Source organism: Nostoc sp. (genome assembly GCF_036917135.1).
Taxonomy (GTDB): domain Bacteria; phylum Cyanobacteriota; class Cyanobacteriia; order Cyanobacteriales; family Nostocaceae; genus Nostoc.
In genome coordinates this window covers 1-49,868 of the sequence record NZ_JBALEA010000013.1, presented here as the reverse complement: position 1 = coordinate 49,868, position 49,868 = coordinate 1, and the positions used below count along the sequence as shown (strand labels likewise).

40 protein-coding genes and 1 pseudogene are annotated in these 49,868 nt (G+C 42.3%); 19 read left to right on the top strand and 22 right to left on the bottom strand.

Annotated elements, in window-relative coordinates; translation table 11 throughout:
* Positions 1 to 369 precede the first annotated feature (369 nt).
* A complete protein-coding gene (locus V7K50_RS03865; protein ID WP_334957442.1) occupies positions 370 to 624 on the top strand; it encodes an antitoxin family protein in 255 nt (84 codons plus the stop codon).
* Here V7K50_RS03865 and rppA read toward each other — a convergent pair.
* Positions 616 to 1,314, bottom strand: coding sequence for a two-component system response regulator RppA (gene rppA / locus V7K50_RS03860; protein WP_334957440.1), 699 nt, complete (start codon positions 1,312 to 1,314; stop codon positions 616 to 618). The two genes, V7K50_RS03865 and rppA, sit on opposite strands and share 9 nt — an antisense overlap.
* A 231-nt stretch (positions 1,315 to 1,545) precedes the next feature.
* Between rppA and V7K50_RS03855 the strand changes: the two genes are divergently transcribed.
* The 3 genes from V7K50_RS03855 to V7K50_RS03845 all read left to right on the top strand — a co-directional run bounded on the left by V7K50_RS03855 (position 1,546) and on the right by V7K50_RS03845 (position 4,494).
* Positions 1,546 to 2,724, top strand: coding sequence for an RNA-guided endonuclease InsQ/TnpB family protein (locus V7K50_RS03855; protein WP_334957438.1), 1,179 nt, complete (start codon positions 1,546 to 1,548; stop codon positions 2,722 to 2,724).
* Between the two features lie 158 nt (positions 2,725 to 2,882).
* Positions 2,883 to 3,527 (top strand): ATP phosphoribosyltransferase, encoded by a 645-nt coding sequence (gene hisG, locus V7K50_RS03850; protein ID WP_334957436.1) that lies wholly within the window; start codon positions 2,883 to 2,885, stop codon positions 3,525 to 3,527.
* A 547-nt stretch (positions 3,528 to 4,074) separates the two neighbouring features.
* Positions 4,075 to 4,494 (top strand): hypothetical protein, encoded by a 420-nt coding sequence (locus V7K50_RS03845; protein WP_334957434.1) that lies wholly within the window; start codon positions 4,075 to 4,077, stop codon positions 4,492 to 4,494.
* Positions 4,495 to 4,888: 394 nt separating this feature from the next.
* Here the strand turns inward: V7K50_RS03845 and V7K50_RS03840 are convergent, their stop codons facing one another.
* The 5 genes from V7K50_RS03840 to prfC all read right to left on the bottom strand — a co-directional run bounded on the left by V7K50_RS03840 (position 4,889) and on the right by prfC (position 12,131).
* The gene (locus tag V7K50_RS03840; protein ID WP_334957432.1) at positions 4,889 to 5,803 is read right to left on the bottom strand and encodes an alpha/beta fold hydrolase; all 915 of its coding nucleotides are present in this window, start codon (positions 5,801 to 5,803) and stop codon (positions 4,889 to 4,891) included.
* Positions 5,804 to 6,066: 263 nt separating this feature from the next.
* Positions 6,067 to 6,507 (bottom strand): SufE family protein, encoded by a 441-nt coding sequence (locus V7K50_RS03835; protein WP_334957430.1) that lies wholly within the window; start codon positions 6,505 to 6,507, stop codon positions 6,067 to 6,069.
* 435 nt (positions 6,508 to 6,942) lie between these two features.
* Entirely contained in the window at positions 6,943 to 7,455 is a 513-nt protein-coding gene (locus tag V7K50_RS03830; protein ID WP_334957428.1) for an RNA recognition motif domain-containing protein, read from the bottom strand.
* 656 nt (positions 7,456 to 8,111) lie between these two features.
* Positions 8,112 to 10,394 carry a M48 family metalloprotease gene (locus V7K50_RS03825; protein ID WP_334957426.1) on the bottom strand — a complete coding sequence of 761 codons (2,283 nt, stop codon included), beginning with the start codon at positions 10,392 to 10,394 and terminating at the stop codon, positions 8,112 to 8,114.
* 108 nt (positions 10,395 to 10,502) lie between these two features.
* Positions 10,503 to 12,131, bottom strand: coding sequence for a peptide chain release factor 3 (gene prfC, locus V7K50_RS03820; RefSeq protein WP_334957424.1), 1,629 nt, complete (start codon positions 12,129 to 12,131; stop codon positions 10,503 to 10,505).
* 124 nt (positions 12,132 to 12,255) lie between these two features.
* Between prfC and V7K50_RS03815 the strand changes: the two genes are divergently transcribed.
* From V7K50_RS03815 to V7K50_RS03805, 3 genes are all read left to right on the top strand, one after another.
* Entirely contained in the window at positions 12,256 to 12,615 is a 360-nt protein-coding gene (locus V7K50_RS03815) for a DUF4870 domain-containing protein (RefSeq protein WP_334957422.1), read from the top strand.
* A gap of 431 nt (positions 12,616 to 13,046) precedes the next feature.
* On the top strand, positions 13,047 to 14,027 hold the full coding sequence (hemB, locus tag V7K50_RS03810; RefSeq protein WP_334957420.1) for a porphobilinogen synthase: 981 nt from the start codon (positions 13,047 to 13,049) through the stop codon (positions 14,025 to 14,027).
* Between the two features lie 672 nt (positions 14,028 to 14,699).
* Positions 14,700 to 15,359, top strand: coding sequence for a Nif11-like leader peptide family natural product precursor (locus tag V7K50_RS03805; RefSeq protein WP_334957419.1), 660 nt, complete (start codon positions 14,700 to 14,702; stop codon positions 15,357 to 15,359).
* 306 nt (positions 15,360 to 15,665) lie between these two features.
* Here V7K50_RS03805 and V7K50_RS03800 read toward each other — a convergent pair.
* From V7K50_RS03800 to V7K50_RS03785, 4 genes and pseudogenes are all read right to left on the bottom strand, one after another.
* Positions 15,666 to 16,363: pseudogene (locus V7K50_RS03800) on the bottom strand (hypothetical protein).
* 209 nt (positions 16,364 to 16,572) lie between these two features.
* Positions 16,573 to 18,159, bottom strand: a complete 1,587-nt coding sequence (locus tag V7K50_RS03795) for a glucose-6-phosphate isomerase (protein WP_334957415.1) — start codon at positions 18,157 to 18,159, stop codon at positions 16,573 to 16,575.
* A 110-nt stretch (positions 18,160 to 18,269) separates the two neighbouring features.
* Positions 18,270 to 18,527, bottom strand: a complete 258-nt coding sequence (locus V7K50_RS03790) for a cytotoxic translational repressor of toxin-antitoxin stability system (RefSeq protein WP_229465202.1) — start codon at positions 18,525 to 18,527, stop codon at positions 18,270 to 18,272.
* 62 nt (positions 18,528 to 18,589) lie between these two features.
* Positions 18,590 to 18,787, bottom strand: a complete 198-nt coding sequence (locus V7K50_RS03785; RefSeq protein WP_179067621.1) for a hypothetical protein — start codon at positions 18,785 to 18,787, stop codon at positions 18,590 to 18,592.
* Positions 18,788 to 18,959: 172 nt separating this feature from the next.
* On the opposite strand from V7K50_RS03785, the gene V7K50_RS03780 reads away from it, so the two are divergent.
* The 3 genes from V7K50_RS03780 (at position 18,960) to V7K50_RS03770 (ending at position 21,558) form a co-directional block, all read left to right on the top strand.
* Complete coding sequence (locus V7K50_RS03780) at positions 18,960 to 20,093, top strand: branched-chain amino acid ABC transporter permease (RefSeq protein WP_334957413.1); 1,134 nt, start codon at positions 18,960 to 18,962, stop codon at positions 20,091 to 20,093.
* Positions 20,083 to 20,865 carry an ABC transporter ATP-binding protein gene (locus V7K50_RS03775; RefSeq protein WP_334957411.1) on the top strand — a complete coding sequence of 261 codons (783 nt, stop codon included), beginning with the start codon at positions 20,083 to 20,085 and terminating at the stop codon, positions 20,863 to 20,865. The genes V7K50_RS03780 and V7K50_RS03775 overlap by 11 nt, the downstream gene beginning before the upstream one ends.
* Positions 20,866 to 20,982: 117 nt before the next feature.
* Positions 20,983 to 21,558 (top strand): YfbM family protein, encoded by a 576-nt coding sequence (locus V7K50_RS03770; protein WP_334957409.1) that lies wholly within the window; start codon positions 20,983 to 20,985, stop codon positions 21,556 to 21,558.
* 152 nt (positions 21,559 to 21,710) lie between these two features.
* Here V7K50_RS03770 and V7K50_RS03765 read toward each other — a convergent pair whose 3' ends face one another.
* The 4 genes from V7K50_RS03765 to glpX all read right to left on the bottom strand — a co-directional run bounded on the left by V7K50_RS03765 (position 21,711) and on the right by glpX (position 25,685).
* Entirely contained in the window at positions 21,711 to 22,301 is a 591-nt protein-coding gene (locus V7K50_RS03765) for a Uma2 family endonuclease (protein WP_334957407.1), read from the bottom strand.
* 129 nt (positions 22,302 to 22,430) lie between these two features.
* Entirely contained in the window at positions 22,431 to 23,015 is a 585-nt protein-coding gene (locus tag V7K50_RS03760; protein ID WP_334957405.1) for a DUF2087 domain-containing protein, read from the bottom strand.
* 105 nt (positions 23,016 to 23,120) lie between these two features.
* Positions 23,121 to 24,407: a glutamyl-tRNA reductase gene (locus tag V7K50_RS03755; protein ID WP_334957403.1), complete on the bottom strand. Its 1,287-nt coding sequence runs from the start codon at positions 24,405 to 24,407 to the stop codon at positions 23,121 to 23,123.
* Between the two features lie 240 nt (positions 24,408 to 24,647).
* Positions 24,648 to 25,685 (bottom strand): class II fructose-bisphosphatase, encoded by a 1,038-nt coding sequence (gene glpX / locus V7K50_RS03750; protein ID WP_334957401.1) that lies wholly within the window; start codon positions 25,683 to 25,685, stop codon positions 24,648 to 24,650.
* A gap of 231 nt (positions 25,686 to 25,916) precedes the next feature.
* Between glpX and grxC the strand changes: the two genes are divergently transcribed.
* The 4 genes from grxC to V7K50_RS03730 all read left to right on the top strand — a co-directional run bounded on the left by grxC (position 25,917) and on the right by V7K50_RS03730 (position 28,733).
* Positions 25,917 to 26,231, top strand: a complete 315-nt coding sequence (gene grxC, locus V7K50_RS03745; protein WP_194042000.1) for a glutaredoxin 3 — start codon at positions 25,917 to 25,919, stop codon at positions 26,229 to 26,231.
* Between the two features lie 130 nt (positions 26,232 to 26,361).
* The gene (gene tadA, locus V7K50_RS03740; protein ID WP_334957398.1) at positions 26,362 to 26,847 is read left to right on the top strand and encodes a tRNA adenosine(34) deaminase TadA; all 486 of its coding nucleotides are present in this window, start codon (positions 26,362 to 26,364) and stop codon (positions 26,845 to 26,847) included.
* Positions 26,848 to 26,962: 115 nt separating this feature from the next.
* On the top strand, positions 26,963 to 27,718 hold the full coding sequence (locus V7K50_RS03735) for a lysophospholipid acyltransferase family protein (protein ID WP_334957396.1): 756 nt from the start codon (positions 26,963 to 26,965) through the stop codon (positions 27,716 to 27,718).
* A 406-nt stretch (positions 27,719 to 28,124) separates the two neighbouring features.
* Positions 28,125 to 28,733: a hypothetical protein gene (locus V7K50_RS03730; protein ID WP_334957395.1), complete on the top strand. Its 609-nt coding sequence runs from the start codon at positions 28,125 to 28,127 to the stop codon at positions 28,731 to 28,733.
* 37 nt (positions 28,734 to 28,770) lie between these two features.
* On the opposite strand, the gene V7K50_RS03725 is transcribed toward V7K50_RS03730, so the two are convergent.
* Entirely contained in the window at positions 28,771 to 28,905 is a 135-nt protein-coding gene (locus V7K50_RS03725; protein ID WP_334957393.1) for a hypothetical protein, read from the bottom strand.
* A gap of 50 nt (positions 28,906 to 28,955) precedes the next feature.
* Here V7K50_RS03725 and V7K50_RS03720 point away from each other — a divergent pair, with 50 nt between their 5' ends.
* Together V7K50_RS03720 and grxD are read left to right on the top strand one after the other, a co-directional pair.
* On the top strand, positions 28,956 to 29,213 hold the full coding sequence (locus V7K50_RS03720) for a BolA family protein (protein WP_334957391.1): 258 nt from the start codon (positions 28,956 to 28,958) through the stop codon (positions 29,211 to 29,213).
* Between the two features lie 77 nt (positions 29,214 to 29,290).
* Positions 29,291 to 29,614, top strand: a complete 324-nt coding sequence (gene grxD / locus V7K50_RS03715; RefSeq protein ID WP_334957389.1) for a Grx4 family monothiol glutaredoxin — start codon at positions 29,291 to 29,293, stop codon at positions 29,612 to 29,614.
* Positions 29,615 to 29,966: 352 nt separating this feature from the next.
* On the opposite strand, the gene V7K50_RS03710 is transcribed toward grxD, so the two are convergent.
* Entirely contained in the window at positions 29,967 to 30,215 is a 249-nt protein-coding gene (locus tag V7K50_RS03710; protein ID WP_104907495.1) for a DUF6761 family protein, read from the bottom strand.
* A gap of 583 nt (positions 30,216 to 30,798) precedes the next feature.
* On the opposite strand from V7K50_RS03710, the gene V7K50_RS03705 reads away from it, so the two are divergent.
* Complete coding sequence (locus tag V7K50_RS03705) at positions 30,799 to 31,572, top strand: response regulator transcription factor (RefSeq protein WP_334802224.1); 774 nt, start codon at positions 30,799 to 30,801, stop codon at positions 31,570 to 31,572.
* Between the two features lie 142 nt (positions 31,573 to 31,714).
* Here V7K50_RS03705 and V7K50_RS03700 read toward each other — a convergent pair whose 3' ends face one another.
* From V7K50_RS03700 to V7K50_RS03690, 3 genes are all read right to left on the bottom strand, one after another.
* Entirely contained in the window at positions 31,715 to 32,545 is an 831-nt protein-coding gene (locus V7K50_RS03700) for an ABC transporter ATP-binding protein (protein ID WP_334957387.1), read from the bottom strand.
* 16 nt (positions 32,546 to 32,561) lie between these two features.
* On the bottom strand, positions 32,562 to 33,128 hold the full coding sequence (locus V7K50_RS03695) for a hypothetical protein (RefSeq protein WP_334957385.1): 567 nt from the start codon (positions 33,126 to 33,128) through the stop codon (positions 32,562 to 32,564).
* Positions 33,129 to 33,502: 374 nt separating this feature from the next.
* Positions 33,503 to 35,149, bottom strand: coding sequence for a ShlB/FhaC/HecB family hemolysin secretion/activation protein (locus V7K50_RS03690; RefSeq protein WP_334957383.1), 1,647 nt, complete (start codon positions 35,147 to 35,149; stop codon positions 33,503 to 33,505).
* An 834-nt stretch (positions 35,150 to 35,983) separates the two neighbouring features.
* On the opposite strand from V7K50_RS03690, the gene V7K50_RS03685 reads away from it, so the two are divergent.
* Both V7K50_RS03685 and V7K50_RS03680 read left to right on the top strand, forming a co-directional pair.
* Positions 35,984 to 36,841, top strand: coding sequence for a S1 family peptidase (locus V7K50_RS03685; protein ID WP_334957381.1), 858 nt, complete (start codon positions 35,984 to 35,986; stop codon positions 36,839 to 36,841).
* 286 nt (positions 36,842 to 37,127) lie between these two features.
* Positions 37,128 to 46,358, top strand: a complete 9,231-nt coding sequence (locus tag V7K50_RS03680; RefSeq protein WP_334957379.1) for a CHAT domain-containing protein — start codon at positions 37,128 to 37,130, stop codon at positions 46,356 to 46,358.
* Between the two features lie 233 nt (positions 46,359 to 46,591).
* Here the strand turns inward: V7K50_RS03680 and V7K50_RS03675 are convergent, their stop codons facing one another.
* The 3 genes from V7K50_RS03675 to V7K50_RS03665 all read right to left on the bottom strand — a co-directional run bounded on the left by V7K50_RS03675 (position 46,592) and on the right by V7K50_RS03665 (position 49,621).
* Positions 46,592 to 48,382: a serine/threonine-protein kinase gene (locus V7K50_RS03675; protein ID WP_334957377.1), complete on the bottom strand. Its 1,791-nt coding sequence runs from the start codon at positions 48,380 to 48,382 to the stop codon at positions 46,592 to 46,594.
* 260 nt (positions 48,383 to 48,642) lie between these two features.
* Positions 48,643 to 49,104: a DUF4079 domain-containing protein gene (locus V7K50_RS03670; RefSeq protein WP_334957375.1), complete on the bottom strand. Its 462-nt coding sequence runs from the start codon at positions 49,102 to 49,104 to the stop codon at positions 48,643 to 48,645.
* Between the two features lie 121 nt (positions 49,105 to 49,225).
* Complete coding sequence (locus V7K50_RS03665; RefSeq protein WP_334957373.1) at positions 49,226 to 49,621, bottom strand: DUF1830 domain-containing protein; 396 nt, start codon at positions 49,619 to 49,621, stop codon at positions 49,226 to 49,228.
* Between the last annotated feature and the right edge of the window lie 247 nt (positions 49,622 to 49,868).

The following is a 49,868-nucleotide window of genomic DNA, read 5'->3' as shown; positions in this document are numbered from 1 at the left end:
GTATCTCTAAGAACATCATTATTGATGTTCTTAGATTACATCTTTTGCTTACTTTTTGCTTAAGTTGACACCAATGAGCAATGCTGTGCCCCTACCGCGTGGTCTATTTACCTGAAAACAGCTGTAAGTTGTTTTGTTACCAGAGCTTATCTATTTGTGGCAAACGCTTATGCGATCGTTACCACAGCCTAAAAGCATCCTCTAAAACGATCGCAAATAGCGATTTCTACGATGGGCTACGCCTACGCGCAATTTTGCTTCTGCCAATTTTCGGCACTATATTATTATGATTGTGGAAGCGCGATCAGTTCAGCTTCTGGCACTTGAGATTAGCTCACACAACTGCTGCACAAGTTTCAGAGGTTTTTTATGAACAAGAGAGTAACAGTTGTATTTGACGGGGGTGTTTTGCGCCCAGATGTCCCTTTAGATTTAGCACCTAACACGCGTTATGTAATTACAATTCAAGAGTTGAAAGAAACATCATCATCTGGGGATGCTTGGGATGTACTGGAAGCGATCGCCGGAACTGTTGACGCACCAGAGGATTGGTCTAGCGAACACGATCATTATTTGTATGGTACACCGAAGAAGGCAACTCCAGATATTTCTTCCTTAAACTGACTCCACCGAAGAAGCACCAAAACGATAGCCTTTACCATAAACTGTGTGAATCAGCGTAGTTTCTTTACCTACCTCAATCTTACGCCGCAGCAAGCGAATTAACGCCGCTATCACATTGCTACTAGGTTGTTCTTCTTCTTGCCACAAATTTTGCATAATCTGGGCATGAGTTAGCAATTGTCCAGTGTGTTCCATAAAGTATTGCAACAACTGGCTTTCTTTTTGCGAAAGTTCAATTATCCTTCCTTGGCGATAGGCTACCTGATTGTCACAATCGAGTTCCAAATCAGCTACAGTCAGTTGTCCAGTGGTGCTTTCATAGGCTTGAGAACCCGAACGACGCAATAAAGCGCGGACTCTGGCTAGTAACTCCCGCAGTTCAAAAGGTTTAACCAAATAGTCATCTGCACCAGCATCTAAACCTTCTACGCGGTCATCAAGAGTATCTTTAGCTGTCAGAAACAGAACAGGAGTAGTTTTACTTTGGCGTCGCAATTCCTGACAAATCTCTAACCCCGTTTTTCCTGGTAGCATCCAATCTAAAATCAGTAGGTCATAACTGCCTGCTTGTGCAAGTGTGCTGCCAGATGTCCCATCATAAGCGGCATCTACAGTGTAACCCTCACGAGTTAACAAGCGACTCAAGGGTTGAGTTAGTTCAACTTCATCATCAACTAATAAAATTCTCATGCTGCTTGTGGTAAGCATATAGAGGTGGAACAGTTGTAGTGGCTAATAGTGAGGCAATGTCCCCCCACGAACAACTGGTTCAACATTTGTTGTCAATCGTACATTGCTTTTCTAGTGGTTTGTATGGATTACGTAAATACAAGGAAAAAGTCAAATTAATTGCTCAAGGTGTTAATCCTTGTCTAAAGTAGGGTATATTCACTTACATGAATAAGTTTACCCCGTTGAGCTATGTTTGCCATCAAGAGAGAATTAAAACTAAATAATGTTGAAACCTCTTTGATGCGCGGCAATGCTGGTTTTAAACGCTGGGTATATAATTTTGGGTTAGACCTACTTACAGCATCTTGGAGTTTTGAGGATGTATTGGCTTCTGACTCTAAGCGACTTAATGCCATTAAAAAAGTATTTACTCAAATTACAATGCAAAAGCCTGAACATGCCTGGATGAAATTATATCCATCCACAGTATATCAGTCAGCGTTCATTGACTTGAAGGATGCTTTTTCGAGATGGCGCAAAGGTGTATCAGAGTTTCCTAAGAAGAAATCAAAGAAAAAAGGTGATTCATTCACTATTTACAAAACTGCTGGCATTTATCCGGTAAAAGGAGAGCCAGCCACACCATTTACTAATCGAGTTGTAATCAATGAGGGTAAACAAATTAAATTGCCCGGGTTGAAAACATTCCGACTTAAGGAACGGATTAATTTTATATGTAGTTCTCAGACATTTACAGTTTCAAGAACTGCTGATAAATGGTTTGTTTCCTTTACACTAGATGCTGAAAAACTTCCGCCTATTATTCATCCGATTGAAAAAATCGGTGTTGACTTGGGTGTGAAAGTTCTAGGAACTTGTTCTGATGGCTCGAAGTACGATATGCCTGCTTCTACAACTCGTGCGAAAACCAAGCTCAGTAAGCTTCAATGGCGTAATCGTCAAAAGATTTTAGGCAATAAAAAGCTAAAAATCAGAGCTTCAAAAAATGCTTTGAAGTTTTATCGAAAAACTCAGAGACAAAACGCTCGGATTGCAAATATCCGCCAAGATACTACTCAGAAAATGACGACTGACTTAAGTCGTAAATCTTGTATTATTCGCATTGAAGACTTAAATATTTTGGGAATGATTGGCTTACACAAGTTGGCTAGGGCTGTCAGTAACAACTGCTTCTATGAAATTCGTCGTCAGTTAACTTATAAACAAGCCCACTACGGAACAACTGTTGAACTTGTAGACCGTTGGTATCCGAGTTCTAAGACTTGCTCTAAATGTAATCATATCCAAGATATGAAGTTATCAGACCGAATATTTAATTGCCAAAAATGCAAGCATATTCAAGACCGCGACGAGAACGCCGCAACTAACCTTGAAAATGCTCCCAATAGCAAAGTACGGTTGGCTTGACCGGAACTTAACGCCTGTGGACAAGCAGTAGCCGACTACCTTGGACGAAGCAGGAAAAGAACACTTTACTAGGTCTAACCAAGTTTAGGTAAGTTTTTTAGAGCAGATATTCTCAATATTATTCAACTGCCAGAACGCCAAGGATATTAAGAAAAAGAATGCTGACTGTTGCATTGCCAAAAGGGGAACTCCTTAAAAATAGCATCCGCCTGCTACAAGCTGTGGGATTAGATTTTAGTGCTTTTTTAGATTCAGGAAATCGCCAACTTCAAATTCCTGACATTAGCGGACAAGCAAAAGGGTTATTGGTACGGGCGCAGGATGTGCCCGTTTATGTAGAATATGGTCAGGCACATCTGGGTGTTGTCGGTTACGATGTGCTGCGGGAGAAACAGCCGCAAGTTGCCCACTTAGTCGATTTGCAGTTTGGCCATTGTCGGATGTCGGTGGCGGTAAAAGCATCCAGTTCTTATACATCGCCTTTAGATTTACCGGCACATGGTAGAGTTGCTTCAAAATATGTGAATTGCGCTCGTGAATATTTCCATAGTCTCGATTTACCTGTGGAAATAGTGCCGTTGTATGGTTCAGTGGAATTAGGCCCGATTACTGGAATGTCAGAAGCGATCGTCGATTTAGTTTCCACAGGGCGGACTTTGCGCGAAAATGGTTTGATTGAAATCGCTACTCTGTATGAAAGTACAGCACGCTTGATTGCCCATCCTCTGAGTTACCGCCTGAACACGGGTAATCTGAGTGATGTAATTGGCAAGCTGCGGGAGGCCGTTTTGGTAGGAGTTTAATAAGCTGTTCCACATTTAACTTGCATAATTAGGGCGGGCAAGATGCCCACCCCACAAGAGTTATATTAATTTTTAATATGCAAACTAGATATGGTTTAGCTTACCAATTTGTAATTCATAATGACCCTTCTACGAACACTGTGCTATCGCTACCGCTACGATAACAGTAATTCTTGACACTCCCCGCGCTAAGGCGACGGGGATTCTTTAATCTAAGACATAACTTGCTCAATCAACCCTCAGTAAATGGAATCAAAGCGTTGGTGAATGACGCGACTCCTCATGATTCTTTTACATAGCTTTGTGATATCAATATAAACCCTGAAATCCTCACCAAAGAATGGCTAGAGCAATTGCGTAAGAATACGTACCAGAAAAATGTTCATTCTTAACAAAATCCTCAAAGTAAGGGTTATATATTTTTATCTGCCCAAAGAAATTAAAAAATGATTACGCCTCCACTTTTGCTAGTTGAGGTTGAGTCTGCATTCCCAAGGAACATCTGGGAACGAGCCTAAGGCGAAAAGCATGAGGAGTTAATAAAATTATGAATAGTTTATCTATAATTCTTCGGGGAAGTATCTGCTTATTTGGGTTAGTGAGTGTGGGAAATTTTTTAGCCGCGCCAGTAAATGCACAACAAGCTACTGCTCGTGGTGCTGTTAGTATTATTAGACCTTCTGGTGCTTTTCTCGGTGTCAGTGGCGAGGTAATTTTACCTTCTGGCTCTTACTTTGACGGAGTTGTAAAAATTACCCCTACTTACGGAGGGACAATAGGCGGAAATGACGAAACTATAACTAGTCTTACTATAACTCCAGGAGTAGTAAAAACTACCACAGTCTCTAGCCCAAACTCATTTATTGATACAGCAGCTAATTTATTAAATAATGGCGCCTCGATTGAAGATATAACAGCTATAATTCGAGCCGGCGCTGGTAATAATGGTTTGGGTGCTTTAGATTAGACAGGACTTACAAGTTGAAAGGCTTAGAGGATATTTGAAAAGTCCTCTTATCGGTAGCAAAACGTTCTAGTTCGTCCTAAACCCATGCCACTTGCTTTTCCCTTGGCGCTAGCCTCTCCCTTTGGGAGACTACGGTGTACACACAAGTCCTAAAAGCCTAACTTGATAAGGCTTTACTCGTTCCTGGGCTGCCGCCTGGGAATGCATTCATTGAGTCTCTGGCTCAATGTCTTGACTAGAGGCTCCGCCTCCAATCAGCCATTCCCATGCAGAGCATGGGAACGAGAGAACGAAAGAACAATGGGAAATGAGCATTTTTCGACTTGTGTGTACACCGTAGGCAAGCGGGGAGGGGTTCTGGGGGTTTTAAATACTTTGATGGAAAAGTGAGGATTCAATTTTCTGAAGAGAACAAAAAATCTTGAATTGCTTCTAAAACAAGTGCTGGGTATTCTTCATGTAGTCCCAGTGAACCAGAAATTACAACGCTTCTCACTCCTGGTAAGGCTACCAAAGCGTTCATTTCTTCTCGTGATTTCGGGGGGCTAGATTCTCCAATTACTACCATGAGCGGTACGGTTAAAGACTGCACAAGTCCCAGAAAATCAGATTGTTTGTGTACAGCATCGAGATTACCAGTCACAAAAGCAGCAGATGCAAATCGCGCTCCTGGTTGTTGAGTCGTGTGCCACTTCTTTTCAATGAAACTGGGTGTAATTTTAGCGGCGTCAGTAAAGACATGACGGCGGTACATAAAACTTAATAAAGATTGACTAGTGTTGAGTTTGTAGAGAGCTTGACCAAGTATAGGCGATCGCACCAATTCTCTCACAATGCCAGCTATTTGCTGACTTGCGCCCATTGTCGGCAAAGGGCCACGCCAAGTAGGAGCTAACAACACAATCTGTGAAAAAGCAGCAGGTTGTTTCACAGCTAATTGTAAAATGTAACTAGCAGCATGACCAGCCGCGATCGCAGTAATGGGAGTATTAAAAATAGCTTTGACAAAATCTTCTAGAAATTGCTGATATATTTCTGGTCGATAATTCAAACTAGGGCGAGAAGATTCACCAAATCCAGGCCAATCTAAGGCTACAACTTGAAAATGGGGAGCTAGTAACTTGGCAAGTTCGCCTAGTTCCAAACGCGTCGAAACACTGCTGAAAGATGGTAGTAGCAATAGCGGTGAACCTTTACCTATGGTTTCATACACAACGCGCAATTGCTGATTTTCCCAATTCCAGAGATATTCTTGAACTACTCCACCAAAGCCAATGGCAGCAGAGGGAGATAATAAATTTGTTGACATGAGACTAAATTTATTATTGAGAGTTAGGAGTGATATCATGTCCGCTTGATTACTTATTAAACCCGAAGAACCCACCCCGCCAAAGCTACGCTTTGTCTCCCCTCCCTGCTTGCGGAGCGGGGTTGGGGTGCAATGACTGTGGGAATCATAACTATTTATACGGACATGATATGAGGAGTGAGGAGTTAGGAGTTAGGAATTGAAGAAATCATTACTCTTAAGTTATAACTCTTAACTTTTGATATTTATTTGTACTAATCTGTTTAGTTAGGTAGGTCTAACTTACATTCCAATGCTTTTTTTTGCATGGTTTTGAAAATGTTGTAAAATCCATTAGCACGGGAAGGTGTCAGGCTAACATTTAAACCTGTTTCTTGAATAAAATCTGGAGTAAGTTGGACTATCTCAGTTGGCGTTAGTCCATACAATCCTTCAACCAGAAGCCCTACTAATCCTTTGGTTAACTGAGAATCGGAATCGCCCTGAAACATAACCTTAGCGTCATCCAAGGCTGCGGTGATATAAACTTGAGACACGCAACCAGGAACTTTATTTTCAGGTAATTTATCAGCCTCTGGGAACTCATTAAGCTTCTGAGCATACCAGATTAGCTGTTCGTAGCGCCGCTTCGGTTCGGAAGCGCGTTGAAAGCGCTGGACAATTTTAGCGAGCGCAGGTGGCAAAGAATCTAGAGTTGAGGACATAACAGAAGCTGCAAATGATCGGTATCACTTTGAGTGTAGATTATCTTCAGAGCGATGCCTACGGCCGGCTGCGCCTACGCGCCTACCGTTCACTAACGCATATCAGCTAGCTATAACTTCTCAAATCTAGATAATTACTGCGATTGCATTTACATCCATCAGGTTTTTTGAGCCATCTAATCACAAAAACTTAATTTTATTTTAACTACAACATTTTCTGAAGTCCTAGGGAATTCTCTGCGCCACTCGCGTTAAGATTTAAATCCTGGATTCTCCATCATTTGGCGATGCAATAGCTAAGTTGGGCGTGTCTAAGCACTTACAAAATTAGCTACAAGTAGACATCAACTAAGCAGCTAGATCATAATCAACAATTAAAAATTAAAAATCAAAAAAAATTCTGATTTTTAATTTTTAATTTCTCTCCCTTAAGGATTAATTCGTAGTTTGTGCAGCTAGCATCTGCTTCAGCTTTTCTAATTCCGAAGCCCAACGAGGATCTGGACGAATAGCGTCTGAATCTGTGGTTGTGGTGCTGTTTTCACGAGAACCTCCGCCACCACTGCCGCCACGACGAGGCTGCTTCTTAGAGCTTTTCTCACGACGGCTGCCTTCTCTGTTAGGCATAGGAGTGGGGGTACTACTACTAGCAAGAGTAACTGGTTTAGGAGGTTGCTCCTCGCCCTCTTCACCCTTTGTCCGAGGTAATGCCTTCTCTAGCTTAATGGGAGTATCTTTGAACATCTGACCATTATATTTTTCAATGATTTCGTCAGCTTGTTCGTCGTTGTTGACTGTCAGAAAACCGAAACCACGGCATTTGCCAGTTTTGCGGTCTTTAATTAATTTAGTAGTTACAGCATCACCTTCTGCTGCAAAAACTGCTTGCAGATCTTGACGATCTATTTCATCTTTAGGCAAATTACCTATATATAGGCGAATGGACATGAACTATACCTCCAGAGTTGAATGAACATGGCAAGGCGAGAAAAGAATCATTTAGCTTTGGCTTTTAAATAGATGCTATTGACTAAGACTGCCATTAACCAATTTTTTTGCTCGAAACTGTCAACTTATACAACAATACAGTTTTTCGTCGGGATCAAGCTTGTTTAATCCAAAGGCTCACAATATGGTGAGCTAATAACACCTTAATTCTAAGAATTGTAAATTTAATAGCCTATTGCCTGCTAAAGTACACGCTTTCTTCTATGCCCTTTTTTGCAGAATCAAATACCATTCCTTACATTACCACGGTATTTTCTACGTAGCTAGTTTAGCGCATAATTTTCCGACGTTAGCATTATTTCATCGTAACATAAAACACCTTTTTTTCTGCAAGAGAGCATATTTGGAAACAAAAACCAGCCACTGGCTGGTTAATTTACTGCTGTGTTGGGAAGATAAAAGGTATGGAGCAGGGGAAAAAGCATCCAAATTTGCAACTAAGCTGTGGTGCTGAGTTACATCGGTTGCTCTGGTTTGTGTGAATAAATGTAACACTTGTTAATAAAACCTGCAACTTTTGTTTACATCCCAATTTATCCAATGCCCAATACTTCGGCTTCTCTACGAGACGCTACGCGAACGCTCAGTACAAGTGCCTAATGACCAATAACTAATGAACCAGTGAGAAAAACGTATGCGCCCCAAGTCAGTGCTGCAATTGCCAACACAAAAGACCAAATGGGATGAGGGCTATGAATGGTTTTACCACTTTGAGTTTCCAGGGTTTGGATATCGATCCAAGGTGTTGCTCCTCGCCGAAACCAACCTGTGACGATAATTTGCCGCCCGATTAGATCCTGGTGATTGCCTGACTGTCCTAACCAAGAAATGTGGTGTAATTTCACCAAGCCTGCGCTCGATTGGAAGATTAAATCTTGGGCTAGGGAGTTGCTGGTGCCTTGACGACCTAATAGTTTGCCCACAAGACGCACGCTGATGCTGTCAATTGGTAAAGCAGAAGGGTCTGATAACAGGTTGGGTAAGCTGTCGTCAGTTTGCACGGTGGCAGGTTTAATATCGGGGAAGAAAGAGTTAATTCGCATCACTGTACCGATGCTAAAGCCAATCAGAAGGCAGCCTGTAATGAAAGAGGAATCATCATATATCCACTTTAGATTTAAAAACTTGAGTGCGAATGCTAGTTGCCAGGTTAGCCAGACTAAAGCTGCAAGCAGAACTCCTAGAGGAATTCCCAACCAGGGAGCGATTTGCAATAAGAAAGACTGGCGCTTAACCTTTGATGGAACGCTAGCCAAATGTAGTTCGGTGTCTAGATGCCAGTGACGGGCTATTTGGCAAAGGCGTTCGATGCGATCGCCCATTAAAGGATGACTATTATTAATCGTAAACCATCGGCGATAGGGATTGGCAGTATCCCATTTCAAAAAGGATTCAAAAGATAGATTGCTGGCAATAGTGCCTAAAGATAAACTCTGTTGGTGGCTGACTGGTGTCAAGAGATTTAAGCTTTCTAATTGCCAATTGGTGTGTTCTTCTTTTTGGATATCAGCTGCAATGCCAATGGCGATTTTGAGTAAGGCACGAATTAGGGCATTGGGATTACCAGTAATTTCAGAGGCGACGCGATCGCTATAATAAAGCCGCAACTGCGACAACCACAATCCAGTTCCAGTCAGCAAACACCAAACTCCATAAATTAGACTAGCCAGAATTGTCACCGGCCAGCGCCAAATTTTCGTTGATATTTTGTCTCCCCAGTTCGACACTTGCTGATATAGTTGATGAGTTGGTAGTGTCACCAGCAGCAGCAAAGACATCACAGCAAAATCCCAGTGAGCAATATGCCCTAGCTGCGTGGCATAAATAGTGGCGATTTCATCATCTGCTAGTTGCTCTAATAGCCCTTGACTCACTACAATCCTGGCATTAGGTGGTAAACTACCATAAGTCAGGATAATTGGTGCAGCCATTGGTAAAATCCGCAGTTTGGGTAATGGCCAGTGCCGTTGTTGGCAACAACGTTGTAGCACCCGAACAGCTTCGCGGCTATGAGTATTCAATACATCTTTGGAAAATTCTCGCTGACCATACAAGTTTGCCAGTAGCAGATCCAGCAACCAAGGTGATACTCCGATCAAAATCACCAACACTATTAGCAAAAGTTTAGTAGGATCGTTGTATAAAACCTGCAACGGACCCACATAAGGTAGTTTAACTAAAGTCTGGTTGATCAATCCCATTGCTAACTTCAGGATTTCTCGCATCACCCAAAATAGGGCAATGAATGTTCCTGCTGAGAGTAGCCGCAAAGGTATTAATTTCGGTTTACGTAGTGGTTGCCATGCTCTGGCGCGTTGTGCTTGTCGCCAATAAATAACGCCGAATAATTTGGCTTGGGTGCGAGTAACAGAACCCATAAAGCCACTTAGAGGGGCAGGTGGTGGTAGTGGTGTCGCTACCGTAGCTTTGAGTCTAGTTAGTGGCACCATCGCTGGGGTGTCGTCGCTTTTGGTTTCTATTACTTGCTCATTTGGCTTTTCCTCTAATGTCGGAGTTACCGGGGGAGTGTCTGGGGTTGAATCTGGGGTTGAATTCTCAAAGGCAACAAATCCAGTTTCGACATTTTTTGATTCTTGATCGGGTTTTTTACGTTTTGTCAGGTGTTCGAGAGCGCGTGTTGCCCACTCTTGAACTTGGGGATTGTTGCTCTCAATGAGATTCTGGGAAATAGCGATCGCTTTGGGAACTTCGCCAGTGCGAGCATAAGCCATGACTAAGCCAACCTGGGCTTGTAAGCTAGCAGTACCACTGCTTTGGCTGCTAGCAATAGGTTCTAGTTGAGCGATCGCTGTTTGGTAATTTCCCTGCTTGAGGGCAACTAAACCAGCCTCCAAAGACGATTTGGCGTGTGAAGGCATACAAATTCTGGCACTCCAATCTCTTCTAAGTGATCCACGTTTGGGCAAAAGCGCGAACCTCGGATGCCGTGGAACTCAACCGTGCCCAAGTTTTGCTTGTCAAGTGAATTATTCTTCCACTGGTTGTTGACTAGAAAACACTGGAGCGATCGCGCTTAATTTTAACTCTGGATGGTCGCCCAATAATTGTTGACAATTCCATTCATTGCGGAATAGTAACACTGGGCGTGCCATACTGTCTTTAACTGTAGTGGTATTGAATATCCGTCCCACTTTTTCTAGTGCTTCCCAACCACCCTCAACCCAACGGGCGACACTGTAGGGCAATAACTCTAATATGGTTTCTACACCATACTCATTTTGTAACCGAAACTGTACCACCTCGAATTGCAATTGACCCACCGCCGCCAAAATTGGATCGCGCTTGGCTTCATCAGTTGAATACATAATTTGCACAGCCCCTTCTTCTCGCAATTCCGCAACGCCTTTTTGGAATTGTTTAGACTTCGAGGGGTTGGGATTCCTCAAAGATGCAAACAGTTCTGGCGAAAAATACGGAATCCCTTCATATTCGAGCTTTTGTCCCGTGTAAATTGTATCTCCGATCGCAAAAACACCGGGATTATTCAAACCGATCACATCGCCAGGATAAGCCACATCAATCGATTCTCGCTCTTGAGCAAAGAGTTTTTGCGGGCGAGACAGACGGATAAGTTTACCAATGCGGGCGTGATTCACCATCATATCTTTTTCAAACTTACCAGTGCAGACCCGGATAAATGCGACGCGATCGCGGTGTTTCGGGTCCATATTCGCTTGCAGTTTGAAGACAAACCCCGAAAATTCCGGGTATGTAGGGGCAACTTCGCCAACACTGCTGATATGAGAACCGGGTTTGAGGGCATAGTCGAGGAAGTATTTGAGGAATAACTCTACTCCAAAGTTAGTCATGGCGCTACCAAAGAACACAGGCGTCATTTTGCCTTCGTGTACCAACTGTAAATCTAGCTCTGGCCCAACTCCATCTAAAAGTTCTAAATCATTTTTCAGTTGATAGTACAAGCTTTGTTCTAGCTGATCTTCTATTCTCGGATCAGTTAATTCGACTACGGTATCACGGGCTTCTCGGCTACCGTGGGCGCTGCGTTCAAACAGGTGAATTTGTTGCTTGTGCCGGTCAAAAACACCTTTGAAGCGATCGCCCATACCAATTGGCCAGTTTACCGCATAGGTTTGCAATCCCAATTCTTGCTCAATTTCATCCAACAGTTCCAGAGGTTCCCTTCCTGGGCGATCGAGCTTGTTGATAAATGTAAAAATCGGGATACCCCGCAACTTACACACTTCAAACAATTTCCGGGTTTGAGGTTCCAAACCTTTTGCGGCATCAATCAGCATCACAGCATTATCGGCGGCGGCAAGGGTACGGTAAGTATCTTCACTGAAATCTTGGTGTCCAGGAGTGTCTAATAAATTTATTTGACAATTCCGGTATTCAAATTGCAACACCGTGGAAGTAATCGAAATACCCCGTTGTTGCTCCATTGCCATCCAGTCAGAGGTAGCCTTGCGCTGTGCCCGTCGCGCCTTAACCGCCCCAGCTTCGTGAATTGCACCTCCGTACAAGAGTAGTTTTTCTGTTAGTGTCGTTTTACCCGCATCGGGGTGAGATATAATCGCAAAGTTGCGGCGAAGTTCAACTGCTTGAATAAGTTCAGACTGAAGTTCAGTTGACATAAGTGTATTTGTTTGTGAGCTAACTTAATTTTTTTTGACTCTGGTAAGTCTTTTAATCTTAAGACAACGATGCTCGTGATAGGGTCGTAGTATAACCAACAATCTGACTAAATAGGAGAAAGCAATGTACGACACAGATAAGCGAAAGCTTCTATCCGCCTTGTCTCATGGAGCCATTTTTTTCAGTACAACGGTGATATCTGTAGGTATACCTATTACCATACTGCTCGTATCTGACGATCCTGTTGTTAAAGAAAACGCCAGAGAATCCATCAATTTCCACTTTAACGTCTGGCTTTATGGAGGGATTCTAGGAGCGTTGTTTTTTCTATTCGGTTGGTTAGTCTTACCTCTATTATTGCTGGGTCCACTAGCTGGTCTAGGATATCTATTGCACTGGGGATTAACTATTTGGGCGCTCATCGGAGTTTTCAGCAATCCTGATATACCCTTCCGTTATCCTTATATTTTCCGCGTTTTTTAACACAGATTATGGGTATGGGCATTGGTAATTCTCAGTTATTTGCTATCAAATACAAAATTTAATTAATTCTTAGCGAATTCTCTGCGTTTCCCTCTGCGCGACAGCAGTCGCTACAACGGGGGGAACCCCCGCAACGCGCTGCCTCCACTTTGCGTTTAAATTCCAACCCTCAATTCGCCAAGATTTTTGCCAACACACAGTCTTACCATTTTGAATTTTGAATTGCTTACTTACTATGTTGTTTTTTTTCCAGCCCGTCGGATAGGTGCAACCAAGCTGTAGAATACAAAATTGCCCCACAACTTGATTAAGAGTAGGGCAAAGGACAGTTAAGCACTGTTTGTAGTCTGTCTGATGGCAGGAAAATTTTAGCCTGCTTTTGTGACGCTTTGTTTTGTGTCTATCTGCGTTGTTTTTCTTCATAAAATTTTATGTTTCCTACACATCGCCCCCGTCGTCTGCGTACTCATCCCCAACTGCGCCGGATGGTTCGTGAAACTGTTTTAACAACAAGCGATTTAATTTACCCATTATTTGCCGTACCAGGTGAGGGAATCGCTAATGAGGTGAAATCCATGCCCGGAGTCTACCAACTTTCGGTAGATAAAATTGTTGAAGAAGCAAAAGAAGTTTATGACTTAGGAATTCCTGCGATTATTCTATTTGGGATTCCGGCTGATAAAGATGTGGATGCCACTGGCGCTTGGCATGATTGCGGTATCGTCCAAAAAGCAGCAACGGCGGTAAAAGCAGCAGTACCAGATTTGATTGTAATTGCTGATACTTGTTTGTGTGAATATACTAGCCACGGTCATTGTGGTTATCTGCAAGTTGGTGATTTAACTGGACGAGTTTTAAATGACCCAACTTTGGAATTGCTGAAGAAAACAGCAGTTTCTCAAGCGAAAGCTGGTGCGGATATCATCGCACCTTCAGGGATGATGGATGGGTTTGTCCAAGCAATTCGTGTCGGTTTGGATGAAGCCGGATTTCAAGATACGCCGATTTTGTCTTATGCTGCGAAGTATGCTTCGGGTTATTATGGCCCGTTTCGGGATGCAGCCGACTCGACACCGCAATTTGGGGATAGAAGAACTTACCAAATGGACCCAGGTAACGCCCGCGAAGCAATCAAAGAGGTTGAATTGGATATCGCTGAAGGTGCTGATATGCTCATGGTTAAGCCAGCCTTAGCATACATGGATATTATCTGGCGGGTGAAGGAAGCGAGTAATTTACCAGTTGCGGCTTACAATGTTTCTGGTGAGTATGCGATGGTAAAAGCTGCGGCTCTCAATGGTTGGATTGATGAAGAGCGGGTAGTTATGGAAACTTTAACTGGATTTAAACGCGCTGGTGCAGATTTGATTTTGACTTATCATGCCAAAGATGCGGCGCGATGGTTAAAGTAAGTTGGGCGATTGAAGGGTAAGAATTTAAGAAATCTCACGCAGAGGCACACAGACGCAGAGTTGTGTTTCGGTGTTTGGGTGTGAGATTATGTCTATTTTAGACATCTCCGAAAAAGAATTGTTTTGACGTAGCAGTGCTACGTCAAAACAAGGGTTATGGGTGACGCATATTTAATTTCTAGAGATGTCTTTTGGTTAATTCATGAATAATTACAGCAGATTACGCTCTAATTGAATACACGTAGAGACGTAGCACTGCTACGTCTCTACAAGGTTTTGGGTTTTATACATATACTTCATTTACCTGAAATCTGCTGTAATACTATCTATTGACTTACAGCAGTTTTCATGTATTTGAACCACATCTGTCGTAGGGGCACAGCATTGCTGTGCCCCTACCGCGTGGTCTATTTACCTGAAAATAGCTGTAATTTTATTTTATGAGAGGCAATAACGAGTGTAGGCGCAGGTATCGCAATCCCTCGTCTTTTCCCATTGGTGACTTTTATTTGTTGTGATAAACTTTACAGAAAAATCATACTTAGCCACTATGTAACTTCATTTACATGAGATAAGAGATTTAGTACTGTCGAAGAAACAGATTATACTTACTACACTGGTGTTGATTAATCAAAAACATCTACCAAGTTTAAAACTTCGGCTAAATGACCCATGTATTATCAAATTTGGAATTTCTTTCTTAAAGAAGATAAATACATTTATTGGAAAGAAAAAATAAAAGTTAACAAAAACTTTGACAAAGTTACATGGCAAAAGATTATTGATTTTTTGTCACTAGTAGAGCAAACTTTCCAGTTAAAAAGTCAACTAGCAGAAACTGATAACCTGGAGCCGTTTCTCAAGTTAGCAACACAAAATGGTTATAATTTGACCGCAGAAGAACTTGCCTGGTTTCTAGTTACGAGAAGACAGATTTGGGATCTTTTTGATTTTGCACAAAAAACGCCATCTCTCAAAGAGGAATTGCTCATAGCTAAAGATCCCCAGGAGTTCATCAACATCGCTGCCGAAAATGGCTATTACTTTTCTGTAGAAGAGTTAGCTTGGCTGTTAATTGAAATTAAATCATCTTCAGATTTAGTATCTATTAACAACAGTGTTGGAGAGATTCTCACGGTATCAAGCTATGGCAGAATTGAAACAGGATACTGGATTTGGCTAGCAGAACACTGGGGAATTGTGCCACCATTCTGTCATCGGGATAAGCCAGGTAGTTTATTATCTGAAAATAACAACAATCCTTTTTTACTTGATCGCTGTTTCTTACCCAAGAGTTACTTTAGTCAACGCCTCATGGCAATTAGTAATTAGTAATTCGTAATGACAGCAGAATCAGGAGTCAGGAGTAAAATTTGCTCCACATAGCACAATACGGTTCAGTTAGTGTCAAAAACCGTATTGTGCGTAGTTGGGTTTCGTTCCTTAACCCAACCTACGATTCTCTGCGTTTAAATTCCAGTTATAGCGGTTATCGAATGGGTGCAATACACTTTGACCTCTCTCCAAGCCTCTCTCCTAAAAGGAGAGAGGCTTGGAATCTTGCTCCCCAACGCTAGTAGGGAAGGGGCTGGGGGTTAGGTCTGTATTGCACTCAAGAGAGAAACGCTATATAACTTTTCAGCGTACACCACTAGCTAAGATTCCTAAAATTTTATTGACATCTTTAAGATAATATTCACTTAAGTCTATCTGGATAAATTGCCCTTCTAATTTTAAAAATTGCCAAATACTTCCAGTTGTAAGCTAAAACACATCTAATTTGCATATTAAAATTTTCTCAACATCTTCTGGGGTGGGCATCTTAGCCGCCTTGATTATGCAACTTAAATGCCGATTAGCTTAACAGTACCGTAAATTACCAAATTTTCATTACTTGCTCGTTCGTTAAATATTCTTGCTGCTAACATTTCGGCTACACATTGTCCTAAACCAGCAGGAATATTTTCTTTTTTAGCTTCCACAATAATAATAACTGGTGCAGTGATAATTAGTCTTTCTGGAGAACGGGTAATTAGAAAATCACAGATTCCATTTAAACCTTGTGTTGTATCAACATTGAATTCAACACCAGAGAACAAATTTATCTGGTCATTTAATTGTCGTCTCAATTCTAGTAAAATCGGAGAAATAATCATCTCAGAGCGAGCTTTTTCACTATTACTGGCAATAGCTATAGGTGAATTATATTGAAGAATTTCTTTTAATAATTCACTGCATTCTATATCAGGCATTTTAGCAAAAATATCAGTTTCCTCAATAGTATTTATTTGAAATTTTTGCTTGATTTTCTCTAAAGTAAAATCACTATATGCCATATTAAGTAATATCGATCCAGAATAACGTTAAATTATAGCGCTTCTCATTTGTATTGCATCCATTCGAGAAGCGCTATATAAATTGGAATTGCGAATTATATGGTGAAGCATCCTAGACGGAAGATATATCTTCTATCTAGGATGCTTCACAAAAAAATTGTTGCTGAGACAACAATTATGGACAAAATGTGATATTTAGACTAGAGCTATCAGCTAGCAGAAACCGTCAAACTACCGGGTTTCTGAAGATCACCTTGGAAAACCACACCTCGTTGATTGGCATGGATATGACGCAAAATTTTGTAAATTGCCTCAACTTGCTCTGATGCGCCTGCTTTTTCGGCAAGTTCTTCAAGAGAAAGGGGAGTTTTTTCTTTTTGTAGCACTGCTACCACTCGTGTTTGCAAATCGAGAATGGAGGCAGCAGCTTTTTTGCCAGCTTCTACGCCTGGTTGATGGTAGGCGTTGACGTTGACTAAACTAGCGTATAAACCAACAGCGCGTTCATACAAAGCAATTAATGCCCCTACAGTTCGGGGATTAACTTGGGGAATCGTGACTGTAATGGAATCGCGGTGATTTTCATAAAGCGCTTGTCGGGTTCCTTGGAGAAAACCGGAAAGATAATCGCCTGATGTAACTCCCGGATCTATTTCAGTAGATGGCCCCTGACGATCTTCCAAGACTTCGATGAAGGTAGCAAAGAAATTCGCTACACCCTCGCGCAACTGCTGGACGTAAGCGTGTTGATCTGTTGAGCCTTTGTTGCCATAAACGGCGATGCCTTGATGGACAACTTTACCGTCTAAGTCTTTTTCCTTGCCCAAGGATTCCATCACCAGCTGTTGCAAATAGCGACTGAATAAAAATAAGCTGTCCTTGTAAGGTAGGACAACCATATCTTTTTCGCCCTTGCCATTGCCAGTAAAGTACCAAGACAAGGCAAGTAAGGCTGCTGGGTTATTTTTCACATCTGGGACGCGGGTAGCGTCATCCATCTCTTTTGCGCCATCCAGGATAGCGCGAACATCAATGCCTTGCAATGCGGCGGGTACTAGCCCCACAGCAGACATTTCTGAGGTGCGTCCTCCTACCCAGTCATACATGGGAAATCTGGCTAGCCAACCTTCATCTTTGGCTAGCTTATCCAGGTTGCTATCAACGCTGGTAATAGCTACTGCATACTGAGCAAATTCCAAATTGTGGCCGGCGTAGGCTTTTTTAACTTCAATCATGCCATTTCGAGGTTCAGGCGTTCCCCCAGATTTGGAGATCACCAAAACTAAAGTGCTGGCGAGGCTATTTCGGAGATGATTGATCACGCGATCGATACCTGCGGGATCATTGTTATCGATAAAGTGAAGTTTCAGGGGCGGGAAATCAGGAGCGAGAGCTTCCGCGACAAATTGGGGGCCGAGGGCGGAACCACCAATGCCAATGGAGATAATATCCGTAAAGCGGCTGGCTCTGGGAGGATGAATTGCACCTGTTTGGACTTTTTCCGCAAAGGCTTCGATTTGTTCTAGGGTTTGGACAATTTCTTGTGTAAGTTCTGGAGCTGGCGCTAAATCAGGATTTCGCAGCCAGTAGTGTCCAACCATGCGGTTCTCATCGGGATTTGCGATCGCACCCTTCTCTAGTTGAGCCATATCCGCAAACGCCTTGTCAAACTTCGGCTGCAACGATTCCACAAAGGCATCATCGAACCGTATCCGACTCACGTCTAAGTACAGCCCCAATCCCTCGTGGAAATATAACCAGTTTTGGTATCGTTGCCAAAGTGCCCTAGCATCCATAGGGAAATCTCAAATAAAGTGTTTTTCAAAACCAGTTTAATGTAAGGTTATAGCGATCCCTGCCTAGCCTTATACAGTTTACAGTTTTCAGTGTTCCCTTAACTCTCTCCTTAAACATCTGGCATAGGGATGACACGCAGAAATTTCACAATTTCACCCCTAATTTCTATACCAATCAGATAATTATCGAGGGTAAAGCGGTGAAAAATGCCTTCACTATCAAGCTGTCGCAGTTCTTTTAAATCACTCAGTTGCCACTTTTGGGCTAGCTCAATAAAGACAAAATCATACACCCGCTCGTAGGCGGCAGGTTCTAAATTCTTCAGGTCTAGTAAAAAAGACCTGGCATAGCGCATTTCTAGACTCACTAGGCGTTACCTTAACCAAAACTTGAGGGGCCACTGGCACAAGAGAAGAAAGCGCTGCTGAATCAGAAAAACATCAACAGTCGTACCGCTTCTTCATGGGTTAAGATATCCCACGGTTGTTGCGATCGCTTAACCTGTTGTATCGCTTTGAGCATATAAAAGTCATAATATAAACCTTCCAGAACATTCCAAATGTCTTGCAAATCGTCATCGCCTAGCTGCTCGATTAAGTGATGCATCCTCAGTCGCAGCAAATTCATACGTCAATTATTCCTTACAAGCAAACACCAACAATAAATAGTATTCCCAAAAAATTAGCTACGCTAAACTTTATTACTTAGAGCATCGATTCAGGAATCAAAAACCTAACCTCCCAGCCCCCTTCCCTACGAGGGAAGGGGGAGCAAAACTCCCCACTCCCCATTCCCTAACATGGTTGACTATCTCATTTTCTTAGCAATTTCTACAGCGCTTTTCGCTCTATTCGCACTAGGACTCAATTTGCAGTGGGGCTTTACCGGACTAATTAACTTTGGTCATATTGCTTTCATGACCCTGGGAGCATACACAACGGTATTGTTAAGCTTAAAAGGGGTGCCTTTACTAATATCAGCAATAGCTGGGGCAATTGTCGCCGCCTTGTTAGGTTTGGTAATTGGTTTTGCAACTCTACGCTTGCGGGAAGATTATCTGTCAATTGTCACTATTGGTACAGGAGAATTAATTCGTTTGGTAGTAAATAACCAGGAATTACCTGTGGGTGACACCTGGGTTTCTGGAGCGTTTGGTGTGCAAAGTTATCCCATACCCCTATCCACAGAGCCGAATTTGTTTGTCAAATTTGGGATGATTGGGTTGTTAACGCTACTAGCTGCCGTAACTTTTTTTTCGTTATGGCGATGGATTCGCACCACCCAAATATCTCGGACTACTGATTTAGGTAAAAGGACAACTACCAAGCAAGAATTCGCCTCTCGTTTGGGTGTGGGAATTGTGTTAGGAGTTTTGGCAGTAGGGATTTATATTTCCGGGGTGATTGGACTGTATAATTACAACCCAAAAGCGGGTTTAATGCTAGTCTTGCTCCTGGTTTTAGCATTTGTATACTGGCGCTTAGAAATTTTGGTGCGATCGCCTTGGGGTAGAATTCTCAAAGCCATCCGCGAAGATGAAGAAATTCCCAAGGCGTTGGGGAAAAATGTGTTTTGGTATAAATTACAATCTCTCATGCTTGGGGGTGCGATCGCGGGTATTGCTGGTGCTTTCTTCGCTTGGCAACTCAGCGCCATTTACCCTGATAATTTCCAACCGCAGATCACCTTTGACACTTGGATTATGGTGATTTTAGGCGGTTCTGGGAATAATGTTGGCACAATCTTAGGTGCGGTAATTTTCTTTGCTTACGATGCCCTGACGCGGGAAATCTTACCCAGAATCGTTCCTCTTGATCAAGACCGTTTGGGTGCATTTCGGATCATGGTAATCGGATTAATTTTAATGGTACTGATGATTTGGCGACCTCAAGGTATCTTAGGGAAAAAGGAGGAACTCACCCTTGGTAAATAACCAGTCATCACCACTTCCCCTTTTAGTAGCCACTGGACTTTCTAAAAGCTTTGGTGGTGTCAAAGCAGTTAATGAGGCGAAAATCGAAGTTGCTAAAGGCAGCATTACGGGCTTGATTGGCCCTAATGGTGCTGGTAAAACTACTTTATTTAACTTACTCTCAAACTTCATTCGCCCCGATAAGGGACGAGTGATTTTTGACGGTGAACCGATTCACAACTTGCAACCATATCAAATTGCCCAGCAGGGTGTAATCCGCACTTTTCAGGTTGCACGCACCCTCTCGCGGTTGTCGGTGTTAGAAAATATGCTGCTGGCGGCGCAAAAACAAACGGGTGAAAATTTTTGGCAGGTGCAGTTGCAACCGCACGTTGTCGCTAAGGAAGAAAAGCAACTCGAAGAGCGAGCAATGTACTTATTACAATCAGTGGGTTTGGTAGAAAAAGCACACGATTACGCTGGTTGCTTGTCTGGTGGACAACGTAAGCTGTTAGAAATGGGACGGGCTTTAATGACTAATCCCAAGTTAATTTTGTTGGATGAACCGGCGGCGGGGGTGAATCCGAGACTGATTGATGATATTTGCGATCGCATTATCACTTGGAACCGTCAAGATGGCATGACCTTTTTGATTATCGAACACAACATGGATGTGATTATGTCATTGTGCGATCGCGTTTGGGTACTTGCCGAAGGACAGAATTTGGCTGACGGGACACCCGCAGAAATTCAAACTAATCCCAAAGTTCTAGAAGCTTATTTGGGAAAATAAAGTGTGATTGGCTTCCTGTTTATGCAATGTATTTAGCGATCAGACTTTGGATACGTAAAAGTACATAAATACTGCGACTTGTCCAAAGTCAAAGGGAACACTATTAATAGTGTTTAGATGAGAGTAAATATGGGTATTGCAGCTAGCTATAAACGCATTACGCCACAAAAGTTTTCAGAAATTCAGAATGATACTGAAGCAGCAGCATCTTTCTTTAAGCTTAATTTAGATGATTTAGTTTTTGATTTTAGTAATCCACAGGCAATGATTGCCCAACGACAAAAGCAACGAAGCGATGAACGTTACTTCAGTCTTGAAAAAGATTGGTACGCACTACATTTTCTTCTCACTGGAGAGTCAAATTTGGGCGATACCCAAGCATCACCGCCTCTTTGTAATGTAGTCATGGGAGGTACGCCGACACAGTTTGAAGCGGGTTACGGATTTGTACGCTATCTCACTCTTGAAGAGGTTCGAGATGTTGCCGATGCTTTAAGTCAAATTTCTGTTGAAGAATTGAAGAGTCGATTTAATTCTACTGTATTTAATGCGGCAGAAATTTACCCAAATCCTAGCCCTGGAGGATGGGACGAAGAGGAAATAGAGTCTTTGTTTGAACTATATCCGAAATTGGTAGAGTTTTTTCAGAATGCTGCTAAAGAAGGTGATATTGTTTTGCTGTCATCTGATTAATTTTTTTTGGAAATTTGGCTTTTGTTAAACTCCTATCTTTACCGAGGAAGAAACACAAATTTAGTGAAGGACTTTGGTAGCTATTCGCTAAACAATTCCAAGTTAATTTTGTTGGATGAACCAGCATCCGGGGTGAATCAGAGCTTTATTTTTTAATCCTCATTATTTTCTGTAAAATTTACTTGCTCATAAAGGTCGCGCAATTCAATTTGAAAATCAACTGTTTGCAGTGATAAAATTGCAGATTCATGTTCAAGTTCAGTGAATGACCATTGACTTTCCGCAGTTTTTACATACTGCATCACATGATACTGATATTGATCGATTAAAATATATTCCTTGAATTCGGGAATAGAGCGATAATAAAGAAACTTATCACCTTGGTCATAATTTTTAGTCGATTTAGATAAAACTTCAGCAATTAACATCGGATTCATAACCGTTGTTGTGCTGGTTCCTGTATAAATAGGTTGTCCCTCAATTACCATCACATCGGGATACGTATGCTGCCGATAACGGGGTATCCATAAACGCACATCACCAATATAAACATCATAATTCTTGCCTCTCAAACCAAACTTCAAATAAGCATAAAAGTTGCCTGCAATTTTATTATGATTTGTAGTGCCACCCGTCATCGGTACAATTTCTCCATCACGGTATTCGCTTTTGTATTTTGCCTTTTCTTCAATTTCTAAATACTCTTCAGGTGTGTAATATAATTTTTGTGTTTCTAACTGCATAAAAATACAACCTATGATTGTGCGGTTATTGTGCGGCTAAAGCTTATAGCGGTTCCTATTCAGATGCGGTACAACATTAGAGGTGTAGGGGCACGGCACTGCCGTGCCCCTACGGGTGTACTTTCATACCTATGTTGTACGCCAATAAACTCCATTCTCTCGCTGCATTAACTGGCAAGCAATCAACTCCCGTCGCAGGGTGGCGCAGTCAATATGGTAGCGTTTGAGAATGTCATTTACCAAGCGTTCAGGGTAGTTTACTCCTACATCAAACTGGTTTGCTAACCATTTAAGAATAACTAGACGCTTTTTCCGGCTAGCGGGAATTTCTTTGAGGCGTTGAACGGAGTCCTTGTCGGAGACATCGCCCTCGAAATAGTTTTTCAATACTTTGCTTTCCCAAGCCTCAATATCCACATCCTCAATCAAGGATGCTATTTTCTCCGGTGTAAAAATTTCCTTACTAATGCTTTGCAAAGCCTCGCTATCCAATTTATATAGACGGCTATTACCTTCAGGGCGCATTGTCACCAAATTTAGCTCTTTAAGTTTCGCTAAATGATGAGATACCGTCGGTTCCTTCAGTTGCAGTAACACCGCCAATTCTTCGACGCTGCACTCCTGATTCGCCAAAATACCTACAATCTTCAATCGGCTATCATCCGCTAATGCCTTGAAAAAGCGCAGTAAAATGTTAAATTGCTCTGGTTGCATAACTAAATTCTAATTAGATATCTATCTAATTAGAATTATATCTAATTTAAAAGCTCAAATCCCCGACAACTTTTAGGAAGTCGGGGATCTTACTTGTTGTTTAATTTAACTAAATTGTTCCTCTGCATCCAGGTTGAACAGCATTTGCAGAGTTTGCATACAGCGCCGTCTAGCTTCAACATCTTGCTGCGATCGCAATTGCACCATCGGATCATGTAAAATTTTATTGACAATTCCCCGTGTTAATGCTTCAATCACTTCTTGATGCTTTTCCGCGAATTCCGAACCCAATCTCGACAAAGCTTTTTCTAACTCTTGTTCCCGGATGGTTTCGACTTTATTTCTTAAACAGCTAATAGTGGTAACAGTTTCCAGACTGCGCCACCAAATATCAAAAGCTTCCACTTCTTCTTCTAAAAGTCGCTCCGCTTCCTGTGCAATCTTGCGACGGCTTTCGTAGTTTTGCGCTACTACAGCCTTCAAATCATCCACATTAAACGCCTGCACGTTTTCTAATTCATTGACATCCGCATGGACATTACGCGGCACAGAAATATCAAATAACATCAAAGAACGCTGAACTTCTAAAACTATCTCCAACTTGGCACGGTCAAGTATTGGCTCTGTTGCCGAAGTACTTGTAAACACCAAATCACTATCGGCAATCACTGCCATCATTTCCGATAGTGGATGAATTTGGATCGGTTGTTGAGGGAACTGCTTGGCTAATTCTTGGGCGCGATCGCGGGATCGATTTACAATACTAATTTGCACAGCACCTTTAGAAAGTAAATGTTGCACCAGCAGCCGCGACATTTTACCAGCACCCAAAATTACCACTCGGCAAGCAGCTAAATTTGCCACTTTTATCTGCGCTAACTCTACAGCTGCCGAACTAATCGAGACAGCGCCAGTACCAATACTAGTTTCAGTCCGAACCCGTTTACCAGCTGTCAGCGCTTGTTTAAATAATCGATTCAAAATGGTTTTTATACCACTATATTGCTGCCCCAGTTTGTGAGTAGTTTTCACCTGAGCCAGAATTTGACCTTCTCCGAGTACCAGACTATCTAAACCACCTGCTACCCGCATAACGTGCATCACGGCATCATCATGTAGCAACATAAATAAGTGTTGTCGCAGAGAAAGCACGGGTAATTTACTGTATTCCGCAAGAAACTGCGTTATTTCCCGGATACCTTGGTCTGCTTCACTGGTAACAATGTAAATTTCTAGGCGGTTACAAGTGCTAAGAATTGCAACTTCGTCAATATGGGGATAGCTGGCCAGTTGAGCGATCGCACTTTCAATTTGTGGTTCTGGAATGCTCAGTTTTTCCCGGACTTCTACAGGGGCTGTTTTATGGCTTAACCCCACCACTGCTATATTCATTTGCTAAATCGTAGTTACTAGTTGGTAGTTGAGAATAGGGCATTGAGTGAGAATAGGGAATGGGGAATTTTTGTTTATTGGTTGGTAGTTATCCCCAGCAATAAACAACTATTAATCACTAACTACTAACTACTAACTACATATAAGGGTAAAGCATTTTGGTGATTATTTCCCATTTTATAGAAAGATTTATTTCCAAATGCTTCGCCCCTACTTTTACCATCCCCCATTCCCTAAAAATTAGTTCAGTTGGAGAGTCTTGGGTTCACCAAACATGTGAATTGTATCAACAAATCGAGCCGTTTTCGACTGGTTAGAAATTACCAAACTTTGAGTTCTGGCTCCGCCGTGGAAGAAACGTACACCATTCATCAGATTACCACCTGTAATACCGCAAGCAGCGAACAGAACAGTTTTACCCGATGCCAGTTCATGAGCATCATAGACCTTATCGGGGTCATTGATATTCATAGACTTTAAGCGATCGATATTGGCTTCTCTGTTTTCTCCAATCAGACCTGTTTTTACGACTGCGGGATCGTAAATCAGTTGACCTTGGAAGTGTCCACCTAAAGCACGCATTGCAGCTGCCGAGATTACACCTTCAGGAGCCGCACCAATACCCATCAGAGCGTGGATATTAGTTCCAGCAAAACCGCAGCTGATAGCTGCACCCACATCACCGTCTGAAATTAGGGCGACTCTCGCTCCAGCCTCACGGATTTCTTTAATTAAATCGTTGTGGCGTTCACGCTTCATGACTACGATCACGAGTTCTTCAATAGAGCGCTCTAGACACTCAGCGAGAATCTTCAGGTTTTCTGTTGCTGACTTGTTGATGTCTACCTTGCCCTTAGCTGCGGGAGGTGCTGCTAACTTCTTCATGTAAAAGTCAGGAGCAGCAAACAATCCACCCTTTTCAGAAATTGCCAAGACAGCCATCGAACCAGGTTGTCCATAAGCTACCAAGTTCGTACCTTCACAGGGGTCAACGGCGATATCAATTTCAACTAGTTCATCAGGGTTACAGAGAGCTTCGGCATTTGGTTGAGTACAAATACCAACTTCTTCCCCGATGTATAACATAGGTGCGTTGTCGCGTTCGCCTTCCCCAATCACAATGCGACCGCGCATATAGATTTTATTCATCCGCTCCCGCATAGCTTCCACTGCTACTTGGTCAGCAATGTCTTTTTCGCCTTTCCCCATCCATTTCGAGGAAGCGATCGCGGCTTGCTCTACTACTTCAATAATCTCTAACCCAAGTGTATTTTCCACAGAGTCTGCCCTCTCAACTGCTTGAATTTCTGCCGCTTTATCTGGCTATTTCAGTCTTTAAGTCTACCAAAGGGCGGATACACGTGGAAGAAAGTTAAGTTTTACTGCTAACTGGTTAAAAAAGTGCCATTTGTGAGATTGTTTTTTGATTAGAGGGTTTTAAAAAATGGGTTCCAGCCCCAATACGGTAATCTAGGCTAAAGAAATAGTTAAAACCTTGCTTAAGAAAATATGCTGGACTTTCTTAATCCCCTTTTAAATCGCCATCCAGAGCGAGTTAAAGCCAACGTCGAACTTTATACATGGCAAACTTGTCCATACTGCATTCGTGCCAAAATGCTTCTGTGGTGGAAAGGTGTAAATTTTACCGAATATAAAATCGACGGCGACGAAGCAGCCAGAGCTAAAATGGCAGAACGCGCTAACGGACGCCGGACTGTACCGCAAATTTTTATTAATAACCAGCACATTGGCGGCTGCGATGACCTCTATCAATTAGACACACAAAGTCAACTCGATCCCCTTTTAGCCCAAGTCGCTATTTAGACACCATGAATCGCCGTCAAGACGAAAGATTATTGTAGAGACGGCTATTCATCGCGTCTCTTGCCTTAACAGAACAGTATTGGGGGTTTGGAGAGGTCAGAATATTAAGTTGCACATTATTGATCAGAATATGCTTAATAAATACACAGAATATCTTATACATCAACAATGGATGAGTTCTGCTCTAGAATTAGCACAAATAGCAGGTGATGCAGGTGAAGTCCCTGTAGGTGCTGTTATCATTGATTCAACAGGCAAATTGCTAGCAGAAGGAGAAAACAGAAAAGAGCGCGACAAAGACCCTACCGCTCATGCGGAAATTCTCGCTCTCAAGATGGCTGCAACAACTTTACAAAATTGGCATCTTAATGAATGCACCCTCTATGTAACTCTTGAACCTTGCCCGATGTGTGCAGGTGCGATCGTGCAAGCGCGTCTAGGACTACTTGTATATGGAGTAGACGATACCAAAACTGGCGCAATTCGTACAGTTATTAACATACCCGATAGCGCTGCTTCTAATCACCGCCTCCAAGTAATCGGAGGTATTCTAGAGTCGGCTTGTCGTCAACAATTACAGGCTTGGTTTGCTACTAGGCGACGTAGTGTAAACTAACGGACAGAGGTAAAACTGTCCATCTAGTACCAGACAAGTCACGCAAGAGAATCTACGGTGTAACTAATCAGGCTTTCGTTAAATTTTTACCCGTCAATCAGCTGCATCCGTCATCATGGAATTTTACTCTTCATCTGATACCTGCCAGCACCCAGCAGCAAATTCTCAGGTAGACCATACTACCTCAAGAGTCTCTCCTTGGTTAAGTCCTCTGGCATATTTATTAGGGCGTCACTGCCTATTACCATTATTCTTTGGGCAAATTAGAATAACCGGAAAAAAAAATATCCCCCCAACTGGGCCTGTGATTCTTGCGCCTACCCACCGGGCGCGTTGGGATGCCTTGCTTGTACCCTACGCTACCGCCGATTGTCTCAGAAAACAAGACCTGCGGTTTATGGTGACTAGTGATGAATGCCAAGGTTTGCAAGGCTGGTTTGTCCAACGTTTGGGGGGGTTTCCTGTAAATTCTAAGCATCCGTCAATCCGCACACTGCGTCATGGAGTTGAGCTACTTCAGCAGCAAAAAACCCTGGTGATCTTTCCAGAAGGGAACATTTTTCGTGATGGCCAAGTTCACCCATTGAAGCCGGGAATTGCTCGTCTGGCTTTGAGTGCTGAATCTAGTCATTCCGGGCTGGGAGTGAAAATTATACCCATAGGTATTAATTACAGCCAACCTGATCCCAATTGGGGTACAGATGTGAGTATTAACATTGGTTCCCCAATTAGAGTAGCGGATTACATGAGTGGCTGTCTCAAACAAAATGCCAAAAATATCACAGCTGATTTAGCAAAGGCACTGCATCAATTAAGCCATCAAGAAACAAAAGTTACTAATCGTGCATTTGCAGAAATCACTAATTCTTAATGTCATAAACATGACTGGTAAGAACCCAATTTTGGGAAGTTTGGACTGGGGACATCGCCATTTTTAACTTGTTTGGTGTGATGTCTAGGTTGGGCTACGACTACGCAAATAGTTCAAGCAGTGCTTTCAAAAAATTATTCTGCCAAAGATCCCAGTTAACCTGAGATAATTATTGGGGAGCAAAGTCGGTAATCAAACAGATGGTGAAGCAGTCTACCGTAGGTATAGCTCATCAGGGCGATTTAAGTTGGTTAATATACAGGGTTAATGGGAACTCTATTAAGCCGATTTTTAGTCTAAACCAGAGATACTTTTGATCTAACTTTGCTTTGTCCAAGACCAAAACAGAGTTAAGATACCCGAAGTTTCCATGACTTATTTATCTAGTTGTCGCACTAATTGACCCATGAACACTGCTGCCGCTGTTACCTTGATGCACCGTACCTTTTTATCAGTCATAGCAGTCCTCAGCCTGCTATCACCTGTGAATGCTCAGGTATCACAGTCACCAGGCACTACCAGCCAACCACAACCGATTGACCCCAACGATCCGAATAATCTCCGCCCCATAACTGAAAGTAACAGCATTTTGAGCATTGATGGCGGCGATCGCTTAGTGAAAGAGGCAGACCAAGCCGTTTCTGCTCAAAACTACCCCTTAGCTGCTAAAAAACTGCAAGAAGCACGTCAGGTTTATAATCAGCTATCTAATTTTTATCAAGAATTAAACGCTAGTTTTTCGGGAATTGACAATAGAGTTTCTGATTCTCAGCGTCAAAAAGCTCTATTAACAGCCCAAAAGCGAGATGAAGCCACCTTTCAGTTAGCATTGGTACATCGGGCACAAAATCAGCCAGAATTAGCTGTACCATTGTTGATTCAAATAATTAAGAGTCAAAACCCGACGCGAGATTTAGGCAAAAAAGCCTATAAACAGTTATTTGAATTGGGTTTTGTTGATTCTCCCTATCCCAGAGAAGGTGGTAGTTCATCCTCTTCATCCCCAAAAAAATAAATAAATTAAATCTTCGTTGACTGTTTTCCCCATCCCCCTAACCAGTCCCTTGGGAACGCCCCAGTGCTAGCATAGAGCTATCTGCCGTAGCCAAAACCTGAGCGTTCTCAAAATACACCTCAGAGGTGTCTCTATCTACAGCCTTGCCAAAACCTGAAGTTGGCACAGGCATTTGCTCTATATCTGTTAATAATAGAAAAGTAAGTTTTTTCAGGAATTGCGATGATTAGTCCGCAGCAGATTGAGGCAATGATCAAGGCGGGACTGCCAGACGCCCAGGTTCAGGTGCAAGACTTGACTGGTGGCGGTGACCACTATCAGGTGACAGTAGTTTCATCGCACTTTACAGGTAAAGGACTAGTACAACAGCACCAGTTAATTTATGGTGCTTTGGGTCAAGCTATGTCAACTGAAGCGATTCATGCCTTGGCGGTGAAAACATACACTCCCGAAGCTTGGCAAACAACAGCAGCTTCGTAAAGTTATGAGTTAGGAGTTAGGAGTTAGGAATTTTTAACTCCTCATTCTATTAATGCAACATAGGAAACACAAATACCATGACACCAGAACTCAAAGATAAAATTGATAGCTTGCTAGAACAGAACAAGATTTTAGTTTTCATGAAGGGAAACAAGTTAATGCCCCAATGTGGTTTCTCCAACAACGTTGTGCAAATTCTCAATACTTTGGGAGTTCCCTTCGAGACGGTTGACGTTCTATCAGACTCGGAAATCCGTCAGGGAATTAAAGAATACTCTAACTGGCCGACAATTCCCCAAGTGTATATCAATGGTGAATTCCTTGGTGGTTCTGACATCTTGATTGAACTGTACCAAAAAGGTGAATTACAAGAAAAGGTAGAAGTAGCACTAGCTTCGTAATCTCTATTTCCGTAAACTAGAGGGTATGGTGCTAAATTTTCGCTTCGCAATTAAGGCAATGTGCCGTTTTTAATTTCCTTAAAAGGGGGAGACACTATCCCCCCCTTTTAAGGGTTTTTTAATAGTTTTTTGACAAAAATACTTGATCGATCTATTGTTGGATGGATTTCAGGTTAAGTCAACAATCCCCTCAGTCAAATTGGCAAGACCAATATAGGGCTGAGGGGATGGGTTTAATCAATACAATATCTCCAAAATCTCACACCACGGCAAAGCGTTGACAAATACAGATAATATGCTATAATTATCTGCGGTAATTAGCGTTTACTCTCAATCACCAGGTAAATGGTACTTAGTAGTAATCGGGTTGTGGCTGTGGTTGCGGCACTGCAAAGTTTGATCCATCGTACAAGTAGCGGCTGGCTTCCTCTTCTAGGCGATGAATCAAAAAAGGTTCAATAACGTTGCTATGTCGCAGTGCGGCTAGATACCCATCCAAATACATCCGCATATCATCCGTGCGATAACCGCGATTCCATAGCTCGACGAAGGCATCGGTGAGTCTTTGGTAATAGCGGATGGTTTGTGTGTCTTGGAGCATAACTGCTGTATTAATCTCTTTGGAATGAGAATTGTAAATGATTCACGCTTGAATGTGAAGTGTAATTTCACTTTGGCATCAACTCAAAGTCAACACATCTACTTTGGGTAGTACCCTCCTAGAAGCTACAAGCTATTTTAATCCTATTCCAGAAAACATCGATTTTAGTTAGCTGCTAAGTTATTTTTCTGATTTTCATGGTCAACAGCCCAATTGCATTGGTGTTATATTCCTGAATATGGGCACTAAATTTTTGCGAAAAATCCACTGGAACTATCAGGTTGAAAAGCTGTTGTAGTAACGGTTAGTTAGTTGGGTTATAGATGTTTACCAGATGACACCCATGTAAAAGCAGAAGGTTAAGCTAAAAGAACTTTTGATAAGTCTAACAACACTTTTAATAAATTTAATAAAAATTTAATAATATTTCTAATTGCCTATCGGAAGGCATAAATTAAAGATATTGCCACTCTTTTTATGAGGAAATGTAAAGCTCATCGCAATTGAAGTAACAAAGGCTACAAAACCTTAGAGATGGGCTTGTTACTTTGAAAGTCATCAGACGCTAAGGGGTCTTGCCACTGTGGGTTCGGTTTGTATAGAAATCATTGAGGGGAATCCCCATCTGAGGTCGTTGTTGGGTTGGCACTTGCAACAACTGGAATACCGTGTGCATCAAGCTGCCAGCATTTATCAAGCAAGGGAAGTATTTTTAAGCCATCAACCAACACTGGTCATTTTAGATGCAGACTTGCCTGATGGTGATGGCATTGAGTTTTGTCGTTGGTTACATCGTCAACAACAGCCTCTAATCTTAATGCTATCTGCCCGTAATAGTGAAGCTGATATCGTCGCAGGTTTAAAGGCGGGTGCCGATGATTACCTTAGCAAACCTTTTGGGATGCAAGAGTTTTTGGCACGGGTAGAGGCACTGATTCGCCGGAAGCGCACACCTACTGCACCAGCTTATTTGGATTATGGCACTTTGCAAATCGATTTAGTTCAGCGTCGTGTCCGCTTCCAAGGGGAGTTTATCGACTTAACGCCTCAGGAATTCAGTTTGCTGTACGTTTTAGCACAAGCTGGGGGAGTGCCTCTGAGTAGGTCGGAATTGCTGCGTCGTGCTTGGCCTGACGCTATTGATAACCCTCGTACCATTGATACTCACGTTTTATCGCTGCGGAAAAAGGTTGAACTTGATCCCCGGCAACCGAATTTAATTCAAACTATCCGCAATGTAGGATACCGTTTTAACATGGAAATTTTGAATACCAATATTTCACAGTCACAAACAACAAAGTTAGCTAGAGAAAGATTTAATAATCAACGCTCAACACTTACTAGTAGTCAAGTGTAAATGGGCATTGGGCACTTGTACTGCCCTTCGACTACGCTCAGGAACCGCGACTTGTGCCGAGCGAAGCCGAGGTAAGTCGAAGTATTGGGCATTGGGGTGAGGGAGTAAGAAAACAACTCCTGATTCCTGATTCATCCAAAATTTAAAATCCAAAATCGTCTTGAGCTTCTGCTTGAATTAGGCTTTCTCGTAATTCGATCCAGTTTATCTCTGAGACTCTTTGATTTGCGAATAAATGACCTTTTTGTAGATGCAATAACCGAGTGCAAAACATTTGGGCTAGTTCCAGTTGGTGATTTACCATCAGAATCGTGGTTTGATGAGTTTGACTCAACTGGGTTAAGACTTGCATTAGATGAGCAGATGTACCAGTATCTAGTGCAGAGGTTGGCTCGTCTAATAATAATATTTTAGGCTGGATGATTAAGGCACGAGCGATCGCTACTAGTTGTCGTTGTCCCGCAGAAAGTTGTACCTCTGTTCGCCCCAACCATTCATTGGGAATGTGCAGTTGTTCTGTCCAATAATTGACTCGTTGCTGAATTGTCTGTTTGGGCAAACCACGCAAAACTAAAGGATAAGCCAAGGCTTGCCCAACTGTCATCCCCAACAGCTTTGACTCTTGCAATACAAGTACAAGCTTCTGGCGTAGCTGGATGACAGGAATTTGGCAATATTCTTGATTTTCTAGATAGATTTTACCACTAGTGGGTTCAATCAGGCGGTTGAGGAGGCGTAATAACGAAGTTTTTCCAGCGCCTACTGGACCGACAATGGCAATGCGATCGCCGCAGGCGTTGGCGGAGCCATCGCTGTGGAATGCCTCAAAGGAAATATCCTGCAATATGGGATATCCTTGCTGATTGTCGGCAAGTTGGGTTTTCAGCTTCGTAAATAGATTAATTTGCTCTAGCCTGAGTATGGCTTTTGCTGTATTCAAGGGGGAGTGGGGAGATGGGGAAGAAATAACCAATGCTCCATGCCCAATTTTAAGTTAATTGTGCAGTAGTTAAGGCTGTAGCGATCGCCCATCCATCGACCAATAGTAGCAGCAGAGTGAATCCTAGTAAAATTAGGTACATCCACGGCTGCGCTAAAGGGCGAACATCTGTGGTGTCAATGCCCGTCTTTGCTTGCACAATTTCCACGAAACGGGCAAATCCAGCTACACGCATCGGTAGTAAATAAGCCTTCCCATCCTGGCTGAGGAAATAATAAACTAGCCCTCCTTGACCAGTGGTGCGGGGTTTTAACTCTTTCACATCTGACCAAGGTAATAGCCAGCCTTTACGAAAAAAGCGAGGCACACAGGCGGGGTAAGTAACCTGAATTCCCTGATCATCTACTATTACTTGTTCAGTCAATACTGCATACAAGGCAATTAAGCCGACGCTAATCCCTACCCACAGTAATTCTGGGGGTACGGGTGCAGCTGTTACCTGCGATAAAAAGGGTAATGGGACTGTGAGTGCGATGTATAGACTCAGCAACGTTATCCGAATCAAAGGAGACAGGCGAAAAACAGAAGCTGAAATATTGGCTGGGTTTGCTGTCACGGCTCGATTACAATGATTTTCTTCATTGTAGGATAGGTGTTTGATATCATGTCCGATTAATCAAAAAACCTCTCCCTGGTTTTACTACGTAAAACTCTCATTAGCTAAAGGACTTCCAAGAAATAAATTATCCAAATAAACGAACCACAGAGACAAGGCAGCGCGGTCTTGGGGAGCCAGTGCGGTCTTGGGGTCTCCCCAAGTGGAGCATCTGGCGTGGTTTCCCCCATGAGTGACTGCCGCACAGAGACACAGAGAGAAGTTGCGTGCGCGGGTTCCCCGCGTTGAGCAAACTTCGGGAGAACACAGAGGAATAAGAGGAGAGAGTTTTTTGAGTATTTTTTTATTTGGAAGTCCCTAAGCATCGCATCTAGTTACAGACGATAGCTGGCACTAAAATAAAAACCATTATCTTGGGCATTTTGACGTCGATCTTCTAATTCCACAAATGGCAGAGCATAATCCAAGCGCAAGTTAAGATTTGGTATTGGTTTCCATAACATCCCTACTCCTGCACCAGCGATCAACTTCTGTCTTTGTATGAGGTTAGGATTGTTATCTACGTTCCAAATCAATCCCAAATCGAAAAATGGTGCTATTTGCAGCACTTCGTCTCCTGTCGCGTCTCTTTCCAATGCTATACGGTCTTCCAAGCTAAATCTCAAACCGTTATCACCAGCCCGGACATTTTGCCGATAACCGCGTACTGATTGCCCACCTCCGATGACAAACTGTTGGGAGGGTAATAAACCATCTGGTGTTAGTTGTAGGTCAGTTTGAGCGATTAAAAGATTGTCTGGACTCAAACGTTGCTGGCGCTGTACTTGTAATAGCCAGCTAAAAAAGCGACCATCAGGCTTGTTGGGGTTGGAGTTGATGGTAGCGTCAAAGACGCCAATGCCGAAGTTAAATTGCGATCGCAATCCCCAAACTCCTTTTACATCCCGCCTAACATAATCTTGAGCAAATCTAATTGTTCGGGTGCTACTATTACCGTTTTCGTCGGGGCCAATACCGAAAGGTGTGGGGCCAGCAAAGGTAAATGTCTGACCATTCTGAACGCTCAAGCCTACAGATAAGGCAAATTCTTCGCGGAGCGATCGCACTAATGGTTGACGATAAGTAAATTCATACAGTTCCGATTGTCCATGAATATCGAAAATGTCGAGAGGAGCCTCAATGACTCTGACTTTGTTAATTGCAGTTCTAAGCTGCAAAGTGCCATTCATCGGATTTAAGGGCACTTGGTAAGTAAAGTCGTAAGCATTAGAACCACCTTTTTGAGTGGAGAAGTAATAAGTTCCAAAGAATTGATCGCCCAGACCTGTGAGGTTACGATAGCTAAGACCTACCCCCAATCGTTCCGAACCGACACTAGGGGGAGAGTAGTTGTCTACACTAAATCCCAAATTAAAGGGATTAGCTTCAGTGACTCGCACGACTACAATACTTTGACCCTGCTTAGTCCCCGCACGGATACTGGCTTCCACTTTTTCAAACAAAGGGTCTGTTTGCAGCAACCTTAATTGTTCTTCTAATTTGGTTTGGGAAAAAGGCTTGCTAACACCCAGATTAATCCGCGATCGCACATACTTGGAATTAATGCGTCGTGTCGGGGGATCAATTTTAATTTCTTCGATGGTACCTTCAATCACCCTAATTGGGACGATACCATCTTTAATGGCAGATTCTTCTACACTTGCGACTGAGGTGATATAGCCCTGTTGAAAATACCACCCAGTGATCTGATCCGCAACACTTCTCAGTTCTGCTAAAGTCAGTGGGAGTCCTTGAGCCTTCTCAATAATCCGATTCAGTTCCTTGGAATCAGAAAAACTACTGCATATCAGTTCTATTTTTTTTACCAGAATTGTTCCATCGTCTACCGTTGGTGAGACTTTTGGGCTTTCTGTACCTTGAGTATCGCACTGGGGTTCGGCTTTTTGTTTGAGTGCTAGTATCAGCCTCTCAACAGTTGCAGCAGATGAATCAGTATCAGCATAACTTGGAGATATACTCATAACCAAAGCCGCGCAGGGACTTAACAGTACACCCCACCACAATTGGCTTCGTAATATCAAGCACCTATTTTTTGGTTTGTGTCGGTAGATTCTCAAAAAATTATCCAGCATTAATTCTAGAAAAACGTAACAAATAGTACAACTGGCTTGATTATATGAGAGTTTTTTTGTCCTGCAAACAATACAAAATTTCACCGTTTCAACCGAAATTATACTCACAACGTAGTCTATATAGTTGCAAAAGCTGACTCTACAACGAATGGCGCTGCAATCAAAGTTTTATTACTGGTGGTCTAATGGATTACGAGCCTGTGGCGATCGCTCTAGGATTGTTATGGTGGTTGATTTGTGTCATTCTGTTTCCAGAATATAAATATAGTTATCGGTTTTGTCAATAACGCTGCACTCAAGATTAATCAGACTCAAAAACTCTAATTTTTTATACATTTATCACTAAGTAATGATATTGAAACTTCTTGCTAACTTCATGATTAATTTGGTGAAAAATCTCGCAGAAACTGAGATATAGCGAGGATTTTTAGAAAAATAAAATTTTATGTAATTTTTTGATGTAGATTCTAATGATGTATCATTTTTAATAGCTAATTCGTATAATGTAGGAATAAGTTAAGTATTGTGCTTTTATTTACAGTACTTAATCTATTGATCAAGTCTAGTAAGCAATAGAGAATTTAAGAGCATTTTTCGATATCAAGCTTAATTCCCTTGTATTACTCACTAGAAAGGCGGCAGACTTGTTGTACCTGCCTTGAGATCAATAATTACGAACACTTGACAACTTAAATATAATTGTTGAACGGAGGCGTGAAAGCTGTGTTAAATCGATCCTTTTTACCAAGTTTTTTAATCGGTACATTAATAGTAACGGGAGTCAGTCAAGTTTTCGCACAAGAAGCTCCCGTGCAGCCGACACAAACAATTAAAGAATTGCAACCAACGGAAGTAGCCGCCATCGCTAGAGGAACCGTAGTAAAGATTGAATCAACTACTGGTACTCCTGGTTCTGGAATAATTAGCGATAGCTACCAGGAAGGAGGAAAAAATGTCTATGTCGTAGTTACAGCAAAGTCAGTAGTGCAAGACAAAAGTGCTAATTACGACATTGTAACGCCTTTAGACCAAGGAAATAAGCGCCAAAAAATCCGTATTTCTACAGAGAAAGATATTGATCAATTAGCGGATGAAGATATAGCGATCGTCCGTTTTCAAAGCACTCGGACTTATAAAACTGCCAAACTAGTTGTATCACCCGATCCGACGGATTGTTTGTTAGACGATCCACAGCTTTGTAATGGTGTTTATGTTGCTGGATTTGCTAACCCTCCAGCCGGAAGTAAAAAGTTAGTGTTTCATGTCACCCAGTTAAAGAGAAAGGATAAGTCTCAGACTTACAGCAATTTACCACGGGAGTATGATTTTACCGGGATGAATGGCGGTCCCGTCTTTGATGGATCAGGGCGGGTAGTAACAATTTACGGCAAAACTGATAGTCAGAAAAAATCTGTTCGCAAAAGAAAGGGTTTTGGGTCATTGCATCGTTTTCGTATTCGGTTTGACAGTACACCACCACTGTTGACTATTTCCCTTAGAAGCCCTACCCCATTTAACCTAACTGAAGAAGAAGATGGAACAGCAGTGGAAGTTGTGAATGACCAACGAGCTAGCCATTAAATTCTGAACTATCTGTGCCAAAAGTTACTAATTAAGAATAAACCTGGTGGTTGGGTGAGTTTGCTGCTAGTATAGTACGGCACTAATCCAGCTACCATCTCAATGAAGTAGAGAACAAGGGGCTTAAGCCCCTTGTTTTTTGCTAGGGAAAATTTCGTGCCACCCTGTACTATTTAGTTAACACCTGCTAATAGTCAGTACCTAGAGGCAAATTTTCTGATGTTGAATAATCCCCCCATAGAAACTTATGGGGGAGGTTTTTTGCTATCTTATAAAAGGAATTGTGATGAAGTCTTTAAATCCAAAGAATTTATTATTACTGATTAATGCGATCGCTCAACTAGTGATTTTAGGACTAATTGCGATCGCTCCAGTCAAAGCGCAGTCCATAACCCCTGCTGCTGATGGCACAAATACTATTGTTACTCCTAACGGCAACCAACTAAATATTACTGGTGGTACTCTATCTGGAGATAGCGCGAATCTCTTCCACAGCTTTCAAAAATTCGGTCTTGATGCCAACCAAATAGCCAATTTTTTGTCAAACCCAAACATCCAAAATATTTTGGGACGGGTTATTGGCGGCGATCCTTCATTGATTAACGGTTTAATCCAAGTCGTAGGCGGGAATTCTAACCTGTTTTTGATGAATCCGGCTGGGATCATATTTGGCCCCAACGCCAGCTTGAACGTACCAGCCGACTTCACCGCCACGACTGCCAACAGCATCGGTATTGGCAATAGTTGGTTTAATGCTCTGGGTAATAACAACTACACTACATTGGTGGGAACACCCAGCACCTTTAATTTCACCACCTCTCAGCCCGGAAGCATTATCAACACTGGCAATTTGGGTGTAAGTACTGGCAATAATTTAAATTTAGTAGCAGGGACGGTAGTTAGCACCGGACAGCTATCAGCACCAGGGGGTAATATCACCGTCGCCTCTGTGCCTGGTGAGAACTTATTACGCATCAGCCAACCAGGAAACCTACTGAGTTTGGAAATTCCCGCCAACGCGGGTACATCTGGTAATATTTCCGTTGCCACTTTGCCTAAGCTATTGACTGGTACTGGTTTGAATAATGCAGGTGGATTGACAGTCAACAGTAACGGACAGGTACAACTCACTGCTTCTGGCATCCAAGTAAATCCTGGGGATGTGGTAGCAAAAAGCGTGACATCTGGGACAGCAACTCTATCAGCAGCCCAAAATTTGACTTTGCCAGAGAGTCAGCTTCAGACAACTGGGGATTTAAACTTACTCGCTAAAGATACAGTGCGCGTGCGCGACAGTGTAGCGAATCCCTTTTTGGCGCAAGCGGGGGGAAATCTTTACATTCAGGGGAATCAAAATATTGATATTCTGGCGCTGAATCATCCCCAGACACCCTTTGTCAGTGGCGGAAATCTTAGTTTAGTCAGCGATGGTAATGTCTCTGGTGATGCTCACTTTGCTAGTGGGGGGCAATTTTCGATTCGCAATTTGTCGGGTGGTGCGGGTAATTTTGTCAGTCTCTACGATCCGATTATCAGGGCTAATGGAGATGTCATCTTTGGTAATTACACAGGGGTAGCACTGAAAGTAGAGGCGACAGGAGGTATTCAGGGTGGAAATATCACGATTAATGGCCCAGATACTTCTCTTACAGGAGACCCAGATTCATCTGTATTGACTACCAGTAGCGCGTTGATTTTAAGTGCTGGTTTACCTACAGTAACTGCTATTAATTTTCCTTCATCTCAAGGGTCGCCAACGACCAACTTCCAAGCGCCAGCAACTCCCTTATTGCCGGTTGGGAGTATTAAAGTAGGGAATATCAACACCTCATCTACAGCAGCTACAACACCTACTCTCAAAGGTGGGCCCATAACTTTATCAACTCAATCGCTTACAGGTAACATCACCACAGGGAACTTAAATTCTTCAGCCACTGGTGCTGGGAGTAATGGAGGTATAATTTCCCTGACCACAGCAGGCGGAACCATTACTACTGGTAACATAGATTCTTCGGGTATTGTCAGTGGCGGTAACATCACCTTCGCAGGACCTGTCATCCTTAATGGTGTTCCAACTACTATTACCACTGGCGCTGGTGCAGGCAATATCAATTTTGCTAACACAGTTAATGGCGGGAGTCCTCTAATCTTAACTGCGGGGACAGGGAACATTACCTTTAGCAATGCAGTTGGTGGAACAACACCTTTAACTAGTCTGACAACCAACGCCGCAAACACTAATGTTGCCAATAACATTACAAGCACAGACGACATTACCTTTAATAGCACTGTCACCTTGACTGGAAATGCTACCTTCAATGCAGGCACTGGTACGATCGCCTTTAATAATAACCTGACAGCAGGTGCTAATAACCTGACTTTGACTGCTGATGAAATTAACTGGCCAGCAGGAACTAATGTAGTCACTGGTACAGGTAATTTAGTACTTCAGCCCTTCACAGTTGGACAAAATATTAACATTGGCGGCGCTGACACCGCCAATACTTTAGACCTGACCACAACAGAGATCAACGCTTTACAAAACGCTTCGGCAAACGGCTTTAATCAGATTACCATCGGTCGCAATAATGGCAGTGGTGCGATCGCACTCAAGAGTGCTAATTTCAATGACCCAGTGATAATTCAATCACTCAGTGGTGAAATCAATACTCAGGGAACAATTGCTACTAACAATAACAACCTCACATTCAATGGCAATCTCAACCTGACTGGGAATACTACCTTCAATGGAGGCACTGGTGCGATCGCCTTTAACAATAACCTCACAGCACCTGCTAATAACCTGACTCTCAACGTTACCAACGCTTCCAGCACAAGGGTTACAGGGAACATCAATTTTAATAATGGCAATATCAGCATTAACAGTCCTGTCAACTTTACTGGTACTGGTAGCCAAGTTGTGAATGTTGGCAATGGCAACATTACCTTTGATGATTCTGTCACACTGGCTGGCACTGGTAGCAAAGAATTCAGTGCAGGCACTGGTGCGATCGCCTTTAACAATAACCTGACAGCAGGTGCTAATAACCTGACTTTGACTGCTGATAAAATTGAGTTGCCATTAGTAGCTAATGTAGTCACTGGTACAGGTAATTTAGTACTTCAGCCCTTCACGCCCGGACAAAATATTAACATTGGCGGTCTTGACGACAATGCCAGTACTTTAGGCCTGACCACAACAGAGATAAACGCTTTAAAAGACGGCTTTAGTCAGATTACCATTGGTCGCACTGATAGCAGTGGTGCAATTAATATTATCAACCCAGTCACCTTCAAAGACCCAGTAACAATTCAATCGCCAACGGGAACTGGAAGTATTACCGCAACTGGGAATATTACAGGTACAGGCAATGCCTTAATCACTCTGCTAGTCAACCAGAATATTACTACTCAAAGCATCACCACAGAAGGTAATAATATTACCCTCACCAGTACCAATGGTGCTATCGATACCACAGGTGGTGTTTTAGATTCCAATGCCAATAACACAGGCAATAGCGGTAACATTTCTTTGAGTGCTAATGGCAACGTCAGCACGGCAAATATTGATGCATCTACTACCACAGGCAATGCAGGTAATATCAACATCAACAGCACAAACGGAAATATTTCTACAAGCGACTTGATTGCTACGGGTGCTGCCCAGGGCGGTAATATCTCTGTTAGCGGTACAAATGGAGCGATTGATACCAGCGCTGGACAAGTCAATGCTTCATCTACTGGCGTTAATGGTGGTGCAATTAGCTTCACCGCAGCCAATAACATCCGTTCTGGTAAGGTCACAACCACAGACAACGTTCTCACTTTCAGGGCTAATAAAATTAACTTCCTGTCAGGAGACAATTCAATTAGTGGTAGTGGTCAACTGATACTTCAACCCTTCACAGTTGGACAAAATATCAACATTGGTGGTATTGGTGATACTGCCAATACTTTAGACCTGACGAAAACGGATATCGAGGCTTTAACAGAGGGCTTTAGTCAAATTATCATCGGTGGCAATAATGGCAGTGGTGCAATTAATATTGTCAACCCAGTCACCTTCAAAAACCCAGTAACAATTCAATCGCCAACGGGAACTGGAAGTATTACCGCAACTGGGAATATTACTGGCACAGGCAATGCCTTAATCACTCTGCTAGCCAACCAGAATATTACTACTCAAAGCATCACCACAGAAGGTAATAATATTACCCTCACCAGTACAAATGGTGCTATCGATACCACAGGTGGTGTTTTAGATTCTAATGCCAATAACACAGGCAATAGCGGCAACATTTCTTTAAGTGCTAATGGCAATGTCAGCACGGCAAATATTGATGCATCTACTACCACGGGCAATGCAGGTAAGATCAACATCAACAGCGCAACCGGAGCGATTAATACCAGCGCTGGACAAGTCAATGCTTCATCTGGTGACGGTAATGGCGGTGCGATTAGCTTTACCGCAAATAGCATTAGTTCCGGTAATGTCTCAACCACAAGTGAGACCACAGGTAACACCACAGGTAATAACATTACCTTTGATGGTGCAGTTAACCTGACTCAAGATGCCACCATTACCAGTAATCGCTCAGGTAATATCAGCTTTAAAAACGCCATCAATGGAGCCAGATCATTAACCGTGACTGGTGATACAGGTATAATTAGCTTTGGCGGTCTAGTGAATGGGTTGAATAACCTTACTGTTACCACTGGCATTACTCCTGGGAACACCAGTGTTGCAGATAACATCAATATAATTGGCAATATTACCTTCAATAGTCCAGTGAGTTTAACTGGCACTGGTAGCAAAGAATTTAGTGCAGGTACTGGTGCGATCGCCTTTAACAATACCCTAACAGCAGGTGCGAATAATCTGACTTTGACTGCTGATGAAATTAACTTGCCATTAGTAACTAATTCAGTCACTGGTACAGGTAATTTAGTACTTCGACCCTCTACAGTTGGACGCGATATCAACATTGGAGATGGCTTTGTTCCAGACAGTTTAAAGCTAAACCTGACCACAACAGATATAGACGCTTTAGCAGACGGCTTTAGTCTGATTACCATCGGTCGTACTGATAGCACTGGTGCGATTAATATCAACAGCCCAGTCAACTTTAAAGACCCAGTGATAATTCAGTCCCCAACGGGGGCGGGAAGTATTACGGCAGATGGGGACATTACTGGTACTGGCAATGCTTCGATAACTTTGCTAGCCAACCAAAATATTACGACTCGTAACATTGCCAACATCGCTACAGAAGGCAGTAATATTAATCTCACCAGCACAAATGGTGTGATTAATACTACAGGTGGTGTTTTAGATTCTAATGCCAATGACACAGGCAATAGCGGCAACATTTCTTTGAGTGCTAATGGCAGCGTCACCACGGCAAATATTGATGCTTCTGCTGTCACAGGTAATGCAGGTAACATCAACATCAACAGCACAACTGGAAATATTTCTACAGGCAACTTGATTGCCACGGGTAATGGCAAAGGTGGTGATATCACTCTGACTGGTAGAGGGACGATTGATACTAGCAATAGACAAGTCGATGCCTCATCTACTGGCGGTAATGGCGGTGCGATTAGCTTTACCGCAAATAGCATTAGTCCCGGTAATGTCTCAACCACAAGTAACACCACAGGTAATAACATTACCTTTGATGGTGCAGTTAACCTGACTCAAGATGCCACCATTACCAGTAATCGCTCAGGTAATATCAGCTTTAAAAACGCCATCAATGGAAACACCATCAATGGAGCCAGATCATTAACAGTGACTGGTGATACAGGTATAATTGGCTTTGGCGGTCTAGTGAATGGGTTGAATAACCTTACTATTACCACTGGCATTACTCCTGGGAACACCACTGTTGCAGATAACATCAATACAATTGGCAATATTACCTTCAATAGTCCAGTGAGTTTGACTGGCACTGGTAGCAAAGAATTTAGTGCAGGTACTGGTACGATCGCCTTTAACAATAGCCTAACAGCAGGTGCGAATAATTTGACTTTGACTGCTGATGAAATTAACTTGCCATTAGTAACTAATTCAGTTACTGGTACAGGTAATTTAGTACTTCGACCCTCTACAGTTGGACGCGATATCAACATTGGTGATGGCTTTGTTTCAGACAGTTTAAAGCTAAACCTGATCACAACAGATATAGACGCTTTAGGAGACGGATTTAGTCAGATTACCATCGGTCGCACTGATAGCAGTGGTGCGATTAATATCAACCAAGTCTCTTTCAAAGACCCAGTAAGAATTCAATCCCCATTGGGAAATATTACGGCAGATGGGGACATTACTGGCACTGGCAATGGTTCGATAACTCTGCTAGCCAACGGGAATATTAATACTCGTAATATCAGTACAGAAGGCAGTGATATTACTCTCACCAGCGACAATGGCAACGTTACTACAGCAAATATTAATGCTTCTACTACCACAGGTAATGCAGGTAAGATCAACATCAACAGCACAACTGGAGATATTTCTACAGGCAACCTGATTGCCACGGGTAATGGCAAGGGTGGTGATATCACTCTGACTGGCACAAATGGGACGATTGATACTAGCAATCGACAAATCGATGCCTCATCTACTGGCGCAGTTGGCGGTGCAATTAACTTTACCGCTAATGGTGGTATTAATCTTGGGAATAGTGTCTTGACCACAGGTAACAACATTACCCTCACTGGCCCTGTCACCTTGAGTCCTGGTAGCACAAATGTCAGTGCAAACAACGGCAATATCACCTTTAATAACAGCGTTGATGGGACTAGTGATTTAACTCTCACTGCTGGTACAGGCAATATCAGCTTTGGCGGTAATCTTGGTGGTATAACTCCTTTGAATAGTCTGACAATTATCAGCGCTGCTAATGCGATTATTCCTGGCAACATCACCACTGCTAATGGCAACATCAGCGTTAATAGTCCCGTTACTTTGACTGGCACTGGTAGCAAATTGGTTAATGCAGGTACTGGTGCCATCGCCTTTAACAACACCCTTGCAGCAGGTAGCAACAATCTCACTTTGAACGCCGATACAATTAAATTGCCATTAGCAACTAATGTAGTCACTGGTACAGGTAATTTAGTCTTTCAGCCACAAACACCAACACAAAATATTATTCTTGGTGATGGTAGCGGTGGCGGAGTAAACCTAAACGCCTTAAATGGGTTTAACTCCATCACTGTTGGACTTTCTAATGGCACTGGTGCCATTACCATTAATAATCCTGTCACTATCAAAGACCCACTGTTCATTCAGTCTCCCATTGGCGCAGGTTCCATTAATGCAACTGGGGCAATTACAGGCATAGATAATGGCGCAATAAGTCTTTTAGCAAATCAGAATATTACTACTGGCAGCATCTCAACACAAGGCGGAGATATTAGCCTTAATAGCACAACTGGTGCGATCGCAACTGGTAATTTAAATTCCAATAACGATAATAATGGCAATGGCGGCAATATCACCCTCAATGCCCTTGGCAACATCAGCACACCAAATGTCTCTTCTCGAACTAATGCAGGAAATTCCGGTAATATTTTCTTGAATAGCTCAACTGGTGCGATCGCAACTGAAAATATCAACTCTGATAGTGTTTCTGGAAATGGGGGTGCGGTTACAGTTCAGGCTAGTGTTAGCATCACTAGCAAAATCATCAATACCAGTTCCAGCAATGGCAATGGTGGCTCAGTTAGCCTAGATCCACAAGGTAATATTCAAGTTACATCAATCAATGCCCAAGGTGGAACTAACGGCACAGGTGGTAATGTAAATATCCAGACTAAAGGCTATTTTCAAGCTTTAGGCACTTTCACAGATCGCAATGGTGTAATTGCCAGCATCTCCACATCTGGGGGAATAGGTAGTGGTGCCATTAGCATCGATCACGGAGGGGATAGCTTCATCCCGTTTGTTGTCGGTTTTTTAGACAATACCAAGCTCAACGGCACTGCTGGTTCAATCACCTCTAACATCGGCAATACCATTTTACCTACCGAATACTTCCCCGACAGCGTGACCAGAGGGAAGATTCAACTTATTACCCAAGGGCGGGTAGTACCAGGGAGACCGGATGAAAATACTCTCAATTTTCAACTGGCAGCAAATAACACTAATCTCACAGCTGCATCCGACATTGGCAACAAAGAGCAAGGCGAAACCCGTCGGATTGAAGCAGCCCTAAACCTGCCACAAAGTCAGATTAAAAACCTTCGAGAAATCCGCGACGAACTCCAACAAGTTCAACAAAAAACAAATACCAAAGCGGGACTTATTTATGTAGAGTTTACTCCCCAAGACTACAAACTAAATGCTGATAATTCCACTTCCAAGGAACAACTAAAAGATAGCGATCCATTGGTTTTGCGCCTTTTAACACCAGATGGAAAATACATCCGCCATCAAGTCTCAAATGTGACTAGAGGAGAACTTAAGAAAGTAGCTGACGAATTTTATCAAGAAGTATCTCTTCAACCAACTCCTGATTCTCGTCCCGATCTCGATAAAACTAAAGGCAGCAGCTACAAAAAATCAGCAAAACAACTTTATAAATGGCTAATTACACCTCTAGAAGCTGAGTTAAAAAAACAAGGCATTGACAATTTGCTATTTGTCATGTTGGATGCACGTTTGCGATCGCTACCCATAGCCGCCCTGGTTGACGATAAAGATCAGTTTTTAGTTGAGAAGTATAGTATCGCTATGATACCCACTTTCAGCCTGATCAGTACCCAGTACGCTAGTATCAAAAACTCACGAGTTTTAGCAATGGGGTCTGACACATTTGATTCAGGACCAGACAATAAAAACCCAGTAACGGAGTTACTTGCTGCCCCTATAGAGGCTGAAACTATCGTCAAGCAAGTGTGGCAAGGGCGAGGGGAAGCGCTCGTTAACCAGGATTTTACCCTCCAGCGTCTCCAGGCAGAACGCTCTACAACGCCATTTGAAATCATTCACTTGGCAACCCATGCAGTCTTTAAACCTGGAGAAAAACCTGAAGCAAAACCTGATTCATACATCCAACTGTACAACAGCAAGCTAAAAATAGATGACGTTACGAAGTTGGGATGGAATAGACCACAAGTTGAATTACTGGTGTTAAGTGCCTGTCAATCAGCTTATGGTGATGAAAACTCACAGTTGGGGTTAGCAGGATCAGCTGTAAAGATGGGTGTTAAGTCAGTTGTAGCGAGTTTATGGCAAGTATCAGATACAGGAACTTTGGGCTTGATGACTGAGTTTCACCGCCAGTTGCAGACTCAATCCGTCAAAGCACAAGCACTCCGACAAGCACAGATGGCAATGATTCAGGGCAAAGTAAACATAGATTCAGAGGGCAAAAACTTAATAATTGGCAATAGCGGTTTGAGTATCCCACTAGCAAGCATTAGTGTGAGTCCTGCTGAAGCAAAGCAGTTAGTTCTGAAACATCCATTTTTCTGGGCACCTTTTACCATGATTGGTAGCCCTTGGTAATCCTGACTTTTCACGTTATGTGGAAAAGCTAACGATTGGCCTAATCCCCTAACCCCCTCTTCCCGACACGGGAAGGGGAAAAATTCAAAGTCTCTCTCCTTATCTCTCCTTAAAGGAAGAGAGAAATAGAAGAGAGGTTTTCCAGATGCCGTGAAAAGTCAGCTTGGTAATTGTAATATCTGTAGGTTGGGTTGAGGAAGGAAACCCAACCTATACATTTGTATTTTTTCGGCTTATTGCTCAAGCTGTTCTATCTTTGACTGTGCTAACTTGGAGCAATCTGGGCGTCCTTGTTGACTACAAAGTGTGTCAGCTTTCTGAAAATCCTGAATTGCTTCCTGCCTCTTATCAATTGCAGCATAGACACGACCACGGTTAATGTAGGCTTGGGCAAAATCTCCTTTGGCCTCAATCGCTTTGTTAAAATCCTCAAGTGCAGCAGGTAATTTTTCTTGATAAGCAAGGGCAGTACCTCGACCGTCGTAGGCAATGGCGGTAATATGAGGTTTTGTGCCAGCTAGTTTCAGCGCTTGGTTATAATCTGTGATCGCTTTGTCGTAGTCTTGAAACTTTTCAATGTAAAGCACACCCCTATTAATGTAAGCTTGCGGATCGTCAAGATTCAAGTCTATAAACTTGCTAAAATCGTCAAGCGCTCCCTCTTTCTTATTCAAATTCCGGCGGGCGTTCCCTCGATGGAAGTAGGCATCAGCATATTTTGGATTCAAATCTAGTGCTTTGGTGCAGTCATTTTCTGCTTGTTGAAAATTTTTCTGTATTAAAACATAGGCAGCACAGCGACGGCTGTAAGCTTCGGCATAATCGCCTTTAATCTCAATCGCCTTAGTTGCATCTTCTGCTGAACGCTGATAGTTTCCAGCGTAAAATTGAGCATTTGCCCTTCCGTAATACGCTTCAGCATAGTTAGGATTGATATTAATCGCGTCAGTGAAGTCTTTAATCGCCCCTGACTGATCTTTTTTGTTATATTTTTCCAACCCTTTGTTATAAAACGAGAGTGAATTCACCTGAGGTAGCTGATTGTATACTGCAAAACCTACTCCTGCTAATGCAATCACCGCCGCTATCCCTCCCACAACAATAGGCACTTTGACTTTTGGAGATTGGCCTTTTGGAGATTGACTACTTTGCTCATCAATAAGCGTTGTTCCTAAGGGTGAACCTTCATATCCTGGATCAATTTTACTCAAATCACTCAGTACTTCGCTGGCTGACTGGTAGCGTTGACGGGGGTCAAGTCGCACCATTTTATTAACTACAAATCCTAAAGGATCAGTCACCTCTAGTCTATTAGGCCAGACGACTTCACCTGGATGAGAACTGTCATTACGTGGTAGTTTTGTTAAATCATTCGCCTGTAAACCCAAAAGCGCTTGGATAGCAATCATTCCCAAGGCATAGATATCACTATTAAATAGGGGAAAACCCTGAAATTGTTCCATCGGCATATATGCCGGAGTGCCAACAGCAATGGTTGGTGGGAATTGGGCATTAGGAATTTGAGCGGCGATTTCTTTAACTGATCCAAAGTCAATTAAAACTAACTTGCCATCAGACAAGCGTCTCATTAAATTAGCAGGTTTAATATCCCGATGAATTACACCCTGCCCATGCACAAATACCAAAATTTGTAAAATATCTGTCAATAGCCCGATAACTTGGTTTTCTGTCCAATGTTGACCAGGCATCATTTCCTGAAATAAGGGATAACCATCAATATATTCTTGAACCAAGTAAAATTCTTGATTTTCCTCAAATTCCGCTAAGAGCATAGGAATTTGATTATGTTGACCTAGTTTTTCTAAGGTTTCTGCCTCTTTTTTAAATAAACGCCGCGCAATTTCCAAGGCTTGAGGATCTGGACTTGAGTAGATCAATTGCTTAACTACACATTGCGGACGACCTGGACGCTTGAGGTCTTTTGCCAAAAAGGTTTTTCCAAAAGCGCCTCCGCCCAAGACTTGAACAATTTCGTAACGCCCGTCCAAGGTTTGACCGTTCATAGTAATTTTACTGCTACTAATAGTTAATTTTATACGTTAATTAATAAGTTGTGTTTCCGAAAAATCATTTAAGAAACACACTTAGTAAGAAATATTTGACTTATACTTAGTTTGCAAGGATGACAACAGAGTAGCTTAAATCACAGTTATCTGTCCACTTCTATGGACATTGGAGACAATCATTACATTGGGTAAATTTTAGTGTAATAGTCTTCTAGCTAACAATATCACCATTAAATACACGAATACATTAAATGAAATTAAGGTAAATACTTTTGGACTACAATCCAACCAGTAAGGGATACCCAGGCAAATCCGAGAAACAAAATAATATTTACGCCGATGTGTAATGGTCTAGCCCAAGGTCGTTTGATACTAATTTGCGTGGCACTGAAAGCAGACAGCAAAACCAATACTACCACTATCAAGCCAGCGATTAGGTGTGATGAGTGTCCCAAGGAACCAAAATGACCCAAAGTACCAACAATGCCAATGACTAGCAGTAGTAGCACTAAAGTTACCATACTGATGCCCATTGTGTAGTGGAGCGATCGCACCCCTTTATTTCCACCCATAAATGGGGTAATAAAAGGGAATTGTTGCGAAGTTCTCGCCCGAAACATCCAAACGCCTGTAACTGCTAACATCAGATATGCCAGCAGGGACAACCCCATTGACCAGGCGGCCATTTTCCACAACCAAAGAAATGAAGGCAGATTCATAAGAATGATTGTAGATGAGATGGGGAAAATGGGGGAAAATAACAATACCCAATACCCAATAAATAATCAACAAAAAGGGCTGCTAAATTAGCAACCCTTAAATTTAGTAAAATTGTTTTTTTTAATCAACCGATGCTAAACCAAGGATTTGCAAGGGTTTTGTAGTATCTCCGATTTTTGTATTAATTTGCTGCACCATTAGTTTGGTATTAATAGGGTCTTTGCTATCTGATGAGTCTGTATCAAACTCATAAGTACTGGGTTCATCGAGCATCAGGCGATCGCACGGAATGTTATCGGATAAAATTGCACTTGCCATCATCCCTGTATGAATCTCCACTTGACCTTTCCTCGGAGCTTCAAAAACTAAACGTTGTCCAGGGAAAACAACCCTTTCAAAGTACCAGTTGGGAATATTGCAGATGCGAGCTACCTGTATTTTGCTCGTGGCATTAATGTAGCAGCAGAGAATTTTTCCCGATTGCTCAGGTGGTAGAGGATCTAATATTTGAGCCATAACTGCTGAGGAGCTTTACGCCACAATTTTACATTACACTAGCCCAGCCTAACACCCACTGATCCCCAACTGCTGTAACTGCGAATACCAACTGAGTTATTTTAGATTATTTTTGTCTAAAGATATATTTTTAGTTTTGAAAATTTTGTAATTATGGTTCTTCAGTACTTGTTATGCCAAATTATTAAGATATAGATATCAAACAATGTCAAAAAATGTATCAATAATCTGCCAAAAGTACTATAAG

Excerpts from the sequence above, each read along its gene's own strand:
- V7K50_RS03855 (WP_334957438.1), top strand. The coding sequence starts at position 1,546 with ATGTTTGCCATCAAGAGAGAATTAAAACTAAATAATGTTGAAACCTCT.
- grxD (WP_334957389.1), top strand. The coding sequence starts at position 29,291 with ATGACACCAGAACTCAAAGATAAAATTGATAGCTTGCTAGAACAGAAC.
- V7K50_RS03835 (WP_334957430.1), bottom strand. The coding sequence starts at position 6,507 with ATGTCCTCAACTCTAGATTCTTTGCCACCTGCGCTCGCTAAAATTGTC.
- V7K50_RS03770 (WP_334957409.1), top strand. The coding sequence starts at position 20,983 with ATGAGAGTAAATATGGGTATTGCAGCTAGCTATAAACGCATTACGCCA.
- V7K50_RS03760 (WP_334957405.1), bottom strand. The coding sequence starts at position 23,015 with ATGCAACCAGAGCAATTTAACATTTTACTGCGCTTTTTCAAGGCATTA.
- hemB (WP_334957420.1), top strand. The coding sequence starts at position 13,047 with ATGTTTCCTACACATCGCCCCCGTCGTCTGCGTACTCATCCCCAACTG.
- rppA (WP_334957440.1), bottom strand. The coding sequence starts at position 1,314 with ATGAGAATTTTATTAGTTGATGATGAAGTTGAACTAACTCAACCCTTG.
- hisG (WP_334957436.1), top strand. The coding sequence starts at position 2,883 with ATGCTGACTGTTGCATTGCCAAAAGGGGAACTCCTTAAAAATAGCATC.
- V7K50_RS03825 (WP_334957426.1), bottom strand. The coding sequence starts at position 10,394 with ATGCCTTCACACGCCAAATCGTCTTTGGAGGCTGGTTTAGTTGCCCTC.
- V7K50_RS03815 (WP_334957422.1), top strand. The coding sequence starts at position 12,256 with ATGTACGACACAGATAAGCGAAAGCTTCTATCCGCCTTGTCTCATGGA.
- V7K50_RS03840 (WP_334957432.1), bottom strand. The coding sequence starts at position 5,803 with ATGTCAACAAATTTATTATCTCCCTCTGCTGCCATTGGCTTTGGTGGA.
- V7K50_RS03690 (WP_334957383.1), bottom strand. The coding sequence starts at position 35,149 with ATGAGTATATCTCCAAGTTATGCTGATACTGATTCATCTGCTGCAACT.
- V7K50_RS03670 (WP_334957375.1), bottom strand. The coding sequence starts at position 49,104 with ATGAATCTGCCTTCATTTCTTTGGTTGTGGAAAATGGCCGCCTGGTCA.
- V7K50_RS03710 (WP_104907495.1), bottom strand. The coding sequence starts at position 30,215 with ATGCTCCAAGACACACAAACCATCCGCTATTACCAAAGACTCACCGAT.
- V7K50_RS03830 (WP_334957428.1), bottom strand. The coding sequence starts at position 7,455 with ATGTCCATTCGCCTATATATAGGTAATTTGCCTAAAGATGAAATAGAT.
- V7K50_RS03720 (WP_334957391.1), top strand. The coding sequence starts at position 28,956 with ATGATTAGTCCGCAGCAGATTGAGGCAATGATCAAGGCGGGACTGCCA.
- V7K50_RS03795 (WP_334957415.1), bottom strand. The coding sequence starts at position 18,159 with ATGGATGCTAGGGCACTTTGGCAACGATACCAAAACTGGTTATATTTC.
- V7K50_RS03865 (WP_334957442.1), top strand. The coding sequence starts at position 370 with ATGAACAAGAGAGTAACAGTTGTATTTGACGGGGGTGTTTTGCGCCCA.
- grxC (WP_194042000.1), top strand. The coding sequence starts at position 25,917 with ATGCTGGACTTTCTTAATCCCCTTTTAAATCGCCATCCAGAGCGAGTT.
- V7K50_RS03665 (WP_334957373.1), bottom strand. The coding sequence starts at position 49,621 with ATGGCTCAAATATTAGATCCTCTACCACCTGAGCAATCGGGAAAAATT.
- V7K50_RS03845 (WP_334957434.1), top strand. The coding sequence starts at position 4,075 with ATGAATAGTTTATCTATAATTCTTCGGGGAAGTATCTGCTTATTTGGG.
- V7K50_RS03725 (WP_334957393.1), bottom strand. The coding sequence starts at position 28,905 with ATGCCTGTGCCAACTTCAGGTTTTGGCAAGGCTGTAGATAGAGACACC.
- tadA (WP_334957398.1), top strand. The coding sequence starts at position 26,362 with ATGCTTAATAAATACACAGAATATCTTATACATCAACAATGGATGAGT.
- V7K50_RS03675 (WP_334957377.1), bottom strand. The coding sequence starts at position 48,382 with ATGAACGGTCAAACCTTGGACGGGCGTTACGAAATTGTTCAAGTCTTG.
- V7K50_RS03765 (WP_334957407.1), bottom strand. The coding sequence starts at position 22,301 with ATGCAGTTAGAAACACAAAAATTATATTACACACCTGAAGAGTATTTA.
- V7K50_RS03805 (WP_334957419.1), top strand. The coding sequence starts at position 14,700 with ATGTATTATCAAATTTGGAATTTCTTTCTTAAAGAAGATAAATACATT.
- prfC (WP_334957424.1), bottom strand. The coding sequence starts at position 12,131 with ATGTCAACTGAACTTCAGTCTGAACTTATTCAAGCAGTTGAACTTCGC.
- V7K50_RS03680 (WP_334957379.1), top strand. The coding sequence starts at position 37,128 with ATGAAGTCTTTAAATCCAAAGAATTTATTATTACTGATTAATGCGATC.
- V7K50_RS03755 (WP_334957403.1), bottom strand. The coding sequence starts at position 24,407 with ATGAATATAGCAGTGGTGGGGTTAAGCCATAAAACAGCCCCTGTAGAA.
- V7K50_RS03735 (WP_334957396.1), top strand. The coding sequence starts at position 26,963 with ATGGAATTTTACTCTTCATCTGATACCTGCCAGCACCCAGCAGCAAAT.
- V7K50_RS03780 (WP_334957413.1), top strand. The coding sequence starts at position 18,960 with ATGGTTGACTATCTCATTTTCTTAGCAATTTCTACAGCGCTTTTCGCT.
- V7K50_RS03730 (WP_334957395.1), top strand. The coding sequence starts at position 28,125 with ATGAACACTGCTGCCGCTGTTACCTTGATGCACCGTACCTTTTTATCA.
- V7K50_RS03785 (WP_179067621.1), bottom strand. The coding sequence starts at position 18,787 with ATGAATTTGCTGCGACTGAGGATGCATCACTTAATCGAGCAGCTAGGC.